Raw genomic sequence first — 57,671 nt, 5'->3', positions numbered from 1 at the left:
GGCGATAGCTACCCCACTACCCGCGTACTCACCGCCGACGGCGTAATCAGTTTGATCGGCTGCTGCATGGGCAACCCGTTTATCAACGCGGTTTATATTGGCCACCCCGGCTGGAAATCCATGGGCGGCGGTATTGGTTATTCGGCAGTGACGGGAATAGCGGTGTTAGTGTTGTGCTGGCTGGGCATTATCGCGGTGTTTTCCTCGGCGATTCCGCTGGTCGCCATCTCGCCCATCCTGCTCTACATAGGCATGCTGATTGGCTCCCAGGCTTTTCAGGAGACACCCAAATCTCACGCGCCAGCAATTATTGTGTCGCTTATGCCGCACCTCGCCGCTTGGGGCAAATTGCAAATTGATAATGTGCTCGGCGCCGCAGGCACCAATGCTGCCGCCGTGGGCTTGGATAAGCTCGCGCAAAACGGCGTGCTCTATGAAGGTTTATCGGTATTGGGCGGCGGCGCCATTCTAGGCGGCTTGATGCTCGGGGCGATTACCGCATTTATTATCGACCGCAGTTTTGTGAAAGCCGGGCTGTTTGCCTGCGCCAGTGCCGCGCTGACCTTTTTCGGATTAATGCACGGTGAGGAGATTGGCATAGCCGAGTCACCCACAGTTGCTTTCGCTTATCTTGCAGTGGCCGGGGTGTTATTTGCGTGCGCAAAATTCAGCGTGGTATCCAGCATCGCGCCGCAAGAAAACCATGCGACCGATGTTATCGAGCCCGCGCACTAAGGAGCCATCATGACGATTTATTTGGACAGCACACCTTACCCATGGCCTTATGATGGCGACCTGCGCCCCGACAATACCGCGCTCGTTATTATCGATATGCAAACGGATTTTTGCGGCAAAGGCGGTTATGTAGATAGCATGGGTTACGACATCAACCTGACCCGCGCGCCGATTGAACCCCTGCGGAAATTATTACCGGCGATGCGCGCCGCCGGTTTTCATATCATCCACACCCGCGAAGGCCACCGCCCCGACCTCGCCGATTTGCCCGCAAACAAACGCTGGCGCTCGCGCCAGATTGGCGCGGGCATTGGCGATGATGGCCCCTGCGGAAAAATATTGATTCGCGGTGAACCCGGCTGGGAAATTATTCCTGAACTTGCGCCCATCGCGGGTGAAGTGATTATCGACAAACCCGGCAAAGGTTCTTTTTATGCAACCGATTTGGAAATGGTTTTACACACCAAAAAAATTCGCAATTTAATTCTCACCGGCATCACCACCGATGTGTGTGTACACACCACCATGCGCGAGGCAAATGATCGTGGATTTGAATGCGTATTGCTCAGCGATTGCTGCGCCGCGACCGACCCCGCCAATCACCAAGCAGCACTTGCCATGATTCATATGCAAGGCGGCGTATTCGGCGCCGTCGCCAGCTCAACCGATTTACTCGCCGCACTGGAACGCCAGGAGTAACACATGGAGGAACACGCAGGAAAAAAATTGGTGTGGGAAAATGTAATGTCGATGGATTTTGATGCGCACACTTTGAATTGGCAGGGCTTTCGCAAAGGAGTGGACATGCTGCCCCTACACGGGGATCCAGCACAAGGATGTTCCTGCGCCCTGCTCCGCTACCAACCCGGCGCGCACATTCCCCGCCACTTGCATGTGGGTATGGAATTTTTATTAATCCTGCGCGGCAGCCAACGCGACGAACGCGGCCACTACCACGCAGGTACTTTTTTAATTAATCCCGCTACCAGCAGCCATGAAATTTTCAGCGAGGAAGGTTGCGTGGTGTTAGCGGTGTGGGAGAAGCCGGTGAAATTTATTAACGCTGCTGAATGAATCTCAGCCTTGCCTGTTTTTTCCGCAAGATATTATTAAAAAGGCGATTTTTTTGGCATTCAATTTAATCCCCCTACAAATCAAAACCGCCAGCATCGCCTTTAAATGGTTTGCTTATCGCCCTAAGAAAAATGGAAATCGCCCTGAACGGAATATCAACGATAAAATCCAACACATCCAACACTACCGATGAGTCATCCCTATCGTCAGGCTTTGGTTTAATATAATGAGCCACAACGAAACAAAGCAGAGATGAAACCAAAATAATAAGGTCAAATCCAGCTGAACATAAATCCCAGACCAGATAGATCCCAAGACAAAACAACAGCACCGCCAAAAATAACCTTAACTCATTAATCATCCATTTATTCCTTGTCACGTTGGAAAAAGCATCTCACACATCGCGGCAACGTTCAGTCAGCAACCAGTGTCGGCACTTGCGTAGGTTTCCGGTGAGGAACGAACCGCAACATAACATTGCTTCAGATAGCGATTCAAAACCTTCACGTAACCAATCGATAGACAATCAATACCTAAATTAAAAATGCGATGGCAAAGAAAATCCCAGAGCTTCGCATTTCAGCCCCAACACACTGCACTTGGTAATTTCCAATTACTAAATTCAAAATGTAGCACACGTCTATTACTTGGCTCAGAGCTCTTACTAGAAGCATGTAGCAAATGTGGGCGCATTATAAGAGCAGCACATTTTTCAGCCTCACAATAATGGGCCTTTTCGGAAGCAACCACTTCGTTTATTTGATCAGGATTTAATATACCTAATTTGTAGCTGTTTGGAATAACTTTTAAACAACCATTTTCTTTCGGTGTTGAATCTAAATGAATGCGTATGGTAACCATGCCCTCTAGAACAGCCAAAGGAGGCTGAACATGCAGAGTATTTTCTTTTACACTCCAAGCTCCCCAACCAGGCTCCTCAAATTTACTTGAAACAGCGACTGTTTTATCTTGGTGCCAAGTTACAAACCAATTTGATTGAGGTGATTTATTGAAAAGTATCGCCCTTACTAGTTGGGCACTTGCAGGAATAAAGGCGCATGCTTTTTCCTTAAACTCAATAGAGTTGAGATATTCAGCTACCGTTTTCAATTTTCTATTGATATTTCTAACGCCACCAACCTCAGTTGAAACTGCTGAAGCTTCTATTTCGTTAAGAATTGTGGAACGCCAATTTTCTGAAATGAAGTCTTTAACAATTTCACAGCCATCTTCAAAAAATTGCACAATCTTCATTCCTGATTAAATGTGACGTTGCGATAAATGGAGGTTTTTAAATTGCGACTTTCCCATAAAGTGGAGCTAAACAAAGTGGCAAAAAACAATTTAAAAACCATCTTTTTGATTGCTCTTTAGGCCCTATGCCATTGAGTGAAAGCCAATTAAATTTCCCTCAGTGTCACGTGCTAAAGCGCAGAACCCGTGCTCACCAATAGATGTTTTTTCTTGGAATAAGCTGCCGCCAAATTTTTCAGCTCTAGCTGCCTGTATGGCGCAGTCATCACACCCAAAATAGACTAACGTTCCGCTGCCACCAGGTTCAAAACCTTCCATTTTAACAAGCATACCTCCAGCACCATAACTGCTCATAGGCGCCTCTTTATCCATTGGGAATGCCCACATTTCCATGTCCATTTCTGGAATTGGTGATTGAATTTGTTCAAGCGTAATATCAAATATATTTTCGTAAAACGCTTTCGCTCTTTCAATGTCATGAACATAAATTTCGAAGTGAACAACCGGATTGCCTTTCATTTTTACTCTCCTATTGGTGGATTTTAATGAGCCTAACTACCGAGCGCCGAAGGCGCGGTGCTTGAGCTTGTTATGCCTGCTTTTCAAGTGCGCTTTTAATTGCTTTTTGAAAGCCACCAAACATTTCATATATGTCAATTTCTATGTCGTCTTCTACTCTTTTTGATACTGCGGTTCTAGGAAAAACTAGAGTGTTTGTGTTGAGCCAGCGTAACGCGGGATCACGACCAAAATCGTCATCTACTGCAACCCAACTTAACTCTTGCACTTCTTGCTCAAGTGCGTCACCAAAGCAAACACCTAGCGCTTGAAGTTTAAAATTTTCTTCTTTTAAAACCCACTTATTGTCAATAATAGTTTGGATTAGCGACAACTTGAATGAAAGTTCTTCATATTGTTGCGGATCATCAAAGTGGCCAAAAAGCCAATTCCGGTATTCCGCGAGCAATTCCAAGTCGGTCTCATCCAGTGGTTCAATTTTTTGATTCACTACACTCTTTCCCTTGCATAAGTCCGCGATAAAAACCGGTTCATTGCCTTGTTAGGATTTTTTTTTGCTTTTGGCTTTTGCTACACGAAATAGACCCAAAAAACCAAAAACTAGAAAAACAGCACCAAGATATGACATGAAGTCTTGATGTTTATATAGACCGAAACCCAAAAATAAAATACCCAGCACTATATGAAATATTTCGCCGGATCCTAAGCCAACACTTTTTATGAGGGTGGTACTCTTTCCTTGCATTGACTTGGAGCTTTCAATCATTTCATCAAGTTCTATTGCATTCTTTTCACAGCGACTTAAACATGCGATACCATTTTGTACTTCCGAACAGCAATTTTTACAGATTCCTCGTTGGCATGATTTGCATATTCCGCATGCGGGCGTGCCGTTATGATAAAAACATTCCATAGTGATTTCTCTTTTTTTCCTAACGTTGCGTTCACCTGCGAATTGTAAGTAGCGCGTGCGGTAAACTTCGCGCAGAGATACCGCATAAGCGCTACTTACAATTCGTCAGGTGAAATGCATTGTTAATAGTGTAAAATTACAGACAATTTTTCGCATTTTTTCTTTCGTTGGTATGATCCGGATATGAACCAATTAAACAGCTTTGGTTATAGTTTAGACCCGCATCTAGCATTTTGAATACTACTTCCTTTTTTTCATTCAATTCAAAATATGGAATATAGGAGTGACCTGCTTTAGCTTCAAACTCAATTTTTCCGTTATAAAAAGACCTATAATCTCCTAGCATTTTCGAGTTTCCAGAAACACTTAAAATGTGGTTTCCGGGTAATACGTGAGCCCTCTCCAATTAGGCATTGGATTGCCATTAACTAGCATCGGAATCTGATAGTCATCAATGAAATGCACACTAACTCCCTTCACATTGCCGTCAACCGCTATTGACGCAACTTTTTCAATAGGAAGAATTTCCCCTGAATATGCAATAAATTCTTTTGGTGGCATAACTGTCACACAACCAGAGAAAAATAATGCAATAATTATAATTTTATATTTCATGTGAACTTCCTTTAATTAACAGTTTATTGAACGGCCCAAGCCGTATATTTAAGGAACCAATCTATTTTATATTACCGAAACACACATAACTATTAATAAGCTAGGGTAATGTTAGAAACAAAGTCGTAGATACACGGTTCAATAAATTCGGAAATATACGGCTGGCCCAACTTAGAACCCGAACTTCCGCTTTGGCCACACTACCGACCTTCAACTAGCGCATCACAAACCCAATTTATTATCGGAAAAATTATTTATTTTCCACTACGCGCAAAAACAAGCGAGGGTGATAGGGGTGGGGGAATAACATGCTTTATCAATCCATCATCCATAGCAGCCTGACCGTGTTTCCAAACTTCCGTAACGCGATTCCTTCGGCTGCTGGTACTGCTGTGGTCATTCCTATGACGGGCGCCGCATAAGGTATGCGGTTTTATGTGTGGAATCATATTACAACTTATTACGGGGTGCGCAATATAGCTGTGATGGAGGTACCGGGTATTGCGTGGAGGTTTTGTATGCAATCAACTATAAGTACATTCCGGGTTTAGCACAATCGAACCAGAACAATTCACTCAAGGGAAAATCCATGCGCTTAAAAACTCTCGCTAGCCTGCCTTTATTCGCGTTACTCACTAGCTGTTATTACTTGCAGAGCACATCCATACCAATAAAAACAATCCACTATACACAAAGTGCTGAGCAAGCAGATAAAAGTACACGGCAATTGATGGTGTTATTGCCAGGCATTGGCGATAGAGCGGGTGTATTTGATAAATATGGCGTGATTGATGCGATTCACATTATCAATCCAAATATGGATGTCATTGCGGTAGATGCACATTTTAAATATTACGAGGCGCGAACCATCAATGATCGATTGCGCCAAGATATTATTAAGCCCGCACTTGATGCAGGGTACGGTGCAATTTATTTAGGTGGAACTTCTCTGGGCGGGTTTGGCTCACTGCTTTATTTAAAGCAGCATCCCAACGACATTGACAAAATATTTATTCTTGCACCCTACCTAGGCGATGCGCAGGACTACAATTATTTACTTGAAAATACAGCGGCACCACAAGTGCCACGAGATGTGAATTTGTGGCCCTGGTTGATACAACTGCCAGACGAAACAAAAAATAAAATTTATCTCGCCTATGGCATCAATGATAAGTTCGCCATTCCCAATGGGTTGTTGGAAAAACAACTACCACCAGAGCACACAGTGACGCAAACAGGCAAGCACAATTGGAAAACCTGGGCACAATTATGGCCGCGCCTGCTGGAAAAGCCGAAGATGTTGGCTGATTAGAAATTACTGATACACCAGTGCGAACTAATCACACTGGTGTTAGCTAAAACCAAAACGAAAAATACAGGCGAATCACATCAGCCTGCAAACTATAGAGTGGTTCTTCACCTGCGGCGTAGTCGGTGGGAGATACGCGGGCATCGCGGAAATCGTCGTAATCTATATTGAAGTGATCCCAATACAAATTCGCAGTGCTCTTATCAAACCAGGGAATAACACCCGCTGGAATTTTATAAGTCACGCCCAACCCAATGGTGTTGGATGAAAAAGGGCTTAGCTCTTTGTCGCGCGCTAAAAAGTTTTGTGCATCGCGGTAGGGAAATAAATCAGCGTAAAAATCTGCTGCGGTTTGTTGATAGACGCGGTACTTCACTTCAAACAACCACTGATCGCGGTAAGGGTGCAAATAGCGCAGCTCAACATTGTCCGCTTCGATACCCCAGCTATCGGCAAATTGCCGCGCTTCTATGCGCACCGATGCGCGGTAGGGCAAATAATAAATCGCGCGTAAACCGAGCGCATCGCTATTGCGAGTATGCGGATAGAGTTCCGATTGATATAAATAGCCGCCAGTACCACTCAAATAGCGCACCGAACGATAAGGGTTATTCAAACAACTTTGCTCTTGTGTAAGGTTTAAACACTGGTCGCTAACACTGTCAAAACTGAGTGATGCCAATAAATTTTTAGTGACGATTTGCGATGCGTTGATACTGTACTTGCGCCGCTGCAAAGTGCGTTCGTAAGTCGGGTCAGTATTTTGGCCGACAATATCTTCACCAAAACTGACACCAAACCCGAGCGTGGTGAGATCACCAAAAAAACTTTGATCAACACCAAAGCTGTAAGTTGATGCATCGTAATCATTTTCTTTACTGCTGGTATAGCCAATATTGATGGTTGAGCGGTCCACCATGTATTGGCCGGTAAAACCAGTCTCTTTACGCTCCTCACTGTAAGGGCTGGCCGTTGCTTCCACATCGATTGAGGCGCTACTCACCATATCGACATAATAATTAGCGGAAACCGATACCGAAGTACCTATGTTTTTGCGCACTAAAATAGAAGGGCCATCAATTTGCGCACCGCCGCCATCATAACCGTGATAGAGCAGATCTATGCGCTCGTCAGGCAATACGGCCGCATACGAGTTAGACGTGATGATTACAAAAAAAGATATAAGTAAAATATAGATATTGGATTCCCGCATACGCGCGAATGACAAGGATGGAAATTTAATTACAACCACAGCCACCTCCCGATGCGCCATCGCCACCGCGTGCTGCTTCGCGCGCGTCGTACACGTGATGCAAGTAGGAATCTGCCGCCGGGTCGCGCCCGAAGCTCATGATTTCATCGGCGATTTTTTGCCGTTCATAGGGCTTTACCCAAGGCTTGATCGGGCTACAGGCAGCCACACTAAACAACAGTGCAATTAACAGCAGACGACGCAGGATCATTCTTTTATTAGCTCGCGAATTTGTGCACGGTATTTATCTTCATCACCCGCTTTGTACCCGCGATTGACATAGCGAATCACGCCTTTTTTATCGATCACCACAGTAGTGGGCATAGCGTCCACACTATACAAACTGCTCGCTTTGCTTTCGGTGTCGTACAAAATGGGGAAGGTCACACCCAATTCTTTAATTAATTTTTTTGCGTCGGTATTGTCTTCTTCTACGTTCACACCATAGAGCACAAAACCGGCGGCACTGTAGCGCTTGGACATATCATCCAGCAGCGGCATTTCTTTGCGGCAAGGGCCGCACCAGGACGCCCAGAAGTTCAACATCACCACCTGCCCGCGCTGTTCGGCCAAACGCACATTTTCACCGGTGCTGCTTTGCAGGGTGAAATCGGGCGCGGAATTGGCGCTGGCATTGAGCGACAAGATTGCACCAAACACAAATGTGCCGATTAACGCCAGCGATTGAAAATATTTTTTATTACTCATAAATATAACTCACATAACCTGATCGATATGCATATCGTCATTCCCGTGCAGCGGGAGCCGAAGACCAGCGCAGCTAATCCATAGGTCTTGTTAACAACTGGATCCCCACTAGGCGGGGGCGCCCAGCTGAGGATGACGACCCCCATCAAAACTATCTACTACCGGAAATAATTAGAAAAACAACGAAAGACCAAAACGCGATTCCAAATTGGTTACCGTTTTGCTCTCGCCAAACAATTCATGTTTAAAACTGTGGCCGCGCATACTTAAATCCAGCGCCAGCCAATCGGTAGCGTAAAAACGCAACCCAGCGCCTATGTTGGTGGTGAAATAATCCTTCGCAGCAAAATCAGTATTGCCGGCGCCAGCCAAAATATAAAAATGATTGTTGAAAGTCCACTTATCCGAAATAAACACCTGGCCGTGTAAAAAATTGTAGCCCAAGGAGATGTTGTAATAGTTTAAATCGCGCTCATCATCGGTAAGCAGCTCTACGCCGCCACTCAACAATTCATAACTGGTTTTTTCTGTTTGGCTGATGCCGTAGGCAGCTTCGACAAAAAAATCTTCGGTTATGTGATAGGCAAAAGTAATTCCTACCACTTCGTTGGTGCCAAAATCTTCGATGCTGAGCATGCCGTAAAAAGCGCCCATCTCGAAGTTCTCACTATCCAGATCATCTTCTTTAATGGTGCGCCGTTTAAGGTCGGGGGTAATGATTTGCTCCAGCTCATCGTCGTCGCTGGTGTCATCGCCCTGCGCGTAAACGCTACTGCCAATGCCAGTTAATACCAGCAGGCAGGCGCTTAGAAAAATACGTTGAATCCAACTTTCCATTCATTGACCTCGTCGTTGGTATTGCGGCTGGTGAGTATGTAGTGATTGGTGTATTCCACCCGCAGAAATAAACGGCCAGTGATATGCACGTAAGTGCCCAAACTGGCCTGCAATAAATTGTCTTCGCGATCTTCGGTTTGCACCAGCATTGAACTGGGGAAGGTTTTAATGGTTCCACCGCCAACGCTGAAAAATGGCGAGGCGCGCAGTTCGGGAAAAGGCTGAAATAAAATCCCACCGGCAATAATTTGGCTATCGGAAAATTGGCCGGTATTTTCGGCGTAACGCAATTCTGCGGATAAGTTTTTGGTAAAGCGATAGCCCAAATTCATAGTGAGGCTATCGGCACCGGCAAAATCGCCGTAAGCCGCACCCAACTCAAAACGATCAGCCAAATAGTCTGCCTGTTTAGCGTCGGGAAACTCTGGTTTGCTGCCATCGAGCGCCAGGGTAAATTGCATATCGTCGCGTTTGATCCAACCGGTTATGCCGCGCTTGGTTTTAATTTTGATCCACTCGGTGCGGCTTTTGAGCAGAGTGATAATTTCTTCGCGCTCAACCACATGAAAGATGGGATAACCGCGCCCTGGGCCGGAATAAAGATTGATAAACGCCTCATCAACACTTACCTGCAAAGGCTCTTCCTCGGCAAATAAATTGCCGAACCAGTTTTGCGCCCATGCGGGGGAACTGCACACAAACAAGCAGCAGAGCAGATAGCGATAAAAACGCGGGCGTTTTTGTTGTTGTGATGCGCCGTATATCGTCATTAATAAATCAATCTACTGAGTCAAAGGGATTGTTGAAGTAGGCCGCGCGAAGATCCAACCACTCCGATAATAGTTTCAATTCACTGCCATTCAGCCAGCCGCGATGATCCACAGTATCCGTCGCCCCATCGAAATTGGCAAAACGATTAAAGAATCGGGCACTGGCGCGAGCCCCCCCAGGCGACATAGATGCAGGTACTCTAATCTGCTCGGTTAAGGGTATGGGATTGCCATCCGCCCCTAACACCAACACTTGGGATACGACACCGGTTTCCGACGTTACCTCCTGTTGCACAAAAGGACAATCCGCCACACCTTCGCAGGTCGGTTTTCCCTCAAGGTCAAAGGTGACCAGACACTCGGGAATTGCATCTTCATCCACCACAAATTCACATACGGGAATATTGTCGGTAAGCCCTGCCATATCATCGGTGAGCACTTGACTGAAATCGTTCGCCAACAGCTCGCGATAAGAAGTCATATGATCGGTCTGCTGATCTGATGGCTGACTGGTCAACTCTAGCTGACCGGCGGGAATCTGTACAAGCGAGTTACCGTTGAGATCAATAACATTGCGACTGTGACAACCGGTGCACTGCCGCTCAACCCCATCCACCATACGGCTGCGCTCCCACAAGGGCTGGATATGGGTTTCGTAATTGATGATCACGCGACACAGACTATTCCACCCATCTGGATCAATGCAGGCTTCAGTAGTCGGCGCGGCGATTTGCGCTGGGTCGTCTGCCAGAGCTGAATAACGGTATTCAAAACTCGCTGCTTTGGGGCGCACGGCAGGATCAGTCCACTCATCGTTAAACACTATATCCACACTCGGCTGGCGCTGGGCGATAGGCGCACAGCTGACCGGGTTGCCAGGTGTTTCACAGAAGGTAGAGCGGGCGGCAAATTCCGCCATAGTTTCACCCATAGTTGGCGTGACTGGCGTGCCCAGCGCATCGAAGCGAATCGTGTTCATAAATTGCAGCCCGCTGGTTGCCGCACCTTGATTGAGTGCAGCGGCTTCAGCGCCCGCACGTCCGTGGGCAACATCGTTGCGTGTATCGTGACAGCCGTTGCACTCGCGCACCTCACCGGGGCGCAATTGCAACCAGTTATTGTGGCGGGCGCTGATGCGCCGGCCATTGGCATCGAGCACTTCTATGGTAAAGGCCACATCAGCCGGGACTTTTACTTTTACCGAGCCGTCCGGCTCGATGGGCGCATAACCCAGCACTTCGCGCATGATGCCGCCACTAAAGCCAAAGGCCGTACCGTCAAAGTCGAGCGTATCGTCATCGGGCATGGAGACTGCTTTGACCAAGCGTAAAAAACGCGCTGGGCGCTGATCTGCAGGTGCGGCGATCATCGCTGCCAGATTAGCTGGCGCACTGGCGAATCCGTAGCGGCCAAAGGTGCCATCAAAATCATAGACACTGCGTATGTGTAATACCCCGACCGCTTCCTGTGCGAGCTGGGTATCCACCTGCGAGCGGAAAAAGGTCGGCGGGGTAATTTTTTCAAGGGATACCGCCTCGCTATACATCACTCCGGCTTTGGCCAATACCACCGGCTGCTGGGTTTGCTGCGCGATGTTGTAAATCCAGATGCCGTAAAAGGGCTCTGCCTCTTGAATATTGGCGATGGCGCGATTGGCTGCTGTACAGGGCAGTAAACGCGAAGTGCCCGGCTCCTGCAAACGGCACTGACTCCAACTCACTAACAGACGATTAGTGCCGTCGTACAGGGGATAGAGCGAGGCAAAACGGCCATGTTCTGAAATTTCGCCTTCACCATCGCGGATATTCACCGGCAGGATCGAGATGCGCTCCTGCCCTGCGGCACCGCGCGCCGTTGCACCGGGTACTGGCCGGTTGTTTTCGCTGAAACCTGCACCATCGATCACCACCATATCGCCACCGAGCAAGGCGCCACTGGGTTTGAGAATCGCGGCGATGCGACCATCGGGCATGGGGTTGAGATTAAATAAGCGCGGCGTACTTTGGCTGTCATCCTCCGGCTCAATATTCAGACTGTTGTAGCCGTAGTAGATCTGACTGTTGGTGCCGTCTGGATTGACGGTGTAGAAGCTCAGGTTGTCATGGCCGGATCTATCCCAGCGCGTGTAAAAAATCCGCCCGTCGGGCAGCAAACCAGGTTGAATATCGTGGCTTTGGTTATAGGTGATCTGTTGGATATCCGTGCCGTCATCCTGCATGGTATGCAACACATAGGCGGGGTCGTTGCGGTCGTCTTCCGTACCCGCAGCGTACTGGGGTTTGCCATCATCCAAAAGGATGGCTTTGCTGCGTGTCTGGCGGGTGGAAGCAAACAGAATGCGGCCATCGGGCAAGTAGCGCGGGGAAATATCCTGCCCGGATTCCGCCACTATGTCGGCACTGATAATGCGACGCAGCAGCTTAGTCTCAAGCTGATATTCCCAGATATTCCAGGTGGGTTGATCCTCTTCGTCGGCATCGGCAATTTCCGGAGCGCGCATCGCAAAAATTAATCGCTGGCCATCCGGGCTTACTGAAAGATCTTTCACATCATAGAGCGGGCCATCGGGATAGTCCGCTACCGGAAACTTCTCCAGCGGAAATGCCGCCGAGCTGATATCGACTGCCGTGGCTTGCGCAGTGGCGCGATCTTTCAGGATGAGCTTGGCGCCGGGATTAAACGCCGCAGGTTCAAATACATCGGGAAAAACCGGCTCGTCATCTTCATTTAGCGGGATGGGTCGCTCAATATAGGCGATAGGTAAATCCACGGTGACCGGATCGGGCTTTTGCCCGCCATCGCTACTACCGCCTCCACCACCACCGCCACAGGCGCTCAAACCAAACAGCGCGATTATGCCGAGGGAACGGAGCGTCAATAGGGCGCGCGGGCGCAGAAAAGACTCGCAGAGATTCATAACATTGGCCTTATATCGCACTGGCTTATACCCCCTGAGGGCGAGGGCAGCAGATTGCACCGGATAAAGTTGATTGAAAAGTTATAGCCGCTCTTGCGCATAAAGATAGCCGCGGGCGCCGGTACGGATTATTGTCTGGCAAACCTGTGTGCCATTCTCTCGAATGAATCACGAATGAAAGCAAAAACATTTCTACTAAAAATAACCCTTTGCCGGTTAGGAAGTGCATACTTTTCGATTTTTTATAACCAAATGATCCGTCTGATTTGCAGTTCTGTGATTAAGTCGGCAACCGCTAGCGCTAGCTGGGCACAGGTTTACACGACAGGTCTGTCTATAATTGCAGCAGACCTTTCTCCAGCCAGAAGATTGCCCTCCGGTCGCCCCGGCGACCAGCAAGGCAACTACACATAATTGGGAGCAACCGTGATTAGACACTTTTCAGCGCACCAGCTAGTTACCCGGCTGGGCACAAGCCTGCGCAGGGCCAGTATCGGGCTGGTCATTGCCAGCATCGGCTTTGGCGCAAGCATGGCACAGGCAGGCTCGCGGGAACAGGCCATGCAAATTCACAACCGCATCGCCGGTGTCCCGCCCTCGGAAAGCGTACTGTTGCAAATGGCGGCGCAAATCGATGCCGGACAAGTCGCCGAGGCGGTGAAAATCGCCATGAACAATGAGGCGTTCTACAGTGTCACCTTAAAAAACATGGCGACACCCTGGACCAACCGCGAGCAGACCGTGTTCGCCCCGCTAAACGATTACACCGCCACCTTTATCGGGCTGGTGCGTGACGATGCCGATTTCCGCACCGCGCTCTACGATGATGTGCTCTACACCAGCAATGCCGGTGGCTTGCCCGCCTACTCCAACAGCAATAACAATCACTATGAGATGGCCGAAGCCCAGGGTGTGAGCCTGAAAGACACACTGGTGCGCCGCACCCAGTCCAGCCTTAACGGTTTGCCCAGCGATGCCACCTCCGGCCTGATCACCAGCCGCGCGGCGGCCAAGGCATTTTTTATTGCCGGTACTAACCGCGCCATGTTTCGCTTCACCCTGCTCAACCATTTGTGCCGCGATCTGGAGCAAGTGCACGACACCTCGCTGGTGCCGGATTTTATCCGCCAGGATGTAAGCCGCAGCCCCGGTGGCGATAGCCGTGTCTTTCTCAACAACTGCATCGGCTGCCACAACGGCATGGACCCTATGGCCAAAGCCTACGCTTATTACGATTACGAATTCGATATCAATAGCGATCCCGATGGTATTAGCGGTGCCATCCACTACAACAGTGAAGGGGTAATCGACCCGGACACCCAAAGCCGGGTTGAGAAGAAGTACCGCATTAACAGCTCCACCTTCAAACCCGGTTATGTCACCACCAATGACGACTGGCAAAACTACTGGCGCCAAGGCCAAAACAGCCACCTTGGCTGGGCGTGGAATTCACCCGCACTGACCGGCATGGGCAGCGGCGCCAAGAGCATGAATATGGAACTGGCGCATTCCAAAGCCTTTGCCAGCTGTCAGGTTGAGAAAGTGTTTCAAAACGTCTGCCTGCGCAAGCCAGGCGATGCTGCCGATAGAGCCAAGGTCGAGGAATTTACCCAGAACTTTGCCGCCAATAACTACAAGTTGAAGCAGGTGTTTATCGACACCGCCAACTACTGCAAAGGCCAATAGGGGAGATGACCGTGAATAACATTCAGTTAGGCTCCATTTTGCAGTTGCGCCCCGCCCTGTTAATCATCGCGCTACTCGCCTCACTGGTGGGTTGCGGCTCGGGTTCGGGCGCCAAAACCGAACCCAAACCCGACACCAATACCGGCAATGGTGGCGGTGAAGAGTTCAGCTATAAAGGCAGCAATGCCGCCGCTACTGCTGACATCACCAAATTCCAGAACAACTTATGGATCAATATCGCCCGCGAAAACCGCTGCGGCGGCTGCCATACCCAAGGTAAACAGGCACCGGAATTTGCCCGTGGCGACGATATCAACCTCGCTTATGCCGCTGTGATAGATAAAGGCTTGGTAACCCTGGGCAATCCGGCGCAGTCGCGTTTGGTGACCAAGGTCGCCGCAGGTCACAACTGCTGGCTGGCTGACCCAGTTGCCTGTGGCGATATCATGACCACCTGGATCACTAACTGGGCGGGCAATACCGGCACCCAGGCCAATAGCGTGGTATTGACTCCGCCCGCGGAAAAAGACCTGAGCAGCAGCAAGGTATTCCCCGATAGCCCAGCGGCCTTCTCCACCACCGTGTATCCGGTACTGACCAAGTACTGCGCGCAATGCCACAGCGAAAGCGCCATCACCCGCCAGCAACCCTACTTTGCCAGCAGCCGGATCGATGCCGCCTATGAAGCCGCCAAAACCCGCATTCGTTTGGACAACCCCGGCGCCTCGCGTTTTGTGCAACGCCTGTCATTTGATGGCCACAACTGCTGGAGCAACTGCAGCCAAAATGCCGCCGAGATGCAAGCGGCGATCACCGCCTTTGCCAACACCATTGAGCCCATCACAGTTGACCCCGAGCTGGTGATCAGCAAAGCAGTCGGCCTGAGCGATGCATTTGTGGTGACCAGCGGTGGCCGGATCGATACCGACATCATCGCCAAATACGAATTCAAAACCGGCAAGGGCAGCATCGCCTACGACACCGCCGGGGTAGACCCGGTCGCCAACTTGAACCTGATTGGCAATGTCGGCTGGAGCAGCGCCTGGGGTTTGAAATTCCGCGATACCGGCAAGGCACAAGCCTCCACCGGCGACAGCCGCAAGTTCTACGATTTGTTGCGCGCGGCAGGCGAATACTCAATAGAAGCCTGGGTGATTCCCGACAACGTGGTGCAGGGTGATAACGACAACAACCCCGCCCGCATAGTGACCTATTCCGGCAGCGCCACCAGCCGCAATTTCACCCTCGGCCAGTACGAGTACAACTACAGTTTTATGAATCGCACCTCCAAGAGCGATCAAAATGGCCTAAATGAGTTGGCCACCGCTGCCAACAAAGAAATCTTGCAAGCCAGCCTGCAACACGTAGTTGTCACCTTTGATCCAATCCGCGGCCGCCGCATTTATGTCAACGGCGAATTTACCGGCGATATGGACCCGGACGCCGGTGCGGTACTGAAGGATTGGGACAGCAGCTTTGCTCTCGCGATAGGTAACGATGTATCGAACAATCGCCCTTGGGCAGGCAGTATTCGCTTCCTCGCCATACACAAACGCGCGATGAGCGCAGCCGACATCAAAACCAATTTTGACGTGGGCGTGGGCGCAAAATATTTGCTGCTGTTTAACGTCTCCCAGCTGGTGGGCACTCCGCTGAGTTTTATCGTGTTTGATGTGCAGCAGTTCGACGACTATGCCTATCTGTTTAGCTCGCCGTTCTTCACCAATCTGGGCGATGAAAAAGTCACCGGCAATATCGATCTGAAAGGCTTGCGCATTGGGGTCAATGGCACCGAGGCGCCCGTCGGCCAGGTATTTGCCAATCTGGATACCCAAATCAGCGCCAGCCAGATGGTGGAAGGTCGCCAAACCCTATCGACACTGGGCACGATTGTGGAGATGAAACAAGGGCCGGATCAGGATCAATTCTTCCTTACCTTCGACCGGATCGGCAGCAATAGCTACAGCCGCACTGTGCCGGTAGTGCCGCCACCCGCAACACCGGCGGATATTCCCGGCCAAGCTCATATCGGCCTGCGCAATTTTGCCGAAATCAATGCAACCCTGTCCGCCATGACTGGCGTCAGCACAACCACGGCGGCGGTGAAGACCACCTATACCAAGGTGCAACAACAACTGCCGACACTCACCAATATCGAGGGCTTTTTGGCGGCGCAACAGATGGGTATTACCCAGCTGGCAGTGTCCTACTGCAACGCGCTAGTGAACGATACCAGCCTGCGCGCCAGCTATTTCAGCGGCTTCAACTTTGGCGCCAGCGCCAATACCGCGTTCAATAGCACTGGCCGCAGCCAGGTTATCGACCCACTGCTGAAAAACCTGCTGGCGAGCGATATAGCCTCGGGCGGCGCACTGAGCAATCAGGCGAATCCGGCCGAAGTTCGCGCCGAGCTGAACCAGTTGATCGACCGCATGACAACCTGCGCAGCGAGCAATAGCTGCGCCAGCAACCGCACCGCCACCACCGTCAAAGCAACCTGCGCCGCCGCTATGGGCAGCGCCATCATGCTATTGCAGTAATCGGAGCAGACTTATGACTCGCAAAAAAACCACCCTGCATCCGGACGCGCCGCTGCTGCTCAACAACCACAGCCGCCCGGTGACCCGGCGCGAATTGGTAGCGCAAGGCTTTAGAACCGGCGCCGCCACTGTGGTCGGCGGCTCGATTTTCAGTTTATTTGCCAACCCACGGGAAGCAGAGGCTGCACTCTCAGCGGATTTGATCGCCATGCGCAGCGCCTGCGGCATTGCGGCACAGGGCGCAGGCAAGATTCCGTTTATCTGTTTTGATCTCGCCGGCGGCGCCAATATCGCTGGCTCCAACGTGTTGATCGGCCAGCGCGGCGGCCAGTTGGATTTCCTCAACGCCAGCGGCTACAGCAAACAGGGGCTGCCATTAGCAATGAGCCCGGCGGCCTCTACCGCAGCCAACCCCCTTATCAACAATGAACTCGGCCTCTCTTTCCACGCCAGCAGCGCCATGCTGCGCGGCATTCTGGAAAAGGTCGCCGTGGGCAACCGCGCACTCACCAACGGTGCGGTCATTCCCGCGCGCTCGGAGAACGACACCGGCAACAACCCGCACAACCCCATGTACGGCATTAACCGCGCCGGTGCCAACGGCTCGCTGCTGGCGCTGGTCGGCTCCCGCGCCAGCGACTCGGGCGGCAACTCCATGGCACCCGCGATGATGATCAACCCCGAGGTGCGCCCCACCAAAGTGGACAACCCCAACGACGTGACCGGTTTGGTCGATGTGGGGGATCTGGTCAGCCTGCTCGATCAACAGGACACAGTGGCGGTGATGGAATCTATCTACCGTATCAGCGATAAAAAACTCGGTAAGGTCAACACCGGCGTCAGCAAAGATGAAGTAATCAAAGACATGGTGCGCTGCGGCTATGTGAAAAGCGCCGATCTGGCCGATCGCTTTGGCAACCCTTCCGCCATTGACCCGGTCGCCGATGCCGATCTGGTTGGCGCAGCGGGTGTATTCACCCAAAACGAATTTAACGGCGATGGCGAATTCCGCAAAACCGCCTCAGTGGCCAAGCTGGTGATCAACGGTTATGCCGGAGCAGGCACCATCACCATGGGCGGCTACGACTATCACACCGGCGACCGTTCCACTGGCGAAATGCGCGATTTACGCGCGGGCCGCTGCATCGGCGCCTGCATCGAGTACGCCGCGCGCAAAGGCATGCCGGTGATGATTTATGTGTTCAGCGACGGCTCGGTGTTCAGCAACGGCATGATCGACGACTCAGCGATGGGCGGAGGTAAAGGTGTCTGGACCGGCGACGACCAACAGACCGGCGCCGCGTTCTTTCTCGTCTACAACCCCGCGCGCCGCGCCGTGTTGATGGGTGGTACCAGTAGCGATCCGAACACCATTAGCGATGCCCAGCGCGTCCACCAACAGATCGGCTATATGCGCGCCAGTGGCGATGTCGAAACCGGCTCTGGTATAGGCGCCGCCAACAACGTTAATACGTTGGTAGAAACCGTGGTGCTCAACTACATGGCACTGCACGGCCAACAAAACCAATTCGGCAGCAACTTCCCCGGCAACAGCCTCGGCAACGCCGCCACCCTCGACAAACTCACTGCCTTTACGCCGATTTGCAATGGGGTGATCTCGCAGCCGGTGTAAACCTCCGCCGCTCCCGGCTTAAATGGGAGCGGCTTGCACTTTCACTTCGCTGTTGCCCACTGTACGCCAATGGAGTACAGTTGCATCCCATGCGTACGATTATTGAATCCCCTATTTTCACAAGGTTGTGGCCCGACTATTGGACTGAGTCGGAACGCGGCGACTTTGTTTCCTATCTCGCTGCAACGCCGGACGCAGGTGATTTAATTCCCGGCTCGGGCGGCTGCCGCAAAATCCGCTGGAACATAAGTGGTCGAGGCAAAAGTGGTGGAGTAAGAGTTATCTATACCGCGCAATTAAAATCCGGTGCCATTGTGTTACTTACCATCTATTCCAAAAGTGCGACGGAAAATATCCCCGCACATTTATTGAAACAAATTGCAGAGGAGCTGGGTTATGACACTCAGTAACAAAGAACTTGCAGCGCGCGATGCGAGCCGCAATCTAGGTGAGGAATTACTGGCTGCTATCCGCGATGTTAAAAGTGGTAAGACCGGTGATACCTACACTATTGCACCCAACCAGATTGTGCAGACGCGTCTGCAGTGCGGCTTATCACAGGCAAAATTCGCCGAGGCACTGCATATATCGCCGCGAACATTGCAACATTGGGAGCAGGGTAGACGCCAACCATCTGGTGCTGCAGAAACCTTGCTACAAATTGTTTATCGCCACCCTGAAGTGCTTAAAGAAGTGATAGCGCTGCGCACATCGTAAAATCACCAACATCAGTGCTTTCACTAACAACAATAATAATTCCAAGGATTTATCTTATGAAAAAAACACTCGCACTTTTTTGCAGTGCAATGGCACTTATTGTTGCGGCACAATCAAGTAACGCCAGCATCATCTGGCAGGGCGACTTTGAAACGGGCGATATTAGCCAGTGGAACACGCCCATCAATGTCGCCGGGCTATCAGTTACCAACGATTGTGTCTTTGATGGCAAACACGCAGGCAAAGTGCGTTTGACTGGCGACGATTCGTTTTTGTGGAAGGGCAATAAATCTTTAAATCGCAGCGAGTTTCATCACCGTAATTCAGCAGGGATGACCCACGAAGGTAAAGATACTTTTTTTGCATTCAGCTTCTATCTGCCGAAAAAACTCAGCCAACACAAACACGAATTGGGTTATTGGGAATCCGATAAGAGCTGGCAACAAATGCTGCGTTTTAATATTGCCGGCAGCGAATTAAGTTTTCAGGAAACAGCGGCAAAAAAAGTATTGTGGAAATTACCCGAGGGCGCGGCTCCCGGCAAATGGCATCGTGTCGCTATGCATATCCATTGGTCAACTGATCCTGAAGTCGGTTCGGCTGAAGTCTGGATCAATGGCAAACACATGGGCAAACATCATTTCAAAAACCTACCCACCCAAGATGCGCTGATGTTTACCCAAATCGGCATTTTGCGCACACAAGAAAAAACTGTAGAGGAAATCTTCATTGATGGCGCGATTGAAACCGACAACCTCACCGAATTACTGGAGCGGGACACTCATCTGATTGGCAAAACTTGTCCGGCAAAAATCGACAAACATTAAATGCACATTTAGCCGTGCAAAACAGAATTGATGGCGCCCACTTTTTCAGGCTTATTTTGCTTAATCACACCGGCTTATTATTCCCATAAATAACAATTAATGCGCCAAGAAACTGCTAAGCTTAGATGAGTTAGCTAACAGGTTTTTGTTATGTACCGGTTGCGCTCGCATTTTCTGCTTATCGCGGCTTTGCTGTGGCTTTCTGTAGCCTGGGCGCAGGCTGATATGCAGGTCAGGCACAGAACACCACAAAATGTTGGCGCTTTCCGCTTGATGTATGACATAGATGTTTTACGTTTGGCGCTGGAAAAAACCCGCGCTACTTATGGTGACTACCAACTGCAGGCCATACCCCCAACCAATGTTGTGCGCACACTCTACTCTCTGCACAACAACACCTATCCCAATTTGGTTCTGGGAGCGAGTTACGACAAAAAGCTCGAAGAACTGGATGACCTCACTTACATACCTTTTCCGCTCAATTTAGGCATCATTGGTTATCGGATTTGTTTTGTGAATCCGCTCATCAAAGAAGAAGTCCAACAAGTTATTAACTTGGATGAATTGCGCCGATACACCATAGGACAGGGAGAGGGCTGGGCAGACGTTAAAATATTGCGTCACAACGGCTTTAATGTTTCCGAGGTTGGCAACTACAAGAATTTATTCAAGATGGTTGTTGGTGGCCGTTTTGACTTGCTCTGCCGCGGCGCCAATGAACTAATGAAAGAGTACAAACAGTTCCAACACATTGGCAACCTCACTTACGATGACAGTTTTGCACTGGTCTATCGCCTGCCACGCTTTTTTTATCTCAACAAAAATAACATCGCACTCAAACAGCGACTCCAGGAAGGAATTAAAATAGCCTATGCCGATGGCTCATTGCTGAAGCTGTGGCGCCAACACAATTTACCAAGTATTCAGTTTACCCGGTTACCAGAGCGCAAATTGTTTTTCTTGGAAAACCCCTCGGTGAATGATTTACCCAAGGATTACGAACAGTATTTAATCGACCCACTGACCATTCACTACTCCCAACCTACCCTTGCCCCTGCCAACTAACTACATCCACTTTCACTATACCTAAGCTAAATTGACGCGCCGGCAGCTCGCATATCAATGGTTATAAGCATCTAACTAATTATCATTAGGCATTAACGCATTCGGCTGATAGCCTGCACGACCTTTTTAATGACGGTAAAAACCTTACCGTTAATAGTACATCGTGTGAGCAATACTTATGGACTTTCAGATTGGTTATGTAATCGCCGGATTGGTGGTTGGTTTTATCGTTGGCATGACCGGTGTGGGCGGCGGCTCGCTGATGACCCCAATCCTGCTGTGGTTCGGCGTAAGCCCCGCCAACGCGGTGGGCACCGATTTACTCTATGCCGCGATCACCAAAGCGGGCGGCATTCATGTCCACCACAAAAAGAAAAATATCGACTGGAAGATCACCGGCGAGCTAGCACTGGGCAGTTTGCCTGCTGCCGCACTCACCCTGTGGGCGCTGCACAGTTTAAGTCTGGACACAGACACACTTAACCGGATTATTAAGACAACACTCGGATACGCGCTGATTTTGACCGCCGTTGCGATTTTGTTTAAACGCAGAATTTTTGATTACAGCAAGAAAAACAATAGCTGGATCACCCGCATGAATCGCCGCAGCCAGATGATTGCGACGGTTATAACCGGCATGGTACTCGGCGCAGTAGTCACCCTCACCTCCATCGGCGCTGGCGCCTTGGGCACGGTTGCGCTGTTTATGCTCTACCCTTTGCTACCCACCGTGCGTTTGGTAGGCACAGAAATCGCCCACGCCGTACCACTCACCCTAGTAGCCGGCATGGGGCACGCCGGTATGGGGAATGTGGATTGGCATTTACTCGCCAATTTGTTAATCGGTTCACTGCCGGGCATCTACCTCGGCAGCCATTTAGCCAACCGCGTCGCCGACCACTACCTGCGCCCGGCACTGGCGATTATGTTGGTGTTTGTGGGGATTAAATTGTTGTGGTGATCGATACAAGCCATAAACAACAGGCATAAAAAATGGCGACTCTCGGGTCGCCATTTTTGTTTCACTCTACTTTTACCGTCCGCCGCGATAGCCAGTAATCCAGCAAAAAATAAACTCCTAATGCTAAAGCTGTAATCTGAGCCGCAACGCCAATTGCAGCCGGGCTTGAATTGTCTTGCCCAAAAAAAGCAAACGCAAAAAACATCGCCCCTGCAATAAAAGTGACCTGCACATAACGCTTGCCGCGCGACGCAGGTCGCGGCTGACCGGTAAAGTACCAACCAAAACTACCGTACAAAGAGAGCGCAATAACCATCATATGCAAAGCTGACAGCAAAACGTTACTCGCAATAAATCCTGCAATATTGAGGAGTATTGGCACTAACCCCAAGCCTGCCACGGCCAGTGCGAGTTTGTAGCGGAAGACAGATGGCACCGGCAGCATTTCTGCATCTGAATTTGACTCATCAAATAACTCTGCCAACTCCACGCTCAATGTGGCCGCCAAACAAACACGTGTTTCGCGCGATGCTTTACCTTCTGCCTCAACCCGCTGGATGGTACGCAAACTCAAGCCGGAGGCGAGTGCGAGCTGCTCTTGCGACCAACCGAGCTGAGTTCGCAGGTGACGGATCTTGGTGGAGGATATTTTCATCTCTTGTGCAAAACTGTCCATAAGTTGGGCTCCGGTAATAGTAAGAACCAACAGAGCCTAGTGGATTTGGCTAATCGAAAGCTACGACAGTTAGCCGCCAGTACCGTCAATAAGCCGCCAACATCACCCCACCTTCTCCGGCGGTGGTGCGACACGCAAGACTTCTTCCATGGTGGTCAAACCGGCGGCGACTTTTTGCGCGCCGGATAAACGCAGGGTGCGCATGCCTTCTTTCATCGCCAGCTTGCGCAATTCCTGCAGGTTGCAATCGCTAGTGACTTTTTCTTTGAGGGTGTCGGAGAGCATGAGGATTTCATACAAACCCTGACGCCCGAGGTAGCCGGTATTGCGGCATTCCAAACAGCCCACCGGGCGATAGACTCTGGCGGGCAGATTTACTTTCCAAGGGGCGACCAATTCCTGCCAGTGTGCCTGGGTGATTTCGCCCTCTTCTTTGCAGTGTGGGCAGAGGGTGCGCACCAAACGCTGCGCCATCACACCGAGCATGGTGGCGTTGATAAGGTAAGACGGAATGCCCAAATCGAGCATCCGCGCGACAGTTGAGGGAGCATCGTTGGTGTGCACGGTGGAGAGCACCAAGTGGCCGGTGAGTGCGGCTTGGACTGCCATCTGCGCGGTTTCCAGATCGCGGATTTCACCCACCATGATGATGTCTGGGTCTTGCCGCATCAGGCTGCGGATACCGGCGGCAAAATCCAGCCCGATTTTGTGATGCACCTGGGTTTGGTTGAAGCGCTCTTCCACCATTTCGATGGGATCTTCAATAGTGCTGACGTTCACTTCATCGGTCGCGACCTGGCGCAGCGATGAGTAGAGCGTGGTGGTTTTACCCGAGCCAGTCGGGCCGGTCACCAGCAAGATCCCGTTCGGGCGCGAGAGCATGGAATACCAGCGCGCATAGTCGTCACCCACCAAGCCTAAATCGGCAAAACTGCGCTGCAACACTTCCGGGTCAAAAATCCGCATCACCAGTTTTTCGCCAAAGGCGGTGGGCAGGGTGGACATACGCAGTTCGATTTCGCTGCCATCGCTGCGGCGGGTTTTGATCCGGCCATCTTGCGGCTTGCGTTTTTCGGCTATATCCATGCGCGCCAAGACCTTGAAGCGACTGGTGACGGCAGTGGCGACATTAGCAGGCAATTCGTAGACGTAATGCAATACCCCGTCGATACGGAAGCGGATGCGCCCGACTTCCCGGCGCGGTTCTATATGAATATCGGAGGCGCGCTGGTCGTAGGCGTATTGCAGCAACCAATCTACGATTTTGACTATGTGCTGGTCATTGGCATCAGGGTCGGTGGCGCTGCCCAACTCCACCAGCTGCTCAAAGTTGGTAATCGCAGACGCTGCAGTTGCACCGCTGGCACCAGACACCGAGCGCGCGAGAGTGTAAAACTCCACCATAAACCGCTCTATATCGGCAGGGTTAGCCACCACGCGCTTAACCTTGCGCCGCGCGACATGCTCTACCTGTGGCTCCCACCCTTCCATAAACGGCTGGGTACAGGCGATAACCACATGATCTGCCTCAACTTTGACGCACAAAATGCCGTGACGCTTGGCGAAGGCGTAACTCATCACCTCGGTACACTTGGCGACATCAATTTTCATCGCATCAATATGAAACAGCGGCAAGTGCGCTTTGGTCGCCAACCATTCGGTCAGGGTATCGCCATCGAGGTTTTTGCCGGGGCGCCGCACATCTTCCAGATTTTGGGTGGCGATATAGGCTAGCGGGTGCATGATCGCCTGCTCGCGGGTGCGCGAGGCGCCAAGCAAGATATTGGCATCGACCTGTTTCATGCGCCCATCGGCGACCAGATCCTGAATCAAGCCGCGTAAATCCAATACCCGATCCAACACCTGCGCCATCTTATCGTTCCTGTTTATTGATTGGAGATCAACGGATTGTAGCGGCTCCAAGGCCAAGAGTCTGCCCAATGACGCTCAAGTTGGTAGCGTCATCTAGAATGCAATCGGCCACCTCCGGTTGATCACTCGCCAGCCACGCCCCAAAAATAGTCACAAAAACATCATAAAAATGTAATAAAGCCGCGTGACCCTGAGAGACGATCTTTCTATACTGCACGCACTTTTAACCGGAGGGGTATTTCATGCCTTTTGCTAATCTGTCGAACCTGTTTGGCCGTTCACCCATCAAACCTATGCAAGAGCATATGGCGCTGGCTGTTAAAGCCGCTTCGGAATTGATCAGTTTTTTTGAAGCCGTTACCAGCGATGACTGGGCGCTTGCCAGCGAAATCCAACAGCGCGTAGTGAAGTTCGAAAATGAAGCCGATGAAATCAAAAAACATCTGCGTCTACACCTCCCTAAGAGCCTGTTCCTGCCGGTACCGCGTACCGACTTGCTGGAACTGCTGACCATGCAAGACCGCATCCCCAACCGCGCCAAAGATATCGCGGGCATTATTATGGGCCGCCGGATGACCATTCCGGCCAGCATGAAAGACCAAATGAATGAGTTTGTGCGCGCCAGTGTAGCCGCTGCCGAACAAGCTCTCACCGCCATCAACGAACTCGATGAACTGCTCGAAACCGGCTTTAGCGGGCGCGAGCTGACTGTCGTTGAAAACATGATCAAGGAGTTGGACATTCTGGAGGAGAAAGCCGATCAACTGGAAATCGGGGTTCGCACTTCACTCTTCGCACTGGAAGCTCAACTACCGCCAGTCGATGTGATGTTCCTATACAACATCATCGACTGGGTAGGTGATATTGCTAACCGTGCCCATGACGTGGGCGGCCGCTTACAGCTGCTGCTCGCGCATTAATCCTGTTTATCTTGGGGAATCCACAATGACTTTATTAGCTGAACACGGCCAAACGCTGTTCGTACTGGCCTGTGTCTTCGGTTTGTTTATGGCTTGGGGGATAGGCGCAAACGACGTCTCCAACGCCATGGGCACCTCCGTTGGCGCACGCGCACTGACCATGAAACAGGCGATTATTATCGCGATGGTGTTTGAATTTACCGGTGCCTACCTCGCCGGTGGTGAAGTAACGGAAACTATCCGCAGCGGCATAGTTGATGTGGCGGTAATGACCGACCACCCGGATTTATTTATCTTCGGCATGCTGTCTTCGCTGCTGGCCGCCGGTTCCTGGCTGCTGATTGCCAGTATTCTGGGTTGGCCGGTATCCACTACCCACTCCATCGTCGGCGCCATTATTGGGTTTGCGGCAGTGGGCATCTCGGTTGATGCTGTGCAATGGGGCCAAGTCTGGGGCATAGTCGCCAGCTGGGTAACCTCCCCTCTGGTCGCCGGTATCATCTCCTTCTGGATTTTCCGCTCGGTACAACATTTGATTCTGGATACCGAAGACCCGTTTACCAATGCCAAGCGTTACATTCCGTTCTACATGTTTGCGGTCGGGTTTTTCCTGTCGATGGTTACCATCCTCAAAGGCCTCAAGCATGTGCTCAAATCGCATCAAGTCGAATTCAGCTTCCTGCAAGCCATGATGATTGCCGCAGTGATTGGCCTAGTGGTTGCGGTGATTGGCATGTATTTACTGAGCCGTATCACCCAAGATGCCGCCGCAGACAAAAACAACCGCTTCTCCAGTGTTGAGCGAGTGTTTGGCGTGCTGATGATCTTCACCGCCTGCGCTATGGCCTTTGCCCACGGCTCCAATGATGTCGCTAACGCAGTCGGCCCGATGGCGGCAGTGATCAGTGTGATCCAGTCTGGCGCAGTCGGCGCTAAAGCAGCAGTTGCACCCTGGATTTTGCTGCTCGGCGGCGTTGGCATAGTGGTTGGTTTGGCCACTTACGGCTACAAAGTGATGATCACCATCGGTAAAAAAATTACCGAGCTGACCCCCAGCCGCGGTTTTGCTGCCGAAATGGCCGCCGCTGCGACAGTGGTTATCGCCTCAGGTATTGGCCTGCCTATTTCCACCACTCACACCTTGGTTGGTGCAGTATTGGGGGTAGGCTTAGCGCGTGGAATTGGTGCCCTCAACCTGCGTGTTATTGGCGGTATTTTTGCCTCTTGGTTAATTACCCTGCCTGCCGGTGCCGGTCTGTCGATTCTGTTTTTCTTCTTTTTCAAAGGTGTATTTAGCTAAGTTTGTTTTGCTTATCACCCCAAAACCCGAGCCGGTCATCCGCCTCGGGTTTTTTATTGCCTGCGCTATTTATATCCCGCCGCGCTTGCATTTTTGACTGCAATCGCCGATAACAAGCCGACATGAATGACTGAGCCATGCCATGACTATTGACTTCAAACGCTATCAGGATCACCTACAAAACCTGGTTTCTCTGCCATCGGTAAGCTGCGCCGTGCCGGAGTGGGATATGAGCAACCGCGCGGTGATTGATTATCTCGCCAGTTGTTTTGCCGATCTGGGTTTCAATACCCAGGTGATGGAACTCGCGCAAGCCGGCAAAGCCAACCTGATCGCCACCCTTGGCCGCGGCGAAGGTGGATTAGTACTGGCGGGGCATAGCGATACTGTTCCCTACGATGCCAACCGCTGGCAATCCGACCCCTTCAGGCTCACCGAAAAAGACGGCAAGCTCTACGGCCTTGGCGCTACCGATATGAAAGGGTTTTTTCCGGTCATTATCGAAGCGGTCAAACCCTATATCGGCCACACATTTAAACACCCGCTGATTGTGCTCGCCACCGCCGACGAAGAGAGCAGTATGAGTGGCGCCCGAGCACTGACTAAAGCAGGCATTCCCGGTGCATCGCCGCGCTATGCGGTGATTGGCGAACCCACTGAGCTGGTGCCAATTCGCATGCACAAAGGCATCATGATGGAAGTGATTCGTGTGCGCGGCCAGAGCGGTCATTCCTCCAATCCAGCGCTGGGTAATAATGCGCTGGAGGCGATGAATCAGGTGATGAATGAACTCCTCGGCCTGCGCAATGAATTGCAATTAAAATATCGCAACGCCGGATTTGCCGTGCAAACACCCACACTGAATTTAGGTTGCATTCACGGCGGCGATGGCGCCAATCGCATCTGCGGTGATTGCGAATTGCATTTTGATTTGCGCCTGCTGCCGGGCATGGATAACAACGACGTGCGCGCCGCGATTCAGCAGCGCTTAACACCTATCGCCGAGCGCAGCGGCACCGATATTGTTTTATCATCGCTGTTTGAAGGTGTTGATCCCTTCGGTGAAGACGAACACAGTGAGCTGATAAAACTGTGCGAACAATTGACCGGCAATCATTCCGAGAGTGTTGCCTTCGCCACCGAAGCGCCGTTTATGCAACAGCTCGGCATGCAAACTGTCGTGCTCGGGCCAGGCTCGATTAATCAGGCACACCAACCGGATGAATTTATTCCACTCGATCAGATTGAACCGGCAGTAAAGATTGTGCGCGGGCTGATCGAGCAATATTGTTTGTAGTTTTTCTTTCACCACAACAATGATTTTTTAAAAGACTTTTTAACAAGAGACATATCGTGCCTGTGAACCCTCAAGACACTAATACCAACGCCTATGTGAAATGGTTTCGACACTCGACGCCCTACATCAACAGACACAGTGATAAAACCTTTGTGCTGATGCTGCCGGGTGAAGCCATCACCCACGCGAACTTTCACAATATAGTGCACGACATAGCGCTGCTGTGTAGCCTTGATGTGCGCTTGGTCCTAGTGCACGGCGCACGCCCGCAAATCGATGAACGCTTGCAAGTAGCCGATACGTTTAGCCAGTTTCACAATCATTTGCGCATCACCGACAGCGAAAGTTTACGCTTGGTGATTCAAGCGATTGGCGAGGCGCGCACGATTGTTGAAGCAGCGCTTTCCACCAGTCTGCCCAACTCCCCCATGCACGATGCCGATATGCAAGTCATCAGCGGCAATTTTGTGGTAGCCATGCCTCACGGTGTAATTGATGGTGTGGATTTGCAACACACCGGCAAAGTGCGCAAGGTCAACACACGCTCGCTCAATGCCGCACTCGATTCCGGCGCGGTAGTATTGCTATCGCCAATGGCCTACTCACCCACAGGTGAAATTTTTAATTTAACCTTTAGCGATGTTGCCACTCATGTCGCGGGCGCTATTAAAGCCGACAAATTATTAGCCTTTGTTGAAGGCAATGGCTTGAGCGATAGCGAAGGCAATTTAATTCGTCAGCTATCGCTACCGGAATGTAAAAATTACCTCAATGAACACGGCAACAACATCAGTTTTGATTTGCAGCAGGCGGTCAGCGCCTGTTATTTAAGTTGCCTGCAAGGTGTGCAGCGCGCGCAATTAATCAGTTACGAAACCGATGGCGCGTTGCTGACCGAACTGTTTACCCGCGACGGTTTGGGCACCATGATTTACTCCGGGCAATACGAGCAGTTGCGCACCGCCACTATCGATGATGTCGCCGGTATCCTGGAATTAATTCGCCCACTTGAAGAACAGGGAATTTTGGTGCGTCGCTCACGCGAAGTATTGGAAACGGAAATCAATAAATTTCATGTGATGGACAAAGACGGCTCTATTATCGCCTGCGCAGCACTCTACCCCTACGGCGATATGGCGGAGCTATCTTGTGTGGCAACTCATCCGGAATATCGCAATGGCGGCCGCGCTGCAACTCTGCTGCAACAAATGGAAACACAGGCGCGCAAACAAAAAATCAAACAACTCTTTTTGCTCACCACTCAAACGGCTCACTGGTTTATCGAGCAGGGTTTTGTGCAGGGGAAAATTGACGATTTGCCCATCGCCAAACAGGAGCTTTATAACTATCAGCGCAACTCCAAGATTTTTATCAAAACCCTGATATAGCCACCGGATTAGCGCCGCTCTCAAGACCATTGAAGGCGGCGCAGCTTGCAATATCCCACCACTGCCAAGCTGCCGAAAATGGCCGCTTTCTGGTATCATTTCACGCATCACTACATCCAAACCCACCGCTGGCCGCAACGCGCGACACGCTTTACGAGGTTATGCTTTATGCCAATCTATCGCTCCAAAACCACCACTGCTGGCCGCAATATGGCCGGTGCTCGCGCTTTATGGCGCGCTACCGGCATGAAAGACGGCGATTTTGAAAAACCTATTATCGCTATCGCCAACTCTTTTACCCAATTTGTACCCGGCCATGTTCACCTGAAAGACTTGGGGCAACTGGTTGCACGAGAAATTGAAAAGGCCGGTGGTGTCGCCAAAGAATTCAATACCATCGCCGTAGATGACGGCATCGCCATGGGTCACGACGGCATGCTCTACAGCTTGCCCTCGCGCGACATCATCGCCGACTCAGTTGAATACATGGTTAACGCCCACTGCGCCGACGCGATTGTATGTATCTCCAACTGCGACAAAATTACCCCCGGTATGCTCATGGCCGCTATGCGCTTGAACATCCCCGTGATTTTCGTTTCCGGTGGCCCAATGGAAGCGGGCAAAACCAAACTCTCTGAGCACAAGCTCGATTTGGTTGATGCCATGGTGATTGCGGTAGACGACAACGCCAGCGACGAAAAAGTGGCTGAATACGAGCGCTCTGCCTGCCCTACCTGCGGCTCTTGCTCTGGTATGTTCACCGCCAACTCCATGAACTGTTTGACCGAAGCGCTGGGTTTATCCTTGCCCGGTAACGGCTCCTTGTTAGCAACTCACTCTGACCGCGAGCAACTCTTTTTAGAAGCTGGCCGCCGCATTGTTGAAATCACCAAACGCTACTACGAAGAAGATGACTACAGCGTGCTACCACGCTCCATCGCCACCTTTGATGCCTTTGAAAATGCCATGGCCTTGGATATCGCCATGGGCGGTTCTACCAATACCATTTTGCACCTGTTGGCTGCGGCGCAAGAGGGCGATGTGCCCTTCACCATGTTTGATGTAGACCGCATGAGCCGCAAGGTTCCGCAATTGTGTAAGGTTGCCCCCAACACCCCTAAATACCATATGGAAGATGTGCATCGCGCCGGCGGTGTTATGGCTATTTTGGCCGAGCTAAATCGCGGCGGCCTGTTCCACAACCAGTTGCCGACTGTTCACAGCAAAACCTTCCAGGAAGCTTTGGATAAGTGGGACATTATCAGCACCTCATCTGAAGCGGTTGCGACCTTCTACAAAGCCGGCCCTGCAGGCATCCCTACCCAAACAGCGTTTAGCCAATCTACCCGCTGGCCAACGCTAGACGGCGACCGCGCAGAAGGCTGCATTCGCTCAGTGAAAAATGCTTACAGCAAAGAAGGCGGCTTGGCTGTACTCAAAGGCAATATCGCCCTTGATGGCTGCGTGGTAAAAACCTCTGGCGTGGATGAAAGCTGCTGGGTGTTTGAAGGCAAGGCCTATGTAGTAGAAAGCCAAGATGCAGCCGTTGCCGATATTTTGGATGGCAAGGTAAAAGAAGGCGATGTGGTCGTAATTCGCTACGAAGGCCCCAAAGGTGGCCCCGGCATGCAGGAAATGCTGTACCCCACCAGTTATTTGAAATCCAAAGGTTTGGGCAAGGCTTGCGCACTCTTAACCGATGGCCGCTTCTCTGGCGGTACTTCTGGCTTGTCGATTGGCCACGTATCCCCTGAAGCGGCATCTGGTGGCGCGATTGGCTTGGTGCAAACCGGCGATATTATCCGTATCGACATACCCAATCGCAGCATTAATGTAGTTCTGACCGATGCCGAACTGGATGCGCGCCGCGCCGCCGAAGAAGCAAAAGGTGCATTGGCCTGGAAGCCAACTGAAGTCCGCCCACGCAAAATTTCTGCCTCGCTAAAGGCTTACGCCATGTTAGCAACCAGTGCAGACAAAGGCGCGGTTAGGGATTTAAGTAAACTCGACTGATAAATAAGTTAGCGCCGCAGCTCATATTTTTGCGGCGCTAACTTACCAACAAATGGAAGCCTATTAACAATAAAAAAAGCCGACACCACAAGATGCCGGCCAAGACCATACTAGAGTACAAACAAAGGGGAGTTCCAAACTGGGCCAAGAGAAAACCCACTGGTAACGGTACGCCTTCCTAAATCGATGAGCCAACCAAATCAGAAGCCGTTGCACTCACAGGAAGAAACCCTTACCGGTAGTTTCAGTATTGTTCACATTTCAGTCGTTGCCAGTTTTTTTATTCTTCTATTTAAATTATTTAGCGATAAACCCACAAAACTGATTAGGAAAGGCTATAAAAACTAATCAAGCTGGTGGATTGTGCCCCATCAACATCATTGCCTCGTTAATTAAATACTCAAGGCGCGTTGCTGTAGTGGAACGCAGCGCAAAATCATCAACGAGTTTGCGCAAACGGCTCAGCTTAGGGCGCACGGCACGCAACTCTTCTGTCACCGGTTCATAATCCAGATAATGGTCTTGCACACTCAGCTTGTTCAGTTCCGATAACTCCGCATGCAATACGCTAATTAGATCGTAAAAAAAATCTTTTCGATCCAAACTATTCGCCTCCCAGTAGGCTTGATTCAATCCGCCCAACAAATCTTCAAGCACCTTAATGGCTTTGGAAATACTGCTATTCGACATAACACACCTTGCATTTAGTTCGTGATGAATCGTTTGAGTATAGAAGACTTTAGCGACGCTGCAGGCGGCTCTGCTAAACTCCGCTTTCCTCGCCTCAGGATGCCGCTATGCCGCTCGATCAACTCTGGCTATTTACCACCATTACCCTCGTACTCTCTGCTAGCCCCGGGCCAGTGATGCTGGCATGTATGATCGATGCCGGGCGCTACGGCTTTCGCAAATCGCTCTACACCATGCTCGGTGCCAGTGTGGGCAATTTGGTGTTGATGTTGTTATCGGCATTGGGGTTAGGTTTATTAGTTGAACAAGCGGAATGGATTTTTCATACCATTAAATGGATTGGTGCAGCTTATCTCGTGTATCTGGGCATTCAATTGGTATTGGCGCCAGCATTAAGTGTTGATCTGGAATCCCGTCAAATACGCAGCAGCCATTTATTCAGCAAAGCGTTTATCGTGGCGGTAACCAACCCCAAGGGGCTGATTTATTTCGGCGCACTCTTTCCGCAATTTATCGACATCCAGCGCAGTATGCCGCCACAATTTGCATTGCTCACAGTGATATTTTTAGCGATGGATTTTGTTTGGATGAGCATCTACGCGGTTGGCGGACGCAGCATTGTGCGCTGGCTAAAATCACCAGAGCACCAGCGCTGGTTTAATTGGATTTCTGGCGGTGCATTAATTCTCGCGGGCGCAGCATTGGCCTTTGCCAAGCTATAACATAACCAGAGAGCTCTGATGCTAAATACCGAAATTCAAGGCAGGGATACACCCTCAATACTTGACATACCATAACAGCAATACATACCATAAAAGATATGTGGACAATATACGAACATAGAAAGCTCACGAAACAACTAAGCAAGGTGTCCGCTGAGATCTTGGCACGTTATGAGATATGGAAAAGCATTGTTGAAATCTCCGGACCGGAAGGCCTTAAAACCATTACAGGTTTTAAGGATGAACGATTACAGGGGGAGTGGAAAGGTTTTCGCTCGTCACGCCTAAATATTCAATACCGCGTTATTTACCAAATCAACGGCAAAGAGCTTTATGTCAATGTAGTCGAAGTTACCCCTCATGATTACAAGAGGAAGTCCTGATGAAAGATTTTATTCCCGCCAAACAACACATAATCATCACTCCCGGTGAATCTGTACGCATTATTCGCGAACTCCAGGAGCTGAGCCAAAATCAGCTGGCAGAACTCACTGGCATCCCGCAATCCACCATTTCCAGCATTGAATCTGGCCGAATTAATCTTGGAGTCGAGCGAGCTAAGGTGCTGGCAACCGCGTTAAAGTGCCATCCGGCAGTATTGGTTTTTCCAGGGTGGAAATTGGATAACAGTACAGCAGCTTAACGATTACCAGTGATCCCAATAGGCAAAAAGTGATGAGCGATTTTATTCTTTCACCAAAATCATTTTCAGAATTTATTGAAAGGGTTTTAAATGAGGAAAGGCATTTTTGGTCAGAAAAGACCAATGTTTTTCTAAATGCGCTTCTTGATTCAAGCAAAACTCGAACCCAATCAATCCCTCAAGGCGCGGAATACTTTAGGGCTAGGGCAAGCAACGCTGTGAGCGGAATTCTGACCAAAGAGGAAATGAAACCGAAAAAAAACTTACGCAGCGAAGGCAGAATTAATCCCTACAACATAAATGTGCTGTACCTCGCCAGCCGAAAAGAAACCGCTATCGCAGAAACTAGAACGGCAAATAGACAACCAATAACAGTTGCCAGATTTATTACTAATAGAGAGCTAAACCTTATTGATTGCACCTTGGATCGCCCAGGCTGGCATCACTATTATTTCGGCCATAACCCGAAAAATGCCGAAGATTCTGAAAAATCCACATGGATTGAGATTGGAGGAGCATTCTCCCGTCCAGCAGAAGATGAAAATCAGAGGCACTTTTATACCCCGACTCAGATAATTGCAGAATTTTTTAAACATAACGGTTTTGACGGCATTATCTATCAATCTCAATTTGATGCGCGACTTAAGGGAGAGGAAAGATACTCAGGTATAAGCCAAAATATTGCACTGTTTAATTTGGATGATGCAGATCCAATAGACGCTGAACTATGGCAAATTAACACCAAAATAATAGAGGCATCCCCAATTAAAGGGGTAACAACTAGTTACTAGAAAATGGAGGTGCGCCAACACTTCCATTTTCAAAACACTATCAAGCCGGAGCACTGGTGCGAATCAAGTGATCAAACGCACCGAGTGATGCAGTTGCTCCCGCGCCCATGGCGATAATAATTTGCTTGTAAGGCACATTAGTACAATCGCCCGCCGCAAACACTCCCGGCACTGATGTTTCACCGCGCGCGTTGATTTCAATTTCACCGCGATTGGTCAGCTGCACCGTACCTTTTAAGAAGTCGGTATTGGGCAACAAACCGATTTGCACAAAAATGCCTTCTAATTCTACCGTTGCGATTTCATCGGTATTGCGGCTTTTGTATTTCAGTGCGGTCACTTTTTCACCGTTGCCGATCACTTCTGTTGTCAGCGCCTCGGTAATTACCGTCACATTCGGCAAGCTGAATAATTTGCGCTGCAGAACTGCATCGGCACGCAATTTTGAATCGAATTCGATCAAAGTCACATGGGCGACAATACCCGCCAAATCAATTGCCGCTTCCACACCCGAGTTGCCGCCGCCGATTACCGCCACACGTTTGCCTTTAAACAAAGGGCCGTCGCAGTGTGGGCAGTAGGCAACACCTTTGCCGCGATATTCTTGCTCGCCCGGCACATTCATTTCTCTCCAGCGCGCGCCGGTAGCGAGAATAATGCTTTTACTTTTTAAGCTGGCACCGCTAGCGAGCTTCACTTCGATTAAATCACCGTGATTCTCACCGGGAATAACTTCCGCCGCTTTTTGCAAGTTCATCAGATCAACATCGTATTCTTTAACATGCTGCTCTAAGGCCATCGCCAGTTTCGGGCCTTCGGTTTCTTTTACCGAAATAAAATTTTCGATCGAGACAGTATCCAACACCTGACCGCCGAAACGTTCAGCGACCACACCAGTGCGAATACCTTTGCGCGCAGAATAAATGGCTGCTGCCGCACCGGCTGGGCCACCACCGATTACTAGCACATCGTATGGATCACGTTCGCTCAGCGCTTTTGCATCGCGCTCGGCGGCACCTGTATCGATTTTGGCGATAATTTCTTCCAGCGTCATACGGCCCTGGCCAAAATGCTCGCCGTTTAAATACACACTCGGCACCGCCATAACTTTGCGCTGCTCAACTTCGTTTTGAAAGAGCGCGCCATCAATCATGGTGGCAGAAAAATTCGGGTTAAGCGCTGCCAATAAATTTACCGCTTGCACTACGTCCGGGCAGTTGTGACAGGAGAGCGAGACAAAGACTTCAAAATGAAACTTGCCGTCAATCGCTTTAATTTGTTCGATGGTTTTTGCATCCACTTTCGGCGGATGGCCACCGGTTTGCAACAAGGCTAAAACCAACGAGGTAAACTCGTGCCCCATTGGAATTCCTGCGAAATGAATGTGCGGAGCCTCGCCTTGAGCGGCTACTGCAAACGATGGACGATAATTTGAATTACCTTGATCACTTACACTCACTTTATCGGAAAGTGTAGAAATTTCTTGCAGAAGGCTATACATCTCCTGACTTTTTGCGCTGTCATCCAGACTTGCAACCAGTTGGATGGGGCGTTGCAGTTTTTCCAAATAGGCTTTGAGTTGGCCTTTAATCGCGGCATCTAACATGGTGTTCTCCATAAGAATTTTTTAATAAAAGCCCGCCTTGTGAGCGGGCTTTTTCTACAACGGTTGCTTGCTTGCAAATGTCATCCCCTCATGCGGGGATCCATAGGTCTTAGCAATTAAAAGCTGGACTCCAGCAAGCGGGAGTGACGAATCAGCAATCTTAGATTTTTCCAACCAAATCGAGAGATGGAGCCAAAGTCGCTTCACCTTCTTTCCACTTAGCTGGGCACACTTCACCTGGGTGAGCAGCAACGTATTGCGCGGCTTTTACTTTGCGCAGCAGTTCAGATGCATCGCGGCCGATACCACCGGCGTTGATTTCGATGATTTGGATTTTGCCTTCTGGATCGATCACGAAAGTACCGCGATCAGCCAGACCAGCCTCTTCGATCATCACACCGAAGTTGCGCGTGATAGTGCCGGTTGGGTCGCCGATCATTGGGTATTGGATTTTGCCAATGGTCTCGGAGCTGTCGTGCCATGCTTTATGAGTGAAGTGAGTGTCGGTAGACACTGAGTAGATCTCTACGCCCATGCGTTGGAATTCGGCGTAGTTGTCCGCCAGGTCGCCCAATTCGGTGGGGCAAACAAAGGTGAAGTCAGCTGGGTAGAAGAACACCACAGACCACTTACCTTTCAGGTCAGCGTCAGTCACTGGTACGAATTTGCCTTGGTGATAAGCCTGAGCGCTGAAAGGTTTAATTTCTGAGTTGATAGTTGCCATGAGTCACACTCCTAGATCTGATTGGGCTACGCCCTTGGGGTCTATACGGGCTAAGCCCGTGGGTTAATTGCGTTACAGGGCACAGATTAGGGATTCAGGCGTCAGGCGGCCAATTGAGTGTCACCATACGGGCGATATTTAAAATTTATCGAAATACATGAATAGATTCTTATTGGCTATCGACATGAGCACAAAAAAGCTGCAACCCATCCCTGGAATTGCGGCTTTCGGATTGCAGATTCACTTGCCGGAATGGCAAGCCGGCTGGAGCCTCCTTTCGGAAGCTAATGAACAATATTCCTTTAGGTTCAGCGACTACCTTGTCGTTTGTTCATGTGGTCATAGTAAGAGAGGAGCGTGTCGGCGCTGTGCCGCGCACAAAGAGATTTGTGGCAATTGCGTCAGAGCGTGTAATTTAATTTGGCGAGGAATATTGCTATGGTCTTTAATTGGTTTTCCGCCCTCCGACTCACGCTACAGACTGTCAGGCAGAGAGCAGCCCGTAGGTTGGTAGTGAGCTTGCGAACCCCAACGAGCGTTAAGGGCGAAATGGAGCCGAAAGCGGATGCAGGTGCAGTAATGAAAGCTGGGCAAATGAATACTTTGCTCAAGCCCACAAAAGTTAAGCCGGAAGTATTCCTCCTTTCGCGCCATCAACAACAAATGATGGCGCAATTAAAAGCCAGTAATGGCGAGCAATTGGAAGATGTGTTATTAAACAACCTTTAAAACTTAGACGAAAAAATTCCGACGCGAAAGGCGGAAACTTTCCATCTAATTACATTGTAAGCGCATATCAGGAATGGATAATTCATGCACTCTATACCTCCACACAAAAGAATAGCAGCGAGATTTAAAGACTATAATCGCGACATGAAGGATGTTTGGACTTCGTATAACTTCATCGAATTTTATACAAAAATTATTCGAGAAAAAGTAAAGGATGGGGCGATCTCACAGTTTGATCAAGAAAGTTTGTCTGGCCGAAGCAAAACCATTCATAAAAAATCAGTTATGCATACTTATGGTGTTGCTGATCATATCGCAAAAAAGTAAATCCAGATAGGTCATTTGTCACGGCAGTTGCATTAACAGAGGATTTTCTAAAAGACCTAATGGTTACTGTCTATGAGGAACACCCTGAAAAATTGAACTCAAGAGATTCACTGGAGACGATTGATAGACAATATAAATTGCTAGATACAATTATTTCAAAATCATCTCGTGAAGAAATAATTGGCTCTATTATTGAAGAAAAAGTTCGTAGTATTTTTTATGGCAATCCACTAGATTATTTTTTAAAAGATAGCAAGACAAAACTCGGATTCGGCAATCACTTCAAAGATCATCACTCAATAAACTTAGAAATATTTTGCGAAATTACTGCGCGTAGAAATCTATATGCCCATAATGCCGGGAGAGTGGATAGTAAATATATTAGAGAGGTAAAGTCACCCGCTTTTACTATTGGAAGAAAGGCGATTATAGATAAAGATTACCTCAGGCGAACTATTATAGTGTTAAGAGGTATTAGTGCAGTTGCTGGTAGCTTAGTAATTAGAAATGTTTTCAATCAGCCAAAAGTTATGGGAACAATCGCAACTGTTGTTACACCATTTGAGACCTATTACAGTGATATTATAAAACTGGAAGATCGTGCATTTTAATGAGCGCCAACAAGCGTAACAACTCGCGCACGTTGTGCGCTGGACAGTTTGTAAGTCGCAGTTTTGTGATTTTTCTGCGCAAAACTAACCCACAAAATCACAACTTACAAACTGCCGTTGTACGCGGCTTTAACTTAAGAGCCTATGGAGAAATAAATTGGATAAAACTTGGATTGAAGTTGCAGACAATGTCGTGAAAATTGGGCTCCCTTCATTGATTACAGGTTTTGTAACTATCTTGGGTATGCGCTATTCGGCAAAGTCATCGCAAGACAAGTATGTATTAGAACATAAAATTAAGTTGTTAGAAAAAATATCTGACGACATAGATACATATTTTAATGCCTTAAATATGTTTTTATCGAGAGCCAAGTCCATTGCAATAAAAGCTGATAATGATTTAGAGCATATTGAACTTAATCAAAAAAATATTGATGGAATTAAAGAGCGTGACGTCGGTTTAGTTGAGTCTTGGGTTAAGTTGTATTCATCAGTATCGAAGCTACGTTTGCTCAAGGCAGAAAAAGCAGTAGAAAAACTCCGTGTTTGCACAAAAATAGAATACTCCCTTAGGGAAGAAATAATTTTCCAAAAAAAGATTCAAGGTTTTAATAATCTTTCGAAAATAAGTGACCAAGTTAAAGAGGCTCAATCAGAGTTCCACAAGGAATTGGCTGAGTTCTATGAAAAAATAACAAGTTAATAATTCGCTCAAGCACCGCGCACTGCGTGTCAAGAGGGGGAAGTCCATAACATTCGTTAAATTTTAGGAGAAATAACAACGATGCACTGTACTGAATGTGGAGTGGAAGCTACTGAACAAGCAAAGTTTTGTTCTGAGTGTGGAAACAATTTGAATCCAACCGGAAATGTAACCATTTCATCTGGAGATAGCTCAATTAACTTTGGCCAGCGGAATCACGTTACTGGAAATACGATTAATATTAATTCGAGTGAAGATGAATTTGAGAAAGCGTACATTGATCGCACGAAAGTTAGGCCTCTCTCAATAGCAGGAACTCAGTTAAAGGCTTCTTGGCTGGTTCTTTCCGGTTTACTTAGCCTCTTTGGTAGTATCGCAAGTATTCTTGGGTTTGTAGGCACTGAGTATCAATTCTTCTTTATCTTATCTATGGCAATCGGTGCCATATTATTTCCTATTGGCATGGTGCTAGTGCAGACTAAGCACATGAGCTTTCCACCTTTTTTTAGTCTTGAATCTGGATCCAGAGGCGAAATATATATCACTAAAATTGAGGGTAGCTGTCCCAAATGTACAGGCAAGCTTAAACTTAGATCGATAGGTCCAAAAAACAATAAAACTACAGTGGTTAGATGTACTCGAAATCCAGATCATATGTGGGGCTTTGATCCAACAGTTTTGCCGGATTTATAGAAAATTTAACAAGCGCAAGCAGTCGGAAAAATTATTCGCTGGCGCGCCTAATTTTCCGCTGTTGCGGGCGTGAAACAAAATCGGAGTGATTAACATGGAACCTGTATTAATTTTTTCCTTCGGCGAACTGATAGTTATTGTTGGAATTATTTTTGTACTGGTAAAGCAGCGCGAATCAAGTGATAATTCAAGAATAATTAGTTTTGGTGCTGTAATACTTACGGGTATCGGCCTTCTTTTTGCGCTTGCCATGGCAATGTTCTATTTTGAACAACCTGATGCTGCCATCAATTCACCGGGAAAAGAAATTTTCGATAAATGTGCAACTATTTTACCCCCAATTATTACTTTAATTTTAGGGTATTATTTCGGGAAAAAAGAAAGCTAGAGAGCGTATAACAAGCGACTGTGGTAAAAAATCAATACCTGCAACGCAAATTTAGTTAGCTTGCCACTCGCAATGATCTCGCACCATCGCATTTAAAATGGCCACCACTTTTCGCATGCAGACCGTAAGCGCAACCTTTTTGTGCTTACCCTGCTCGACAATTTGTATAGTTAATTCTCAAGACCTGCGGTTTTCCATACTCCTTTCTTATTTTTCAGGTAATCGTCTATTCTAGGCGCTAAACATTTACAACCCAAAATAAAAAGCACGCCCATATTGTTATGGCGTGCTTACTTTAAGCGACCAATCCGTTTATTTGAGGTCAGGTTTTTGTAGAGAAAATTTTCCTCTGTCGCGACTTTTTCATGTTGGGGTTCGTTCCTCACCGCCAACCTACGGGAGCTGTGAGCAAAGTGGTGAAAATTATTTCAATTAATTTTTTACCTTGAAATGACAAGAGGCAATCGCATTGCGATCGCCTCTTGGTAACTCGTCTTATTGCACCATAATCATGGTGCCAGGCGGTTCAGGTTGGGGGTTAAAATTGCTGACCGGCTCTTGCACGCGCAGGTCGGGAATCATCACCCCGGCATTGGCACCCGCAGAACCCAATACCACCGCTAACACGCAAATGAATTTCATTAGTTTCATGTTCAAATCCTCTTGAGTAAATTTTCCAAAATTTTCGTGGGTGGAATCGCGCAAACTATTTGCGCCAGATTCCAGTGTAGATTGAACCGCAGTACCACCAGCCGTGCAGGTAGAAACCTTGGCTAGCTAAGGTAGATTGCTTGTTGTTGAAGGTAGTCAGGTTCATGCCGTGGTAGGCAACCCAAGCACCTTGCGATGGCACCCAGCTGGTGTTGTAAATCTGGCCGTTGTCGGTGCAAGCGTAGGTGTTGGGCATTTCACCGGAATCGGCAAAGTGATTGAACCAGGATTGCATACGCGCAGCGGGAATGTTGTTCACTGTCCAGTTGCCTACGGAATGCGGCGCCCACACCATCACTTCACCGGCAGGTAATGAGTTGCCACTCAACAGACTCCAAGTTGCATTTACGGATGCAGTTTGATTGGCGAAAGATGTGGTTTGGCCATGGTCGAATTTCAGCTTCACTGCGCTACCACCCGGGGTCTGTACATGCACATGCAAGTGTGGGCCGGATGAATTACCCACATTACCTACATTACCCAAAAACTGACCTTTGGTGATGCGCGCACCGCCGCTCACTGCGCCGTCGGCATTCAGTACATAGCCGGGCTTGGCGGTTGAGCTGTAGGTTGCCGTTTTGGGGCAAAGGTTGCTTGGGATTGTGCCCGGTTGTGCGTGAGCGTAAAGGGCGTAGTTGCCATCATCTTGCAGCACGTACAAGTAGTTACCGGCGTAGGAGATATAACCCTCGGTTACCTTGCTGTGGTTGGAACCGGGCGTGTTTTCCGGTGCGTTGCGCCAGCAGTTCACGACTACACCATCATCCATTGCACGGATTTTTGCGCCGTAGACTATGTAGCTGGAGTTGAGATTGGAGGCGGATGAATCCGTCTTCAACTGCGACCACTTGCTGTTACCCGTGTGGCGACGGGCAACTATATCCAAGGCCTCGGCCTGTGAGCCGCCCGACCAGTGAGTTGTTGTGGTGTAGCGATAGTTGAGGTTGATGTCATCGGCGCGCAGCGGGAAATCTCCAGCGGTGGCTGCGACAGATACCAATGCAGCAGAGGCGACAATCCATGAACGGGCAACAGCGAGAGCGCGAGTAAAACCATGAAGTGATTTCATTTTAAATATCCTTTTAAATTTCCGTTTAAATAAATACGAGTGAGCGTTTAGTAACGCAAAACAAGCATAACCGGGACGTATCAAACACGGCTGTGAAATATTCACTGACACAGCAGCAACTATTTCGCTTGTTTATGAGGCTATCAAACAAGGGGCATAGTCTGGAGCTTGTTGCACGAAGGGGGGCTTTGTACGTAGGTACGATTAGCGCAGCGTAATCGTACGCATAAAAACTTGAATAACGCGGTAAAAAAATCCCAAGTTCAAAATTTGACTCGGGATTTTTTGCGAACCTTTTATAAAAACGGGAATTAATCCCCCAACAATCCCTTAGCTCTCAAAAGTCCATCTTCTGTCTCTGATCCCTGCGGAGCAAAACGCAACCCCTGCTGCACAAACATTCTGGCTTTATCTGGCAGCGCTAGTTGGATGTAACTTTGTGCCAGCACCAAATACAGTTCGGCCGAGCGGCGCTCAATGCGCAGGCCGCGCTCGGCGGTGGCGATCGCACCTTGATAATCTAACGCTTGATACTGCTGCCGCGCCTGTTTAGCCAAGCTCAATGCTGCGGGGTTTAAGGCGGCGACTGCAGGTGCAGGTGCGTTGGGCACAGATCCGGGTTGGGGTTTTAGAATGACCGGTTGATTAGGTTCAATCACGCCTGGCTTGTTCACCACGGGCGGCGGGTTTTGTGGCTGCTGGGTATAAGTGGAACAACCGGCAATAACAAACATGCCTGCAAGCAGGCAAGGGCGGAGCAATAGCTTAATCATGAATAACTCTACAATTGGGAAATGGACATTCGAAAACTGACTTGCGCGCGAGATTGATGTAGTGATTTGCCTAAGAGCTACTCACCGTCTTTCGCTGCTGCTTTTAATAAACGCGCCACTTCTTTCCACATATCGATATAGGCGAGTGCCGCACGGCTGCGCTGATTGTAACTGGTTAGGGGCGCGCGGCGCAGCCCCATTTGCTCGACCGCGGCGTCATTGGGAATATAGGTCTTCAGCATGGGCACCGGCATTTTTTTGCTGTTCTCAATTGCCTCGCGGTGCAGGCTGCGGCGCATATCCACCTGATTAAAAAACCCGACGATACGCGTCGGCGCGGATTTTTTGCCGTTGAGAAATTCGACTACTTGCTCCATCGCCCTGATCGATAAAGGGCTGGGAATCATCGGGATTAATAAAATATCCACTTCCAGCAATAGCTGTTCAACACTGGGGGAAAGCGTGGGCGGGCAGTCAAAAATCAAAATATCGGCTTTTTCACTCAGTGGCTTGAGCAGCTGTTTGAGGAATTTTTTATCTTTGCTCAGCTCGTCAAATTCACTGTCCAGGCTGCGCAAACTCAAATCGGCGGGGATCAGCATCAACCGTGGATAAGGGCTGTAGAGTTCCATCTCACCAATGGATTTGCCTTTGCTAAAGAGTTTGATGGCTTTAGTGGCGTCCGGCTCCTGCTGGCAAAACCAGCTGGCGGCGGCCTGCGGGTCGAGATCCCAGAGGATCACATTCTTTTTCGCCGCTGCAGCCATATAGGCCATATTGACGGCGGTAGTAGTTTTACCAACACCACCTTTGAGATTGTAAAAAGCGATTTTTATCATAGGAATTCCGTTTTTGACGAAGTTGCACTGCGATCACGCATGAATTATTCAATAACAATAATAACTTGTAGCATTTTTATCCAAATCCTTCAAAATTTATACGCCATCAGCGGCGTAAAAACGCGAACCGGCGCATATCCAAGCGCAACTGACTGGCGGCAGGTACAATCTCCGTTCATTTTAGCGAGCAGCGGTTATGACCCAGTCCCATCCCTATGAACTTCTCACGCCCGATATGGTGCTGGATGCGATTGATAGCACCGGCTTCCTGACCGATGCCCGCATTCTTGCCCTCAACAGCTACGATACCCTTAACGTGCACATGTATACATAACCCCCTTAACGTGATTGAATGTATGTACAAAGCTGCTGCAAGAGATCACTTATGCGAGACGATAAAAAATCGAAACAGGCATTAAATTCAACGGCGCGACTCTCCTGCATCGATGTATTTGTTCCTGCACAAATTGCCTTCGACCCGCAGCGAGATCAAAGAGTGGCGCGTTTTTCAAGATTGAAATACACCGACCTGTCCCTTCAGTTTTCACCGATTGAAGACGGTGTGATTCGTAACTTTCCAGTCCTAATTCGTGGCGACGGCACCCCCTGGGACTTAGGGAACCTGTACCTGATGAGTAAGTTCACAGAAATGGCGAAGCTTGCCCCGCCAATTATCGATACGCTTAGATCGATAGCCAAACACCTGATTATGTATTTACGGTGGATTGAGCACTTACGCAACGAAGGCAAAGATATTCATGAGCTGTACTTCCCAATCGAAGAAGAGAAGCGGGTTACCTGGGCTTACTACAGATACCTAAAAAGGCTCTTGCGTGAGAAGAGCGGCCAGCCGATCTCTCTAAGCGTAGCTAAAGCTCGTATGCAAGCAGTAATCGGATTCTATCGTGGGCTTTTAGCATGGAAGCTGGTAGCGGAATCCGCAATCGAACACAGTGCTTACAAAAGCTCCTTTGTTGGCATCCCGATTGTTAATTCGATCGGCCTTCAGATGATGAAAATTGTAGAGACTTCTAACTTCAAGATTCCCAAACCACAGCGTAACCACGTGGGCGAGATTGCGGACGGCGGAACCCTGAGACCACTGACAGAGAACGAGCAGAACCTATTCCTTCAACAGCTCAGTAAAAGCAACAATCGAGCTTTCCAATTAATGTGCTTTGTGACCCTTTTCACAGGAGCTCGCCTCCAAACTGTTTGTACACTCAGAGTTAAAGATATCTACGATCTCCTCAAGAAATCCCCAAAAAATGGCGAGGTGCTTCTTCGAGTCGGTGATGGCACTGGAGTTGATACAAAAAATCAAAAGCGCTATCGGCTCCACGTACCTATTGAGTTGGTTCGAATGCTGCGCGATTACATTGAATCAGACGAATGTCGGGGCCGTCGGGCACTCAGTTTTTATGAAGAGAGCCACGAGAACTATGTTTTTCTCGCCTCAAACGGGTCACCTTTTTACACAAGCACCTCCGAGATTATTGACCGCCAAGAGGGGCAATTTAGCAAACGTATTTCGGCGCGAGATCGCGTTACTTTCACCGTCCAAACGGGTAATGCCGTGAGAAACTACTTAAGTCGCTTAATAAAAGATATCCGCGTGAATCATCCAGACTTCAACACGTTTAGATTCCATGACCTTCGGGCAACATACGGAATGAACTTTATTCGAGACGCAGATGCCTCCGGGTCCATGGATATCCGCGACGAACTCAAACAGCGTATGGGGCATTCGAACTTTAACACGACTCAAAGCTACCTGAATTACGATAAGAGCAACTCAATAGTCAGAAAAGCAAGCGCATATCATCACGAGAGAATCAATCGCACAATAGAGCAGCTTCGGACATGACAAACGGCGCGATCACTTACACCCTACCCGAACTGAATACGCTGCCCAAGAACAGTTTTGATATAGCACCGACGTTCAGGCCAGAATTAACTTGCATTGATCAAGGTCAGGGCAAGAAAATGCGCTATCTAAAAACATACCGTGTCTGCTATCTCGATCGTCGATCGCTCGATCCTACTATTAGATCCTTCAATGAGCGAAAGAAAGTCAACCCTTTAAGCTTTTGCGCCAAACGAGCCTCCTTGATCCAACCGATCATTAAAGGACTACTAGAGGGTCATTCAGGTATTCCCGATTTTTGCTGGATTGAGTCCATATTCGATTGGATTGACCGGCATGAGCGCTCGGCTGAGCTATATAGCCTTGAGGGCGCCCGAGGGCTCTACCGAGATTGCACCGATCATATTCGTCACCGCCTGCGCCTGTCTAATGTGGGTGATAGGGCTATATCGATCGGCTATCCTATGGCTCAAAACCTGCAATCAGCATTGATATATATCTGTAGTCAGGCCAGCGGACATGATCCTAAAGTGGTGCAAAGTTGGGCAATACGAATTCCTCAAAAAAAAATGGGGATGAATGAGTTGCCTGCACCCGCAACAACCGCCGATGAACATGCAGTGGCTTACGCCCTCCATCAGCGCTACTTTGAGGCATTCACTCATGCTGTCCTCAATAACATCGCCCCACCAGTGGTGGTCAAATTGGCAGATCTAGGTTTCGAGGACCTGATTTTCTACAGCCAGATATCAAACAATGCGAACGGCTGGTCAACACGAGTGAAGGGAGGTCGCGCTGATTGGCAGCCCTTTTTTTTCCGACGTGAAGGGGTATTTGAAGGCAAGGCCAGTGCATTTAATGCGCTGCTAGCTGAGCATAGCGTCCCGCCCATCAATCCTGATAGCTTCAAGCGGTTACAGGAAAATAACCGCAAGTTTAGTCAATTCACACTTCACGAGTTGGCGAACCATGCCACGCGCCATTTTGCGCATCTGTTGATGGCGGAGACCGGGAACAATGCTGCGCACCTCGTCAGTATTGACTGTCAAAACGTTCGATTAGACAGAGCAGTGGGGTTAGCAACGACTAGAGCTATCAAAGGGCGCGCTAGCTTTGAGCAACAAGAACAACATGTGGATCTTCGCTTCGCTCAAACTACTTGGAAAATATATCTCAAGTTACACGGTTGGATGACCCAGCAGATCGAAGCTCCGCCAAAGTTGGGATTATTTCTTATTACTGACCGCGCTGACCGAGTCCCCTATAGTTTACTATCGGGCAACGCTATGCGGCAGCTAAGTCTCTGGCCTGCGCGCGCGCCAGCACTGGCCACCCGGGCTGCGCGTAAGCACAAATCAGTGAACCTGTTAGAAGCCTCCGGCGGCAACATCGCTATGGTCTCTAGTATGCAATTGGCATCACCAAGAACTATTGAAAGGCACTATGCTTTCAAAAATCATGAAGAAGCAGCAAAAGCAATGAACGACTACTTTGCAGCACAAGCAAAGGCTGCGGAACTGCGTCATATGGATATTAAGCCTGTACGAATCATTAGCGATGGTGAAATAACGCTCACAGGCGTCTGTGACTTGGAACAGGATGGACCAAAATGCGTCGAGGGTTTTGAGGAGCTTGCAATTGAGCCACGCTGTAGCGCCCCTATTACGTGTATATTTTGCGTGCACTTTGGCTTGCATGCCGACATTGAAAGCATATTACGCTTGCTAACCATCAAGCTCTGGATCGAGACTCAGAGCCGCATCAGCTCAATCAATATCGATGAGCAATTCCAAAAATTCGCGCCATATTTGAATCGTATCCAACAGATACTAGAAGATCTTTCTGACATGAGTGACGAAATCTCACTGTATGTGAAAGATGCAATCATACGCTTTGAGCGCGGTGAGCGAGACCAATATTGGGGAGCCAAAATAAACGCACTACTTGAAATAGAAGGGACATAATATGGCGTTTCAGATCCATTGTGCCAACCCTGACTCGCATCAAGCACCTGACACGATCAACCATGTATCAAAATTAGGTATTGACCCAAACTATGTGATTGCACGCAATAAGAAGGGTGACGTACTGAGTTATTTCAAAGACAACAAATGGGATCTACGCGTTTATGGTGCCAATAACACCTTCAATTTTGTGAGCTGGTGGGATGCGAAGACTCAAGGACCGATGGACGCGCTGGCGCGCAGGCTCACAGAAGAGATAAAAACTGTTTGTTGGCTTAACATTTTTGAAACAGCCACAAACGCAGGGCGCTCGCGGGGAATGGTTCATGTACGGCAATCACTATCGATTCTGCGAGCGATTGCCAAATTAGCCCATGGGCTTAACCTATCACTCGCTGAGGCCGATACGAGCTTACAGTTTCAAGTGGCATTGCGCAGCTCGATCTCGAATGTAGACGACGGGTTTAGCTTGCCAACTGCATTAATGGGGCTACTACGAGACATTGCATTCTGGCAACAACTAAATACTATTGAGTGCGACGTGCCTCGACTTGTCCCGGAGGCAAATTTAACCGATATATTGACACTCATTCAAAGTAAAGCCCGCACACGGGAAGATCAGAAAGAGCATCACCCTCTGATTCCCACACGGTTGTTAGGCAAGATAATAGGCGGTGCGCAAGAGCAATTGAAAGCTGCTGAGCCCTATTTGCCGCGCCTAGAAGCCTATATCAAAGCAATGAACGCAGACCCGAGTCTGTGTTCGAATGAAAGCCGTAGCTACGCGGAAAATCTGAAGCGAGTGATGAGGCTATACCCAAATTGCACATTCCAGACATGGCCTGAGGTCAAGGAGCATAGCCTTAACACCGCCGAGACGCTTGAGCGCTTTGGCCTTACGGCCTACGCAAAACAGGTGGGCCTAAACAACTTAAATTCGATTGATTCGCACATCACACACTTGCAAGTGCTCTGTATATTCCTGATCCACGCATTCTCAGGTATGCGAATATCCGAGGTACAAGTTATGCCTTTTAGGCCGATAGTGAACTCTACTACAAAGGGGCTAGGAAATTTACCGGTGTTTGTGTCTTACCTCCAAAAGTTTACACAGAAAGGGCACTACAGTCGCCCGCTGGTGTGGGCAACCTCGAAGGAGGGGCTTTATGCCGCCAGCATCGCGCAGCAACTTTCCACCCTCACCTGGTTTAGAAGTCATCAAATTGGAGATGAATTACCAAACAATGCCCCCCTTTTTATAGGAAAAGGCTTCAATACAATTACGCCTAACGTTCATTATTCGCTACCGATAGCGACCACCCTATTCGATACAAAATCTTGGCGTGCCGCTTGTCTATCGCTTGACTTGACGATCAAAGCGGAAGATTTGGAGGAATTGCGAGTGTTCGATGCATTTCGAGCATGGGATGAAAACCCCAATTTTGCAGTGGGAAAACTTTGGCCACTATCGTCACATCAATTCCGACGCTCAGTAGCCGTCTATGCAAGCCGCTCTGGAATGGTATCTTTACCAACACTAAAAACGCAATTTAAGCACCTATCTGAAGTGATGACGGCGCTTTACTCAGAGAACTCAAGCTATGCCCAAAACTTTCTCATTGATGAAAGTGGCAGGCCCATTGATGGCGGCAGTGTACTGATGTCGTTCCGTGATGCTGTTGCATTCAACACGAGCGTTCGCTTTCATGAACAAGTAATTCGATCTGAACAGCAACTGTGCGGACCTATTGGAGCAGATATTCAGCGCGCAAAGGACAGAAATAGCCTACCTAGAATCTTCCACAGCCAAAAAGAAACCCAAATGGCTGTCAAACAAGGTAAATTCAGTTTCAAAGAAACTCCGGTAGGTGGCTGTGTTCTGAAAGGCAGCTGCCCTCATTTTGCGATCGATTTGGTCTTACCTTGTACGAGTGGTTGTAAGCACGCAATCTTAAAACCAGAAAAACTTGAGACTTACATCGAAAGCCTTCGCTTTGACTTGGCTTCGATATCACCGAAGAGCCGCCCGTACCAACTTATTAACCAAGAGATTGATTTTATAAACTCTACATACCTGAAACCGGCGACAACTAAACAATGAAGACAACCAGTACCATCATGGAATATTTTGCCGCACTAGAAAGGCTCAAAAAAAATGCGCCGGTTCGTGTCCCCAAGGGTTCCCCAATTAATAAGGATCAAGTCGCACTTGAAGCAGGACGGAAACGTGGCACCATTCGCAATCGCCCAGGATTTGAACAACTTATTGCAGAAATTGAATCTGCATCAAGCGAGCAGCCCCCACCCCGCAAGAAAACGCGAACTCAGAACAATCCCAATCAGTCTGCTGAGATAGAGCAACTCAAACGTGATCTGGATATCGCCCGCAGCCGCTACATGTCTCTGCTATATCTTAATGCAGAGATGGCAAAAGTTATCCGTAAACTCGGCGGAGAGGTTCCTCAGTATGGCATAGTGACTGATGTGCGAGTGGATCCCAAAAGCACCGATGTACCTTACTAATGAGTTCAAAATATGTCAGACCATCCCTACAGCACCTTAACACCAGAACGAATTCTTGATGCCGTTGAGTGCTTGGGATATCAATGTGATGGTCGTTTAAATGCATTGAATTCTTACGAAAATCGTGTATTTCAAATCGGAATTGCCGACTCTGCGCCCCTCATCGCAAAATTCTATAGACCGTCCCGGTGGTCGTTTGAGCAAGTAAGTGAGGAGCATGACTTTTGTAAAGAGCTTGCAGTAGCAGAGTGGCCAATTGTTCCACCGTTAGTACATGAAAGCGGAGTAAGTGCTCATCGGGACGGAGAATTTACATTCGCATTATTTCCACGAGCTGGAGGGCATGCGCCAGAGCTAGATAACTTAGACACTTTAGAATTACTTGGTCGCTCGCTTGGAAGATTACACGCAATTGGATCGATAAAGCCCTTCAGTCATCGGTCACTGCTTGATATCAAGAGTTATGGTATCGATAGTCGGGAATTTCTCCTGAGTAATAATTTTATTCCACCGAGCCTCCTTCCGGCCTACGAATCACTGACTAAAGATATTATTAAAATAATAGAACAGCGATTCAGTGAGTGTGCTTATTCACCAATTCGTATTCATGCTGATTGCCACCCGGGCAACATTTTGTGGCGAGAAGACCGCGGTGTATTTGTTGACTTCGATGATTGCCGCATGGGACCTGCTGTACAAGACTTGTGGATGTTGTTGAGTGGTGATCGCCAAGATCGAACTACGCAGCTCGATGCACTGTTAGAAGGCTATGAGATGTTCCATGACTTCAACGATTCAGAACTATGTTTGATAGAGCCCCTCAGAACTCTTCGTATGCTGAATTACGCCGCCTGGATTGCGAGACGTTGGACTGATCCGGCATTCCCATCAACGTTTACATGGTTTAATACCGAGCGCTACTGGGCAGAACATGTCCTTCAATTGCGAGAACAGTTTGCGAACCTTCAAGAGCCAGCACTCTTAAGGTCTTCAGGAAATTATTAGAGAATTTTTTCATTCCGAACTAGATTGATCCCCCCAGAGTGAGGGCGCCTAAATAGTATTCAGCCTGAAAATAACTTCGTCGTAATACAGAGCTGTTCAGCAAGGCTTTGAGCAATCCTTTATGCATTTTCTTCTTCAGAGATATATTTGCTGTTCAGCTACACTTGAATGCCGCACCTGTTATCCAGTTTATCAACGCAACCTCATGCCAACTTACCGCTCCAATTAGGTAAATTGATGCAATAAAGTGGGTAAATGGTTTACGATTGTGTGAAAAAATTGGTGCGAATTCGCATCTCGATGATTCTAAAGAAAATGACTACTGTATCTTAATGATGATGTTTTAATATGAGGAAAAATTCCACAAGCCAGCAAGAAAAAAAGGATGATTATTGCTCGGTTCGAAAGAATAACTGCATAAAGGGATCATCATTTCTTACCGATGATGTCAGTCGACTTGCCATCAGGCTGAACATCGAAGCTATCAAAATTGTCTGGTGAATACGTAATGGACAAGTCCAGAGGATCAGCTGAGAAAAAAGCGTCACCTGCTCTGCGGGTTTTTGGAGAGGATATACGTATTAACAGAGCATAAAATTCGTCATTAATATCAGACATAGTTTCCACTTTTAAAGATAGAGTTATTGATTTTCATTCAATGCGGACCCATTTTGGCATTGAATATTGACCAACTTAAAATATTGAAAAAACCAGTTAGGATGATTACTAACACCTATTATCCTGGGTCATTCTTAAACGCAAAAAACGACCAATTTCATACATAAATCAACACGCAGTTATTTGATTTTTCAGCTAAGCCTCTTTCATGCACTACAAATTAGTTTCGCAGGCTAGATCGAAAGAAAAATAAAAAATTGTCGGAACGATATATTTGAGCATTGCGCCAGCATCAACAAGCAGTAAGCGGTAGCGACAGGAGTTCTTGTTTAAACCTGCCAAAGATATTAACTGTAGATTCATATGATCTAGCGAGTGAAGTTAGCCCTGCTTGATGACTAAGATCTAATTCCAGATCTGAATCGTCAGTAGAGCTGCAATCGACCGCCAGGATTACACTCGTGGCGAGATTATCGTCGCCCTTCAGAATTAAAGCATCACATTCACGATCTTGCGCCTTCGACATAGAGTCAAATTTAATAGCAACACCATCTGGTATTTCTTGTGCAACACGAGTGGCATATTCGAGAAGATTGGGTTCAGCAGGCATATAGAGAAAACCTTCTTCATTTGCTTCAGTACTGCTTCGCAATATCCTACCCAAAACTTGTCGAAAATGTAGCTCCGTTTTAACTCGGGTTAAATGACAACACACTCGCAACCTAGGTATATTGGTTCCCTCGCTGATCATCCCAACGGAAATAATCCATTTTTCAGAATTAAATTTGAACCTATTGATTATGTTTAGTGGATCTTCTTCTCTATAGGTTGCTATATACGCTTGATCTCCGGTCCGACGATACAATATCTCGGAAATTTTATTGGCATGCTCTACCGAGGCAGCAACAATAAGACCACCTGCGCTTGAATGCTGTTTTCTAATTGCGGATAATTTTTTTGACGACTTATCGATGAAGTAGGAAATGAGAGCTTCGTTTTCTATCAATTGTTGATAGGAGCATTTGGATTTTTTTAGTAACTCGCCAAAGCATGAAAACTTAAATACTTCATTATTGTGCTTAATCCAAACTTTATCATTGTCAATCAGCGTAATTTTTGGGCTTCTACACACGTTGTCCGCAACTGCCTGCGTCAAACCATATACATAATCGCAATGAATTTTTTGTTGTTGGCAATAACTCGAAAGTGCAATAGGAATTTGATCAGAACGCCAAGGGGTACCCGTAAGTGCTAAAGAATAAGTAGCACGACCTTGAATATGCTGAATAATTTTTTGTCCCCATGCATTCGCATTACCTAATCCATCGCCAGCACAGTGATGAATTTCATCAAATATCACAAATATCCTGTTCGTATCAAATAGCTTCCAGAACTCATCATCTAAATAAAGCATTGCTTGGTAGGTGAGTGAACGCCCTTTAGAGCCTAACAGTCCGTCCATTCGGGCATTGGTGTGATCTGCAAGTGCCTGCTCAAAGTCACTTGATACTGTGACCGAAGGTGAAAAGCACAGAATGAGATCTATCTGATTATGTTCGAGCAGTTTGGTAGCCAAGACTGACGCCATAACTGTTTTGCCAGCACCTGGCGTAGCCAAGCAGAGAAAGTGATTACCCATTACTGAGAACTTATGCAGAGCCTTTGAAATACATTCGGATTGCCAGCGTCTTAATTGCATATTTTTATCTTGAATTTAATGAGATGAGATTTTCGAGCGCTTTAACTTTCCCCAATAATTTGGAACACCTATCTCGCGAATCGTTATAAAGCGATTGAATTTGCCCGCGCATCTCTGGTAATTCTTTGAAAATCGCGTCGTACTCTTCAGCTTCACCCATTGTGGTAAGTAATTCCAACTTTTGGTGATTTAGCCTTTCGATAAGATTCGCACTTATATTTGATGCCTCTTGCACTATCGGTTGACCTGAAATGAGAGATACATCTGCAGTTAACCTTGCGTTAAAGCTCTCAGTAAAACGGTATTTTTGCCAACCGCCATCAGGACCGATTTTTTCCAGTTCACCAGCTTGAATAAGCCGCTTCATGTTTCTGTAGACAAATTGCCGTGCGGGTTTTACGTCCGAGTGAGAGCAAAATGGGCTTGCCATGTAAACAGATACGGCTTGAGCAACCGTAAAACGGCTTCCTATCAGTTCTTGGAAAGCACTAAATACTTCATGCTTTAGGTGTTTTGGCTTCATTTGATGCTTATTTGAATTGTAGTGAATTTCGCTACATTCTAGCTTGTATCTAATATCGCTACAATGAAAACATCTTCGTACTCACCTCATTATGCAAAGCTTCGCTTTTGGCTGAAGCAAAAGCGAGCAGCAACTTCGTTAACTTTGCGTGACCTAGCCCCTATGATTGGAGCCCATTGGACCAGTGTTGGGAAAATGGAGCAAGATAGAAAGAAGATAGAGCTTGTAGAATTCGTGAGGTACTGCCACGCGATAGGAGCAGATCCTCACGAAGGGATTGAAGTGATCATTAAGTCGATTAAAGAAGCCGAGCGAAAAGATTGATCTTGTAGCGAGCATGCTTACCAATTGCCGTAGTACTCACCCCAAAAATATTCGAAAAGAGTTCAACTTATGAATTTAAAATCTTATTTTCAGAGGTGCTCTTAAATTAAACCGGACATTAAACTCAATATCCGGCTTAAGACTTAACTGTTACACCTTATTTACCGCCACAATTACCGCAGCACACAGTTTCTTTTTTTCAGGCGTCCTAGCTGGATCGATTGTTAACACACCACCTCTTGATGAGGAAAATAAACCCTACACAACCTGCCAGCTCACAGCTAAAGCACCGACGATAAAAACCACGTCACCAAATGTACGAACCCAGCGCAAGAGGGAATAATCTAAATCCGGTGAAGTATACTGAGCATTTGCTGACAGAAATTCCCAAACACACTGAGGATGATCGGCTAGAAGATCTTATACCGTGGACGGTGAAATTAAATGCGGATTAGAAAAATAGAATCCAAACGTCAAAAAAAGAGGCATCACATCCAGCTAGCCCCTTTACTTCCTGCGCGGGTAAGTGATCTCCCAATCAGCTCGGCATCATGCCTGATCCCTAATGTCGTCCATTTTGCAGCTTCATCCTTAAACCAATCCCTTTAACCGTTGCATCCTGTTTCGGTTAGCGTCCTTTCGCTACTTATTTTAAATATTTTGCTTGCTGAAAAGGGTGGGTAGAGACTGAAAAGCTTGTAGGATATTGGCCATAGTTTCGTGTTACATGTACGCTTAGGGCAAGGCTAGGTGGGGTTGATAGGACGCTTACGATGTTGAGCAGCAATTTCGTACTTGCTAAACCAATCAGATCACTGAAACCACACTATTGCTTGAAATGCGATTAAAAAGGAGTCAATTCTCATTTCATTATCACTAAAGAGACCTACTCAGCAGCGATCTACCCTCCCTTATTGTGGTCAAACAAATACCCCACTTCACGAACTTCACGATCTTCTTGTTTTTTATCTTTACGCTGCCGCAGAAGTTCCTTTTTCTTTTTGTTTACCTCGTCAAGAACGGGTAGAGGGTCGAAACCTCGCCATAAAGGTAACAAAGATACCAGCATCAACAGCAAGCTACTTGCTCTCAAAGACCAGACCAATATGCCGGTAGTAATTGAAAAAATTAACCCTGAGACTACAGCTCTACGATTTTGCTCCTCCTCCAAAGCCTCATCCATTTGTGCGCGCAATCGATGAATCTCGTTGTCAAAATCTGCAGCATCCCAAGGTGTAAAACCAGAATCAGGAGCAATCAGGGCAGCGAGTCTCGGAGATGCCGTAAGCGAGCTGAGCAAAAGATTATTATCGAGCTGCATTTTGTTTGCTCGCTCAATGTCACGACTGGACTTATCATTTTGATCAGTATTGTTTACATCATCATTTCCGCTTGATATCGCACTTCCATCAGAGGAGTAAATACCCTCTCCTAGCTCACCAACATCTCCTGTATTTTCCCCCTCATTTTCGTTCGGCAGCGGCGGCGTTATAATTGTTTCTGGCGGCACTATCGGGGGAACTACCGGCAATTCAGTCGGAGGATTTAGAGGACGCTCAACTGATGGCGGATTGATCGGTGGAGCAACTGGTGGAGTGACGGGAGGCTCAACCGGCGGCCTGGGAGAAACCACCTCTGGTTCAATCACAGTTACTTGAAAGCTGGTTTCCACCCAGGCACCATCACTGTCTTGAGCTCGCAAAGTAACGACTGATACCCCCAATGCCTGATCAGCAAACACCAAGGTCATGATTCCGGTAACAGGGTCAATCTGAATTGCTGTTACGACCAACTGATTGGTATTTTCTACGACCGACCAACTCAATAAATACCCATCTTCGATATCACTGAATACCGTTTGCAAATCCGTTGAGAGCGGCAGACTTCCTGCGTAGACAGTAATATCCGCAATTGCCTCAGACACAGGCACATCATTTACAGAGGCAATATTGATGCGCACCACAGACTCAACCCAAGCACCCTGCTCATCTTGCGCCCTGATAACCAGATCACTAGTGCCAAATTGATTTGCCCCATAATGAAACTGTATCAAGCCGGTAGCAGGATCAATGACTGCGCTAATCACCAAGCCGGGATTAGAATTACTCACTACAGAGAACACCAAATCGCTGCTTGCGGTTTCCTCATCCGAAAATAGCACCCGCAAATCAAGCTGATCCCCCGATGCATCTTCCAGGTTGTTGATGACAATCATTTCACCTGCAATGGGACGATCATTTACGACCAGTACATTCAATTGAAATTGAGCCGAGGAGGTCGCCTGGCCATCGCTGGCGACAACTTCAATCGATAGCGTATCTACGTCATTATTCGTGGGCACCCCACTGAATGTGCGAGTCGCCGCATCAAAACTCAACCAAGGGGGCAATGCACCGCCACCCACTAACTGTACGCGGTAAGTTAGGGTATCGCCTACATCAGCATCGATAAATGTATTCGCGGCAAACTGAAAATTAAATGCAACATCCTCAGTCGCACTCTGACTAGGAATGGGATTTACAAGCACAGGAGCCTGATTAATGTTGCCAATAGCTTCACTAATAACAATATCGAACCTATCTGTAACAATACCGCCATTTCCATCGTTGGCAATCACTTCAATCGATACAGTACCAACATCGCCATTTGTCGGCGTACCGCTAAATGTGCGAGTCGCCGCATTAAAAATTAACCACGCGGGTAAGGCACCGCCACCCTCTAATTGCACACTGTAAGTGAGCGTATCGCCGACATCGACATCGCTAAAGGTGTTGGATGCAAATTGGAAATTAAACGCAGCATCTTCAGTGGCGTTTTGATCAGGAATCGCATTGGCGACGGTGGGCGCATCGTTGGTGTTGGCAACAGAAATGACAAACGTATCAGTGACAGTGCCGCCGTTGCCATCGCTGGCAATGACATCAATCGAAATCGAGCTCACATCACCATTGGTTGGCATTCCGCTAAAGGTGCGAGTCGCTGCATCGAAACTTAACCACACAGGTAATGCACCACCACCCGCTAATTGCGCGCTATAGATCAAGGTATCGCCAGCATCCACATCAGCAAAGGTATTAGATGAAAACTGGAAATTGAAAACAGAATCTTCAGTCGCATTCTGATCGGGAATAGCGTTAGCAACCGTTGGTAAATTGTTGATGCCTGCATAAACCGTCAAATCAAATGTGTCTGTAACAATACCGCCATTGCCATCGTTGGCAATCACGTCAATGGAGATTGAACCCACATCGGCATTCGCAGGTGTGCCACTAAAGGTACGCGTCACGGCATCAAAACTTAACCACGCCGGTAAGGCACCGCCACCCGCTAA

60 protein-coding genes (1 of these 60 running past the window's edge) are annotated in these 57,671 nt (G+C 48.4%); 34 read left to right on the top strand and 26 right to left on the bottom strand.

From position 1 onward, the window contains the following. The 3 genes in view from AWU77_RS07285 to AWU77_RS07275 are tightly spaced (at most 9 nt apart) and all read left to right on the top strand, a layout consistent with a single transcriptional unit that may run on beyond the window. Window positions 1-735: the 3' end of a hypothetical protein gene (locus AWU77_RS07285; RefSeq protein ID WP_062060959.1), read on the top strand. The gene continues 855 nt to the left of window position 1, outside the view; the window shows 735 of its 1,590 coding nt (coding positions 856-1,590); its start codon lies off the left edge, out of view; its stop codon occupies window positions 733-735. A gap of 9 nt (window positions 736-744) precedes the next feature. Then, complete coding sequence (locus AWU77_RS07280; protein WP_062060956.1) at window positions 745-1,434, top strand: cysteine hydrolase family protein; 690 nt, start codon at window positions 745-747, stop codon at window positions 1,432-1,434. 3 nt (window positions 1,435-1,437) lie between these two features. Beyond that, window positions 1,438-1,809 carry a cupin domain-containing protein gene (locus AWU77_RS07275; protein WP_062060954.1) on the top strand — a complete coding sequence of 124 codons (372 nt, stop codon included), beginning with the start codon at window positions 1,438-1,440 and terminating at the stop codon, window positions 1,807-1,809. Between the two features lie 73 nt (window positions 1,810-1,882). On the opposite strand, the gene AWU77_RS07270 is transcribed toward AWU77_RS07275, so the two are convergent. The 7 genes from AWU77_RS07270 to AWU77_RS07240 form a co-directional block, all read right to left on the bottom strand. Then, window positions 1,883-2,170, bottom strand: a complete 288-nt coding sequence (locus tag AWU77_RS07270; protein WP_062060951.1) for a hypothetical protein — start codon at window positions 2,168-2,170, stop codon at window positions 1,883-1,885. A 218-nt stretch (window positions 2,171-2,388) separates the two neighbouring features. Further along, window positions 2,389-3,054, bottom strand: coding sequence for a phytanoyl-CoA dioxygenase family protein (locus AWU77_RS07265; protein ID WP_238582336.1), 666 nt, complete (start codon window positions 3,052-3,054; stop codon window positions 2,389-2,391). 132 nt (window positions 3,055-3,186) lie between these two features. Further along, entirely contained in the window at window positions 3,187-3,582 is a 396-nt protein-coding gene (locus AWU77_RS07260; protein ID WP_062060945.1) for a VOC family protein, read from the bottom strand. A 70-nt stretch (window positions 3,583-3,652) separates the two neighbouring features. Continuing rightward, on the bottom strand, window positions 3,653-4,072 hold the full coding sequence (locus tag AWU77_RS07255; protein WP_062060942.1) for a DUF3806 domain-containing protein: 420 nt from the start codon (window positions 4,070-4,072) through the stop codon (window positions 3,653-3,655). Between the two features lie 51 nt (window positions 4,073-4,123). Then, window positions 4,124-4,495, bottom strand: a complete 372-nt coding sequence (locus AWU77_RS20340) for a hypothetical protein (protein ID WP_152625300.1) — start codon at window positions 4,493-4,495, stop codon at window positions 4,124-4,126. A gap of 136 nt (window positions 4,496-4,631) precedes the next feature. Next, window positions 4,632-4,841: a hypothetical protein gene (locus AWU77_RS07245; RefSeq protein ID WP_062060935.1), complete on the bottom strand. Its 210-nt coding sequence runs from the start codon at window positions 4,839-4,841 to the stop codon at window positions 4,632-4,634. 20 nt (window positions 4,842-4,861) lie between these two features. Then, on the bottom strand, window positions 4,862-5,110 hold the full coding sequence (locus AWU77_RS07240; protein WP_062060932.1) for a hypothetical protein: 249 nt from the start codon (window positions 5,108-5,110) through the stop codon (window positions 4,862-4,864). Window positions 5,111-5,699: 589 nt separating this feature from the next. Between AWU77_RS07240 and AWU77_RS07235 the strand changes: the two genes are divergently transcribed. Then, window positions 5,700-6,422, top strand: coding sequence for an alpha/beta fold hydrolase (locus AWU77_RS07235; RefSeq protein WP_152625299.1), 723 nt, complete (start codon window positions 5,700-5,702; stop codon window positions 6,420-6,422). Between the two features lie 43 nt (window positions 6,423-6,465). On the opposite strand, the gene AWU77_RS07230 is transcribed toward AWU77_RS07235, so the two are convergent. The 6 genes from AWU77_RS07230 to AWU77_RS07205 all read right to left on the bottom strand — a co-directional run bounded on the left by AWU77_RS07230 (window position 6,466) and on the right by AWU77_RS07205 (window position 12,903). Continuing rightward, window positions 6,466-7,632: a DUF3570 domain-containing protein gene (locus AWU77_RS07230; protein WP_084618181.1), complete on the bottom strand. Its 1,167-nt coding sequence runs from the start codon at window positions 7,630-7,632 to the stop codon at window positions 6,466-6,468. Between the two features lie 25 nt (window positions 7,633-7,657). After that, window positions 7,658-7,882 (bottom strand): DUF4266 domain-containing protein, encoded by a 225-nt coding sequence (locus tag AWU77_RS07225; protein ID WP_062060926.1) that lies wholly within the window; start codon window positions 7,880-7,882, stop codon window positions 7,658-7,660. Then, window positions 7,879-8,379 carry a TlpA disulfide reductase family protein gene (locus AWU77_RS07220; RefSeq protein WP_062060923.1) on the bottom strand — a complete coding sequence of 167 codons (501 nt, stop codon included), beginning with the start codon at window positions 8,377-8,379 and terminating at the stop codon, window positions 7,879-7,881. Before AWU77_RS07220 ends, AWU77_RS07225 begins: the two co-directional genes overlap by 4 nt. A gap of 171 nt (window positions 8,380-8,550) precedes the next feature. Continuing rightward, the gene (locus AWU77_RS07215) at window positions 8,551-9,216 is read right to left on the bottom strand and encodes an outer membrane beta-barrel domain-containing protein (protein ID WP_062060920.1); all 666 of its coding nucleotides are present in this window, start codon (window positions 9,214-9,216) and stop codon (window positions 8,551-8,553) included. Then, entirely contained in the window at window positions 9,186-9,986 is an 801-nt protein-coding gene (locus tag AWU77_RS07210; protein ID WP_062060917.1) for an SH3 domain-containing protein, read from the bottom strand. The genes AWU77_RS07215 and AWU77_RS07210 overlap by 31 nt, the downstream gene beginning before the upstream one ends. A gap of 7 nt (window positions 9,987-9,993) precedes the next feature. Further along, window positions 9,994-12,903, bottom strand: a complete 2,910-nt coding sequence (locus tag AWU77_RS07205; RefSeq protein WP_152625298.1) for a PD40 domain-containing protein — start codon at window positions 12,901-12,903, stop codon at window positions 9,994-9,996. Window positions 12,904-13,434: 531 nt separating this feature from the next. Here AWU77_RS07205 and AWU77_RS07200 point away from each other — a divergent pair. The 8 genes from AWU77_RS07200 (at window position 13,435) to AWU77_RS07165 (ending at window position 22,332) form a co-directional block, all read left to right on the top strand. Then, window positions 13,435-14,589 (top strand): hypothetical protein, encoded by a 1,155-nt coding sequence (locus AWU77_RS07200; RefSeq protein WP_152625304.1) that lies wholly within the window; start codon window positions 13,435-13,437, stop codon window positions 14,587-14,589. Window positions 14,590-14,600: 11 nt separating this feature from the next. Beyond that, a complete protein-coding gene (locus AWU77_RS07195) occupies window positions 14,601-17,129 on the top strand; it encodes a LamG domain-containing protein (RefSeq protein WP_375600834.1) in 2,529 nt (842 codons plus the stop codon). 13 nt (window positions 17,130-17,142) lie between these two features. After that, window positions 17,143-18,762, top strand: a complete 1,620-nt coding sequence (locus tag AWU77_RS07190; protein WP_062060910.1) for a hypothetical protein — start codon at window positions 17,143-17,145, stop codon at window positions 18,760-18,762. Between the two features lie 89 nt (window positions 18,763-18,851). Continuing rightward, on the top strand, window positions 18,852-19,172 hold the full coding sequence (locus tag AWU77_RS07185; protein ID WP_062060907.1) for a hypothetical protein: 321 nt from the start codon (window positions 18,852-18,854) through the stop codon (window positions 19,170-19,172). Beyond that, entirely contained in the window at window positions 19,159-19,479 is a 321-nt protein-coding gene (locus tag AWU77_RS07180; RefSeq protein WP_062060904.1) for a DNA-binding transcriptional regulator, read from the top strand. Before AWU77_RS07185 ends, AWU77_RS07180 begins: the two co-directional genes overlap by 14 nt. Window positions 19,480-19,535: 56 nt before the next feature. Continuing rightward, window positions 19,536-20,306, top strand: coding sequence for a polysaccharide lyase (locus AWU77_RS07175; protein WP_062060901.1), 771 nt, complete (start codon window positions 19,536-19,538; stop codon window positions 20,304-20,306). Between the two features lie 150 nt (window positions 20,307-20,456). After that, window positions 20,457-21,371: a hypothetical protein gene (locus AWU77_RS07170; RefSeq protein WP_062060898.1), complete on the top strand. Its 915-nt coding sequence runs from the start codon at window positions 20,457-20,459 to the stop codon at window positions 21,369-21,371. Between the two features lie 178 nt (window positions 21,372-21,549). Further along, the gene (locus tag AWU77_RS07165; RefSeq protein WP_062060895.1) at window positions 21,550-22,332 is read left to right on the top strand and encodes a sulfite exporter TauE/SafE family protein; all 783 of its coding nucleotides are present in this window, start codon (window positions 21,550-21,552) and stop codon (window positions 22,330-22,332) included. Between the two features lie 61 nt (window positions 22,333-22,393). On the opposite strand, the gene AWU77_RS07160 is transcribed toward AWU77_RS07165, so the two are convergent. Both AWU77_RS07160 and AWU77_RS07155 read right to left on the bottom strand, forming a co-directional pair. Continuing rightward, window positions 22,394-23,008: a helix-turn-helix domain-containing protein gene (locus tag AWU77_RS07160; RefSeq protein WP_062060892.1), complete on the bottom strand. Its 615-nt coding sequence runs from the start codon at window positions 23,006-23,008 to the stop codon at window positions 22,394-22,396. Between the two features lie 102 nt (window positions 23,009-23,110). Beyond that, window positions 23,111-24,880 (bottom strand): GspE/PulE family protein, encoded by a 1,770-nt coding sequence (locus AWU77_RS07155; protein ID WP_062060889.1) that lies wholly within the window; start codon window positions 24,878-24,880, stop codon window positions 23,111-23,113. Between the two features lie 242 nt (window positions 24,881-25,122). On the opposite strand from AWU77_RS07155, the gene AWU77_RS07145 reads away from it, so the two are divergent. The 5 genes from AWU77_RS07145 (at window position 25,123) to ilvD (ending at window position 31,798) form a co-directional block, all read left to right on the top strand. Next, the gene (locus tag AWU77_RS07145; protein ID WP_062060883.1) at window positions 25,123-25,800 is read left to right on the top strand and encodes a TIGR00153 family protein; all 678 of its coding nucleotides are present in this window, start codon (window positions 25,123-25,125) and stop codon (window positions 25,798-25,800) included. 25 nt (window positions 25,801-25,825) lie between these two features. Continuing rightward, window positions 25,826-27,100, top strand: coding sequence for an inorganic phosphate transporter (locus AWU77_RS07140; protein WP_062060880.1), 1,275 nt, complete (start codon window positions 25,826-25,828; stop codon window positions 27,098-27,100). A 142-nt stretch (window positions 27,101-27,242) separates the two neighbouring features. Further along, window positions 27,243-28,397, top strand: a complete 1,155-nt coding sequence (argE, locus tag AWU77_RS07135) for an acetylornithine deacetylase (protein ID WP_062060877.1) — start codon at window positions 27,243-27,245, stop codon at window positions 28,395-28,397. Window positions 28,398-28,453: 56 nt separating this feature from the next. Next, on the top strand, window positions 28,454-29,785 hold the full coding sequence (argA, locus tag AWU77_RS07130; RefSeq protein WP_084618171.1) for an amino-acid N-acetyltransferase: 1,332 nt from the start codon (window positions 28,454-28,456) through the stop codon (window positions 29,783-29,785). Window positions 29,786-29,953: 168 nt separating this feature from the next. Next, complete coding sequence (gene ilvD, locus AWU77_RS07125; protein ID WP_062060874.1) at window positions 29,954-31,798, top strand: dihydroxy-acid dehydratase; 1,845 nt, start codon at window positions 29,954-29,956, stop codon at window positions 31,796-31,798. A gap of 348 nt (window positions 31,799-32,146) precedes the next feature. Here ilvD and AWU77_RS07120 read toward each other — a convergent pair whose 3' ends face one another. Continuing rightward, the gene (locus tag AWU77_RS07120; RefSeq protein ID WP_062060871.1) at window positions 32,147-32,488 is read right to left on the bottom strand and encodes a hypothetical protein; all 342 of its coding nucleotides are present in this window, start codon (window positions 32,486-32,488) and stop codon (window positions 32,147-32,149) included. A 107-nt stretch (window positions 32,489-32,595) separates the two neighbouring features. On the opposite strand from AWU77_RS07120, the gene AWU77_RS07115 reads away from it, so the two are divergent. From AWU77_RS07115 to AWU77_RS07100, 4 genes are all read left to right on the top strand, one after another. Further along, the gene (locus AWU77_RS07115; protein WP_062060867.1) at window positions 32,596-33,210 is read left to right on the top strand and encodes a LysE family translocator; all 615 of its coding nucleotides are present in this window, start codon (window positions 32,596-32,598) and stop codon (window positions 33,208-33,210) included. Window positions 33,211-33,308: 98 nt separating this feature from the next. Continuing rightward, window positions 33,309-33,593 (top strand): type II toxin-antitoxin system mRNA interferase toxin, RelE/StbE family, encoded by a 285-nt coding sequence (locus AWU77_RS21000; protein ID WP_062060864.1) that lies wholly within the window; start codon window positions 33,309-33,311, stop codon window positions 33,591-33,593. Beyond that, complete coding sequence (locus AWU77_RS07105) at window positions 33,593-33,853, top strand: helix-turn-helix domain-containing protein (protein ID WP_062060861.1); 261 nt, start codon at window positions 33,593-33,595, stop codon at window positions 33,851-33,853. Before AWU77_RS21000 ends, AWU77_RS07105 begins: the two co-directional genes overlap by 1 nt. A 32-nt stretch (window positions 33,854-33,885) precedes the next feature. Then, a complete protein-coding gene (locus tag AWU77_RS07100; RefSeq protein ID WP_062060858.1) occupies window positions 33,886-34,644 on the top strand; it encodes an RES family NAD+ phosphorylase in 759 nt (252 codons plus the stop codon). Window positions 34,645-34,684: 40 nt separating this feature from the next. Here the strand turns inward: AWU77_RS07100 and ahpF are convergent, their stop codons facing one another. Both ahpF and ahpC read right to left on the bottom strand, forming a co-directional pair. Further along, window positions 34,685-36,250, bottom strand: a complete 1,566-nt coding sequence (ahpF, locus tag AWU77_RS07095) for an alkyl hydroperoxide reductase subunit F (protein WP_062060855.1) — start codon at window positions 36,248-36,250, stop codon at window positions 34,685-34,687. Between the two features lie 160 nt (window positions 36,251-36,410). Further along, complete coding sequence (ahpC, locus tag AWU77_RS07090) at window positions 36,411-36,974, bottom strand: alkyl hydroperoxide reductase subunit C (RefSeq protein WP_062060852.1); 564 nt, start codon at window positions 36,972-36,974, stop codon at window positions 36,411-36,413. Between the two features lie 519 nt (window positions 36,975-37,493). Between ahpC and AWU77_RS07085 the strand changes: the two genes are divergently transcribed. From AWU77_RS07085 to AWU77_RS07060, 6 genes are all read left to right on the top strand, one after another. Continuing rightward, window positions 37,494-37,703 carry a hypothetical protein gene (locus tag AWU77_RS07085; protein ID WP_152625297.1) on the top strand — a complete coding sequence of 70 codons (210 nt, stop codon included), beginning with the start codon at window positions 37,494-37,496 and terminating at the stop codon, window positions 37,701-37,703. A gap of 84 nt (window positions 37,704-37,787) precedes the next feature. After that, on the top strand, window positions 37,788-38,030 hold the full coding sequence (locus AWU77_RS07080; RefSeq protein WP_062060846.1) for a hypothetical protein: 243 nt from the start codon (window positions 37,788-37,790) through the stop codon (window positions 38,028-38,030). A 59-nt stretch (window positions 38,031-38,089) separates the two neighbouring features. Then, window positions 38,090-38,641, top strand: a complete 552-nt coding sequence (locus tag AWU77_RS07075; RefSeq protein WP_062060843.1) for a hypothetical protein — start codon at window positions 38,090-38,092, stop codon at window positions 38,639-38,641. A 157-nt stretch (window positions 38,642-38,798) separates the two neighbouring features. Further along, window positions 38,799-39,344 carry a hypothetical protein gene (locus tag AWU77_RS07070; RefSeq protein ID WP_062060840.1) on the top strand — a complete coding sequence of 182 codons (546 nt, stop codon included), beginning with the start codon at window positions 38,799-38,801 and terminating at the stop codon, window positions 39,342-39,344. A gap of 102 nt (window positions 39,345-39,446) precedes the next feature. Next, window positions 39,447-40,037, top strand: coding sequence for a hypothetical protein (locus tag AWU77_RS07065; protein ID WP_202966631.1), 591 nt, complete (start codon window positions 39,447-39,449; stop codon window positions 40,035-40,037). A gap of 94 nt (window positions 40,038-40,131) precedes the next feature. Beyond that, the gene (locus AWU77_RS07060; RefSeq protein ID WP_062060835.1) at window positions 40,132-40,425 is read left to right on the top strand and encodes a hypothetical protein; all 294 of its coding nucleotides are present in this window, start codon (window positions 40,132-40,134) and stop codon (window positions 40,423-40,425) included. 495 nt (window positions 40,426-40,920) lie between these two features. Here the strand turns inward: AWU77_RS07060 and AWU77_RS20470 are convergent, their stop codons facing one another. The 4 genes from AWU77_RS20470 to AWU77_RS07040 all read right to left on the bottom strand — a co-directional run bounded on the left by AWU77_RS20470 (window position 40,921) and on the right by AWU77_RS07040 (window position 43,817). After that, a complete protein-coding gene (locus tag AWU77_RS20470; RefSeq protein WP_193747511.1) occupies window positions 40,921-41,076 on the bottom strand; it encodes a hypothetical protein in 156 nt (51 codons plus the stop codon). 55 nt (window positions 41,077-41,131) lie between these two features. Further along, window positions 41,132-42,205, bottom strand: coding sequence for a M23 family metallopeptidase (locus AWU77_RS07050; RefSeq protein WP_062060829.1), 1,074 nt, complete (start codon window positions 42,203-42,205; stop codon window positions 41,132-41,134). Window positions 42,206-42,516: 311 nt separating this feature from the next. Further along, on the bottom strand, window positions 42,517-42,978 hold the full coding sequence (locus AWU77_RS07045) for a hypothetical protein (protein ID WP_062060826.1): 462 nt from the start codon (window positions 42,976-42,978) through the stop codon (window positions 42,517-42,519). 77 nt (window positions 42,979-43,055) lie between these two features. Continuing rightward, entirely contained in the window at window positions 43,056-43,817 is a 762-nt protein-coding gene (locus tag AWU77_RS07040; RefSeq protein ID WP_062060823.1) for a ParA family protein, read from the bottom strand. 196 nt (window positions 43,818-44,013) lie between these two features. On the opposite strand from AWU77_RS07040, the gene AWU77_RS20330 reads away from it, so the two are divergent. The 6 genes from AWU77_RS20330 to AWU77_RS07015 are packed head-to-tail and all read left to right on the top strand — an operon-like array spanning window position 44,014 to window position 51,176. Then, window positions 44,014-44,151 (top strand): hypothetical protein, encoded by a 138-nt coding sequence (locus AWU77_RS20330; RefSeq protein WP_238582335.1) that lies wholly within the window; start codon window positions 44,014-44,016, stop codon window positions 44,149-44,151. A gap of 51 nt (window positions 44,152-44,202) precedes the next feature. After that, complete coding sequence (locus AWU77_RS07035) at window positions 44,203-45,684, top strand: site-specific integrase (protein WP_062060820.1); 1,482 nt, start codon at window positions 44,203-44,205, stop codon at window positions 45,682-45,684. Further along, a complete protein-coding gene (locus AWU77_RS07030; RefSeq protein ID WP_062060818.1) occupies window positions 45,681-47,648 on the top strand; it encodes a hypothetical protein in 1,968 nt (655 codons plus the stop codon). Before AWU77_RS07035 ends, AWU77_RS07030 begins: the two co-directional genes overlap by 4 nt. A gap of 1 nt (window position 47,649) precedes the next feature. Beyond that, window positions 47,650-49,749, top strand: coding sequence for a hypothetical protein (locus AWU77_RS07025; RefSeq protein WP_062060815.1), 2,100 nt, complete (start codon window positions 47,650-47,652; stop codon window positions 49,747-49,749). Continuing rightward, complete coding sequence (locus AWU77_RS07020) at window positions 49,746-50,171, top strand: hypothetical protein (protein ID WP_062060812.1); 426 nt, start codon at window positions 49,746-49,748, stop codon at window positions 50,169-50,171. Before AWU77_RS07025 ends, AWU77_RS07020 begins: the two co-directional genes overlap by 4 nt. Window positions 50,172-50,183: 12 nt before the next feature. After that, complete coding sequence (locus tag AWU77_RS07015) at window positions 50,184-51,176, top strand: serine/threonine protein kinase (protein ID WP_062060809.1); 993 nt, start codon at window positions 50,184-50,186, stop codon at window positions 51,174-51,176. A 429-nt stretch (window positions 51,177-51,605) separates the two neighbouring features. Here the strand turns inward: AWU77_RS07015 and AWU77_RS07010 are convergent, their stop codons facing one another. The 3 genes from AWU77_RS07010 to AWU77_RS07000 all read right to left on the bottom strand — a co-directional run bounded on the left by AWU77_RS07010 (window position 51,606) and on the right by AWU77_RS07000 (window position 54,016). Beyond that, window positions 51,606-51,794 carry a hypothetical protein gene (locus tag AWU77_RS07010; RefSeq protein WP_062060806.1) on the bottom strand — a complete coding sequence of 63 codons (189 nt, stop codon included), beginning with the start codon at window positions 51,792-51,794 and terminating at the stop codon, window positions 51,606-51,608. A gap of 292 nt (window positions 51,795-52,086) precedes the next feature. Then, complete coding sequence (locus tag AWU77_RS07005; RefSeq protein WP_062060803.1) at window positions 52,087-53,493, bottom strand: DEAD/DEAH box helicase; 1,407 nt, start codon at window positions 53,491-53,493, stop codon at window positions 52,087-52,089. A 4-nt stretch (window positions 53,494-53,497) separates the two neighbouring features. Then, the gene (locus AWU77_RS07000; RefSeq protein ID WP_225318678.1) at window positions 53,498-54,016 is read right to left on the bottom strand and encodes a hypothetical protein; all 519 of its coding nucleotides are present in this window, start codon (window positions 54,014-54,016) and stop codon (window positions 53,498-53,500) included. Window positions 54,017-54,654: 638 nt separating this feature from the next. Between AWU77_RS07000 and AWU77_RS20995 the strand changes: the two genes are divergently transcribed. Then, complete coding sequence (locus AWU77_RS20995; RefSeq protein WP_084618167.1) at window positions 54,655-54,795, top strand: transposase domain-containing protein; 141 nt, start codon at window positions 54,655-54,657, stop codon at window positions 54,793-54,795. A 446-nt stretch (window positions 54,796-55,241) separates the two neighbouring features. Here the strand turns inward: AWU77_RS20995 and AWU77_RS06990 are convergent. Beyond that, a partial coding sequence (locus AWU77_RS06990) for a putative Ig domain-containing protein (RefSeq protein ID WP_193747510.1) occupies window positions 55,242-57,671 on the bottom strand: 2,430 nt, incomplete at its 5' end.

This window comes from Cellvibrio sp. OA-2007, assembly GCF_000953825.1.
In the GTDB taxonomy this organism is placed as follows: Bacteria; Pseudomonadota; Gammaproteobacteria; order Pseudomonadales; family Cellvibrionaceae; genus Cellvibrio.
This window is presented reverse-complemented; position numbering and strand designations above follow the sequence as displayed.

Coding starts and splice junctions, on each gene's coding strand:
- AWU77_RS07280 (WP_062060956.1), top strand. CDS start 745: ATGACGATTTATTTGGACAGCACACCTTACCCATGGCCTTATGATGGC.
- AWU77_RS07275 (WP_062060954.1), top strand. CDS start 1,438: ATGGAGGAACACGCAGGAAAAAAATTGGTGTGGGAAAATGTAATGTCG.
- AWU77_RS07270 (WP_062060951.1), bottom strand. CDS start 2,170: ATGATTAATGAGTTAAGGTTATTTTTGGCGGTGCTGTTGTTTTGTCTT.
- AWU77_RS07260 (WP_062060945.1), bottom strand. CDS start 3,582: ATGAAAGGCAATCCGGTTGTTCACTTCGAAATTTATGTTCATGACATT.
- AWU77_RS20340 (WP_152625300.1), bottom strand. CDS start 4,495: ATGGAATGTTTTTATCATAACGGCACGCCCGCATGCGGAATATGCAAA.
- AWU77_RS07245 (WP_062060935.1), bottom strand. CDS start 4,841: ATGCTAGGAGATTATAGGTCTTTTTATAACGGAAAAATTGAGTTTGAA.
- AWU77_RS07240 (WP_062060932.1), bottom strand. CDS start 5,110: ATGAAATATAAAATTATAATTATTGCATTATTTTTCTCTGGTTGTGTG.
- AWU77_RS07235 (WP_152625299.1), top strand. CDS start 5,700: ATGCGCTTAAAAACTCTCGCTAGCCTGCCTTTATTCGCGTTACTCACT.
- AWU77_RS07230 (WP_084618181.1), bottom strand. CDS start 7,632: ATGCGGGAATCCAATATCTATATTTTACTTATATCTTTTTTTGTAATC.
- AWU77_RS07225 (WP_062060926.1), bottom strand. CDS start 7,882: ATGATCCTGCGTCGTCTGCTGTTAATTGCACTGTTGTTTAGTGTGGCT.
- AWU77_RS07220 (WP_062060923.1), bottom strand. CDS start 8,379: ATGAGTAATAAAAAATATTTTCAATCGCTGGCGTTAATCGGCACATTT.
- AWU77_RS07215 (WP_062060920.1), bottom strand. CDS start 9,216: ATGGAAAGTTGGATTCAACGTATTTTTCTAAGCGCCTGCCTGCTGGTA.
- AWU77_RS07210 (WP_062060917.1), bottom strand. CDS start 9,986: ATGACGATATACGGCGCATCACAACAACAAAAACGCCCGCGTTTTTAT.
- AWU77_RS07205 (WP_152625298.1), bottom strand. CDS start 12,903: ATGAATCTCTGCGAGTCTTTTCTGCGCCCGCGCGCCCTATTGACGCTC.
- AWU77_RS07200 (WP_152625304.1), top strand. CDS start 13,435: ATGGCACAGGCAGGCTCGCGGGAACAGGCCATGCAAATTCACAACCGC.
- AWU77_RS07190 (WP_062060910.1), top strand. CDS start 17,143: ATGACTCGCAAAAAAACCACCCTGCATCCGGACGCGCCGCTGCTGCTC.
- AWU77_RS07185 (WP_062060907.1), top strand. CDS start 18,852: ATGCGTACGATTATTGAATCCCCTATTTTCACAAGGTTGTGGCCCGAC.
- AWU77_RS07180 (WP_062060904.1), top strand. CDS start 19,159: ATGACACTCAGTAACAAAGAACTTGCAGCGCGCGATGCGAGCCGCAAT.
- AWU77_RS07175 (WP_062060901.1), top strand. CDS start 19,536: ATGAAAAAAACACTCGCACTTTTTTGCAGTGCAATGGCACTTATTGTT.
- AWU77_RS07170 (WP_062060898.1), top strand. CDS start 20,457: ATGTACCGGTTGCGCTCGCATTTTCTGCTTATCGCGGCTTTGCTGTGG.
- AWU77_RS07165 (WP_062060895.1), top strand. CDS start 21,550: ATGGACTTTCAGATTGGTTATGTAATCGCCGGATTGGTGGTTGGTTTT.
- AWU77_RS07160 (WP_062060892.1), bottom strand. CDS start 23,008: ATGGACAGTTTTGCACAAGAGATGAAAATATCCTCCACCAAGATCCGT.
- AWU77_RS07155 (WP_062060889.1), bottom strand. CDS start 24,880: ATGGCGCAGGTGTTGGATCGGGTATTGGATTTACGCGGCTTGATTCAG.
- AWU77_RS07145 (WP_062060883.1), top strand. CDS start 25,123: ATGCCTTTTGCTAATCTGTCGAACCTGTTTGGCCGTTCACCCATCAAA.
- AWU77_RS07140 (WP_062060880.1), top strand. CDS start 25,826: ATGACTTTATTAGCTGAACACGGCCAAACGCTGTTCGTACTGGCCTGT.
- argE (WP_062060877.1), top strand. CDS start 27,243: ATGACTATTGACTTCAAACGCTATCAGGATCACCTACAAAACCTGGTT.
- ilvD (WP_062060874.1), top strand. CDS start 29,954: ATGCCAATCTATCGCTCCAAAACCACCACTGCTGGCCGCAATATGGCC.
- AWU77_RS07120 (WP_062060871.1), bottom strand. CDS start 32,488: ATGTCGAATAGCAGTATTTCCAAAGCCATTAAGGTGCTTGAAGATTTG.
- AWU77_RS07115 (WP_062060867.1), top strand. CDS start 32,596: ATGCCGCTCGATCAACTCTGGCTATTTACCACCATTACCCTCGTACTC.
- AWU77_RS21000 (WP_062060864.1), top strand. CDS start 33,309: ATGTGGACAATATACGAACATAGAAAGCTCACGAAACAACTAAGCAAG.
- AWU77_RS07105 (WP_062060861.1), top strand. CDS start 33,593: ATGAAAGATTTTATTCCCGCCAAACAACACATAATCATCACTCCCGGT.
- AWU77_RS07100 (WP_062060858.1), top strand. CDS start 33,886: ATGAGCGATTTTATTCTTTCACCAAAATCATTTTCAGAATTTATTGAA.
- ahpF (WP_062060855.1), bottom strand. CDS start 36,250: ATGTTAGATGCCGCGATTAAAGGCCAACTCAAAGCCTATTTGGAAAAA.
- ahpC (WP_062060852.1), bottom strand. CDS start 36,974: ATGGCAACTATCAACTCAGAAATTAAACCTTTCAGCGCTCAGGCTTAT.
- AWU77_RS07080 (WP_062060846.1), top strand. CDS start 37,788: ATGCACTCTATACCTCCACACAAAAGAATAGCAGCGAGATTTAAAGAC.
- AWU77_RS07075 (WP_062060843.1), top strand. CDS start 38,090: ATGGTTACTGTCTATGAGGAACACCCTGAAAAATTGAACTCAAGAGAT.
- AWU77_RS07060 (WP_062060835.1), top strand. CDS start 40,132: ATGGAACCTGTATTAATTTTTTCCTTCGGCGAACTGATAGTTATTGTT.
- AWU77_RS20470 (WP_193747511.1), bottom strand. CDS start 41,076: ATGAAACTAATGAAATTCATTTGCGTGTTAGCGGTGGTATTGGGTTCT.
- AWU77_RS07050 (WP_062060829.1), bottom strand. CDS start 42,205: ATGAAATCACTTCATGGTTTTACTCGCGCTCTCGCTGTTGCCCGTTCA.
- AWU77_RS07045 (WP_062060826.1), bottom strand. CDS start 42,978: ATGATTAAGCTATTGCTCCGCCCTTGCCTGCTTGCAGGCATGTTTGTT.
- AWU77_RS07040 (WP_062060823.1), bottom strand. CDS start 43,817: ATGATAAAAATCGCTTTTTACAATCTCAAAGGTGGTGTTGGTAAAACT.
- AWU77_RS20330 (WP_238582335.1), top strand. CDS start 44,014: ATGACCCAGTCCCATCCCTATGAACTTCTCACGCCCGATATGGTGCTG.
- AWU77_RS07035 (WP_062060820.1), top strand. CDS start 44,203: ATGCGAGACGATAAAAAATCGAAACAGGCATTAAATTCAACGGCGCGA.
- AWU77_RS07030 (WP_062060818.1), top strand. CDS start 45,681: ATGACAAACGGCGCGATCACTTACACCCTACCCGAACTGAATACGCTG.
- AWU77_RS07025 (WP_062060815.1), top strand. CDS start 47,650: ATGGCGTTTCAGATCCATTGTGCCAACCCTGACTCGCATCAAGCACCT.
- AWU77_RS07020 (WP_062060812.1), top strand. CDS start 49,746: ATGAAGACAACCAGTACCATCATGGAATATTTTGCCGCACTAGAAAGG.
- AWU77_RS07015 (WP_062060809.1), top strand. CDS start 50,184: ATGTCAGACCATCCCTACAGCACCTTAACACCAGAACGAATTCTTGAT.
- AWU77_RS07010 (WP_062060806.1), bottom strand. CDS start 51,794: ATGTCTGATATTAATGACGAATTTTATGCTCTGTTAATACGTATATCC.
- AWU77_RS07005 (WP_062060803.1), bottom strand. CDS start 53,493: ATGCAATTAAGACGCTGGCAATCCGAATGTATTTCAAAGGCTCTGCAT.
- AWU77_RS07000 (WP_225318678.1), bottom strand. CDS start 54,016: ATGAAGCCAAAACACCTAAAGCATGAAGTATTTAGTGCTTTCCAAGAA.
- AWU77_RS20995 (WP_084618167.1), top strand. CDS start 54,655: ATGTACGAACCCAGCGCAAGAGGGAATAATCTAAATCCGGTGAAGTAT.